Source organism: Pseudomonas sp. EA_35y_Pfl2_R5 (assembly GCF_963970805.1).
Lineage (GTDB): Bacteria > Pseudomonadota > Gammaproteobacteria > Pseudomonadales > Pseudomonadaceae > Aquipseudomonas.
In genome coordinates, this window is the sequence record NZ_CAXAOW010000002.1 from 624,719 (window position 1) to 680,971 (window position 56,253).

The 56,253-nt window shown below is 60.6% G+C and carries 56 protein-coding genes and 3 pseudogenes (2 of these 59 only partly in view); 39 read left to right on the top strand and 20 right to left on the bottom strand.

Going from position 1 to position 56,253, the window contains the following annotated elements:
• Window positions 1-416: the 3' end of an L-methionine/branched-chain amino acid transporter gene (gene yjeH / locus AACX99_RS06820; protein ID WP_339410471.1), read on the top strand. Its footprint begins 853 nt before the window's first position; the window shows 416 of its 1,269 coding nt (coding positions 854-1,269); its start codon lies beyond the left edge, outside the window; its stop codon occupies window positions 414-416.
• 9 nt (window positions 417-425) lie between these two features.
• Here the strand turns inward: yjeH and AACX99_RS06825 are convergent, their stop codons facing one another.
• Window positions 426-1,274, bottom strand: coding sequence for a lipopolysaccharide kinase InaA family protein (locus tag AACX99_RS06825; protein ID WP_339410473.1), 849 nt, complete (start codon window positions 1,272-1,274; stop codon window positions 426-428).
• A 177-nt stretch (window positions 1,275-1,451) separates the two neighbouring features.
• Here AACX99_RS06825 and AACX99_RS06830 point away from each other — a divergent pair, with 177 nt between their 5' ends.
• On the top strand, window positions 1,452-2,777 hold the full coding sequence (locus AACX99_RS06830; protein ID WP_339410474.1) for a TAXI family TRAP transporter solute-binding subunit: 1,326 nt from the start codon (window positions 1,452-1,454) through the stop codon (window positions 2,775-2,777).
• 84 nt (window positions 2,778-2,861) lie between these two features.
• Here AACX99_RS06830 and AACX99_RS06835 read toward each other — a convergent pair whose 3' ends face one another.
• Window positions 2,862-4,472: a M28 family metallopeptidase gene (locus AACX99_RS06835; protein ID WP_339410476.1), complete on the bottom strand. Its 1,611-nt coding sequence runs from the start codon at window positions 4,470-4,472 to the stop codon at window positions 2,862-2,864.
• Between the two features lie 379 nt (window positions 4,473-4,851).
• Here AACX99_RS06835 and yejK point away from each other — a divergent pair, with 379 nt between their 5' ends.
• The 3 genes from yejK to AACX99_RS06850 are packed head-to-tail and all read left to right on the top strand — an operon-like array spanning window position 4,852 to window position 7,046.
• Window positions 4,852-5,859, top strand: coding sequence for a nucleoid-associated protein YejK (gene yejK / locus AACX99_RS06840; RefSeq protein WP_339410478.1), 1,008 nt, complete (start codon window positions 4,852-4,854; stop codon window positions 5,857-5,859).
• Between the two features lie 4 nt (window positions 5,860-5,863).
• Window positions 5,864-6,682 (top strand): polyphosphate kinase 2 family protein, encoded by an 819-nt coding sequence (locus tag AACX99_RS06845; RefSeq protein ID WP_339410479.1) that lies wholly within the window; start codon window positions 5,864-5,866, stop codon window positions 6,680-6,682.
• A gap of 46 nt (window positions 6,683-6,728) precedes the next feature.
• The gene (locus tag AACX99_RS06850; protein WP_339410480.1) at window positions 6,729-7,046 is read left to right on the top strand and encodes a glutaredoxin family protein; all 318 of its coding nucleotides are present in this window, start codon (window positions 6,729-6,731) and stop codon (window positions 7,044-7,046) included.
• A gap of 33 nt (window positions 7,047-7,079) precedes the next feature.
• Here AACX99_RS06850 and AACX99_RS06855 read toward each other — a convergent pair whose 3' ends face one another.
• From AACX99_RS06855 to AACX99_RS06865, 3 genes are all read right to left on the bottom strand, one after another.
• On the bottom strand, window positions 7,080-8,015 hold the full coding sequence (locus AACX99_RS06855; protein ID WP_339410481.1) for a glutathione S-transferase family protein: 936 nt from the start codon (window positions 8,013-8,015) through the stop codon (window positions 7,080-7,082).
• A gap of 66 nt (window positions 8,016-8,081) precedes the next feature.
• Window positions 8,082-8,399 (bottom strand): GIY-YIG nuclease family protein, encoded by a 318-nt coding sequence (locus AACX99_RS06860; protein ID WP_339410482.1) that lies wholly within the window; start codon window positions 8,397-8,399, stop codon window positions 8,082-8,084.
• 36 nt (window positions 8,400-8,435) lie between these two features.
• On the bottom strand, window positions 8,436-8,906 hold the full coding sequence (locus AACX99_RS06865) for a nuclear transport factor 2 family protein (protein WP_339410483.1): 471 nt from the start codon (window positions 8,904-8,906) through the stop codon (window positions 8,436-8,438).
• Window positions 8,907-9,026: 120 nt separating this feature from the next.
• Here AACX99_RS06865 and AACX99_RS06870 point away from each other — a divergent pair, with 120 nt between their 5' ends.
• Entirely contained in the window at window positions 9,027-9,974 is a 948-nt protein-coding gene (locus AACX99_RS06870) for a GlxA family transcriptional regulator (RefSeq protein WP_339410484.1), read from the top strand.
• A gap of 481 nt (window positions 9,975-10,455) precedes the next feature.
• Here AACX99_RS06870 and AACX99_RS06875 read toward each other — a convergent pair whose 3' ends face one another.
• Both AACX99_RS06875 and AACX99_RS06880 read right to left on the bottom strand, forming a co-directional pair.
• Window positions 10,456-11,157 carry an MOSC domain-containing protein gene (locus tag AACX99_RS06875; protein WP_339410485.1) on the bottom strand — a complete coding sequence of 234 codons (702 nt, stop codon included), beginning with the start codon at window positions 11,155-11,157 and terminating at the stop codon, window positions 10,456-10,458.
• A complete protein-coding gene (locus AACX99_RS06880) occupies window positions 11,154-11,723 on the bottom strand; it encodes a MarR family winged helix-turn-helix transcriptional regulator (protein ID WP_339410486.1) in 570 nt (189 codons plus the stop codon). The genes AACX99_RS06875 and AACX99_RS06880 overlap by 4 nt, the downstream gene beginning before the upstream one ends.
• A gap of 115 nt (window positions 11,724-11,838) precedes the next feature.
• Between AACX99_RS06880 and AACX99_RS06885 the strand changes: the two genes are divergently transcribed.
• The 7 genes and pseudogenes from AACX99_RS06885 to AACX99_RS06915 all read left to right on the top strand — a co-directional run bounded on the left by AACX99_RS06885 (window position 11,839) and on the right by AACX99_RS06915 (window position 14,418).
• The gene (locus tag AACX99_RS06885) at window positions 11,839-12,069 is read left to right on the top strand and encodes a thioredoxin family protein (protein WP_339410487.1); all 231 of its coding nucleotides are present in this window, start codon (window positions 11,839-11,841) and stop codon (window positions 12,067-12,069) included.
• 10 nt (window positions 12,070-12,079) lie between these two features.
• Entirely contained in the window at window positions 12,080-12,817 is a 738-nt protein-coding gene (locus AACX99_RS06890) for a hypothetical protein (RefSeq protein WP_339410489.1), read from the top strand.
• Entirely contained in the window at window positions 12,817-13,071 is a 255-nt protein-coding gene (locus AACX99_RS06895; RefSeq protein WP_339410491.1) for a DUF2024 family protein, read from the top strand. Before AACX99_RS06890 ends, AACX99_RS06895 begins: the two co-directional genes overlap by 1 nt.
• A gap of 10 nt (window positions 13,072-13,081) precedes the next feature.
• Entirely contained in the window at window positions 13,082-13,360 is a 279-nt protein-coding gene (locus tag AACX99_RS06900; protein ID WP_339410492.1) for a Rho-binding antiterminator, read from the top strand.
• A gap of 158 nt (window positions 13,361-13,518) precedes the next feature.
• Window positions 13,519-13,671, top strand: a pseudogene (locus AACX99_RS06905) (glutamine amidotransferase-related protein); the annotation flags it as partial.
• 16 nt (window positions 13,672-13,687) lie between these two features.
• Window positions 13,688-14,098, top strand: a complete 411-nt coding sequence (locus AACX99_RS06910) for a hypothetical protein (protein WP_339410595.1) — start codon at window positions 13,688-13,690, stop codon at window positions 14,096-14,098.
• Between the two features lie 86 nt (window positions 14,099-14,184).
• Window positions 14,185-14,418 carry a cytoplasmic protein gene (locus AACX99_RS06915; RefSeq protein ID WP_339410493.1) on the top strand — a complete coding sequence of 78 codons (234 nt, stop codon included), beginning with the start codon at window positions 14,185-14,187 and terminating at the stop codon, window positions 14,416-14,418.
• Window positions 14,419-14,476: 58 nt separating this feature from the next.
• On the opposite strand, the gene AACX99_RS06920 is transcribed toward AACX99_RS06915, so the two are convergent.
• The gene (locus AACX99_RS06920) at window positions 14,477-14,974 is read right to left on the bottom strand and encodes a hypothetical protein (RefSeq protein WP_339410494.1); all 498 of its coding nucleotides are present in this window, start codon (window positions 14,972-14,974) and stop codon (window positions 14,477-14,479) included.
• A gap of 150 nt (window positions 14,975-15,124) precedes the next feature.
• Here AACX99_RS06920 and AACX99_RS06925 point away from each other — a divergent pair.
• A pseudogene (locus AACX99_RS06925) lies at window positions 15,125-15,351 on the top strand (hypothetical protein); the annotation flags it as partial.
• On the opposite strand, the gene moaE reads toward AACX99_RS06925, so the two are convergent.
• The 5 genes from moaE to dmeF all read right to left on the bottom strand — a co-directional run bounded on the left by moaE (window position 15,324) and on the right by dmeF (window position 19,352).
• The gene (gene moaE / locus AACX99_RS06930; protein WP_339410495.1) at window positions 15,324-15,773 is read right to left on the bottom strand and encodes a molybdopterin synthase catalytic subunit MoaE; all 450 of its coding nucleotides are present in this window, start codon (window positions 15,771-15,773) and stop codon (window positions 15,324-15,326) included. The pseudogene AACX99_RS06925 and the gene moaE overlap by 28 nt on opposite strands.
• Window positions 15,774-15,775: 2 nt before the next feature.
• The gene (locus tag AACX99_RS06935) at window positions 15,776-16,018 is read right to left on the bottom strand and encodes a MoaD/ThiS family protein (RefSeq protein ID WP_339410496.1); all 243 of its coding nucleotides are present in this window, start codon (window positions 16,016-16,018) and stop codon (window positions 15,776-15,778) included.
• Complete coding sequence (moaC, locus tag AACX99_RS06940; protein WP_339410498.1) at window positions 16,015-16,503, bottom strand: cyclic pyranopterin monophosphate synthase MoaC; 489 nt, start codon at window positions 16,501-16,503, stop codon at window positions 16,015-16,017. The genes AACX99_RS06935 and moaC overlap by 4 nt, the downstream gene beginning before the upstream one ends.
• A 145-nt stretch (window positions 16,504-16,648) precedes the next feature.
• Window positions 16,649-18,040 carry a PhoH family protein gene (locus tag AACX99_RS06945; RefSeq protein ID WP_339410500.1) on the bottom strand — a complete coding sequence of 464 codons (1,392 nt, stop codon included), beginning with the start codon at window positions 18,038-18,040 and terminating at the stop codon, window positions 16,649-16,651.
• Window positions 18,041-18,341: 301 nt separating this feature from the next.
• On the bottom strand, window positions 18,342-19,352 hold the full coding sequence (gene dmeF / locus AACX99_RS06950) for a CDF family Co(II)/Ni(II) efflux transporter DmeF (protein WP_339410501.1): 1,011 nt from the start codon (window positions 19,350-19,352) through the stop codon (window positions 18,342-18,344).
• A 154-nt stretch (window positions 19,353-19,506) separates the two neighbouring features.
• Between dmeF and yaaA the strand changes: the two genes are divergently transcribed.
• The 17 genes from yaaA (at window position 19,507) to AACX99_RS07035 (ending at window position 39,875) form a co-directional block, all read left to right on the top strand.
• Window positions 19,507-20,286: a peroxide stress protein YaaA gene (gene yaaA / locus AACX99_RS06955; protein ID WP_339410502.1), complete on the top strand. Its 780-nt coding sequence runs from the start codon at window positions 19,507-19,509 to the stop codon at window positions 20,284-20,286.
• Window positions 20,287-20,887: 601 nt separating this feature from the next.
• Entirely contained in the window at window positions 20,888-22,198 is a 1,311-nt protein-coding gene (locus AACX99_RS06960) for a nucleotide sugar dehydrogenase (protein WP_339410503.1), read from the top strand.
• Window positions 22,199-22,280: 82 nt separating this feature from the next.
• On the top strand, window positions 22,281-23,768 hold the full coding sequence (alg8, locus tag AACX99_RS06965) for a mannuronan synthase (protein WP_445261840.1): 1,488 nt from the start codon (window positions 22,281-22,283) through the stop codon (window positions 23,766-23,768).
• 34 nt (window positions 23,769-23,802) lie between these two features.
• A complete protein-coding gene (locus AACX99_RS06970; protein WP_339410504.1) occupies window positions 23,803-24,969 on the top strand; it encodes an alginate biosynthesis protein Alg44 in 1,167 nt (388 codons plus the stop codon).
• 11 nt (window positions 24,970-24,980) lie between these two features.
• Window positions 24,981-26,366 carry an alginate biosynthesis TPR repeat lipoprotein AlgK gene (gene algK / locus AACX99_RS06975; RefSeq protein ID WP_339410506.1) on the top strand — a complete coding sequence of 462 codons (1,386 nt, stop codon included), beginning with the start codon at window positions 24,981-24,983 and terminating at the stop codon, window positions 26,364-26,366.
• Window positions 26,363-27,865: an alginate export family protein gene (locus tag AACX99_RS06980; protein ID WP_339410507.1), complete on the top strand. Its 1,503-nt coding sequence runs from the start codon at window positions 26,363-26,365 to the stop codon at window positions 27,863-27,865. The genes algK and AACX99_RS06980 overlap by 4 nt, the downstream gene beginning before the upstream one ends.
• A 12-nt stretch (window positions 27,866-27,877) precedes the next feature.
• The gene (gene algG / locus AACX99_RS06985) at window positions 27,878-29,470 is read left to right on the top strand and encodes a mannuronan 5-epimerase AlgG (protein WP_339410509.1); all 1,593 of its coding nucleotides are present in this window, start codon (window positions 27,878-27,880) and stop codon (window positions 29,468-29,470) included.
• Between the two features lie 11 nt (window positions 29,471-29,481).
• Entirely contained in the window at window positions 29,482-30,903 is a 1,422-nt protein-coding gene (locus AACX99_RS06990; RefSeq protein WP_445261841.1) for an alginate O-acetyltransferase, read from the top strand.
• A 2-nt stretch (window positions 30,904-30,905) separates the two neighbouring features.
• Entirely contained in the window at window positions 30,906-32,009 is a 1,104-nt protein-coding gene (locus AACX99_RS06995) for a mannuronate-specific alginate lyase (RefSeq protein WP_339410592.1), read from the top strand.
• Window positions 32,010-32,152: 143 nt separating this feature from the next.
• Window positions 32,153-33,682, top strand: a complete 1,530-nt coding sequence (locus tag AACX99_RS07000) for an MBOAT family O-acyltransferase (RefSeq protein ID WP_339410511.1) — start codon at window positions 32,153-32,155, stop codon at window positions 33,680-33,682.
• 11 nt (window positions 33,683-33,693) lie between these two features.
• On the top strand, window positions 33,694-34,836 hold the full coding sequence (locus tag AACX99_RS07005) for an alginate O-acetyltransferase (RefSeq protein WP_339410513.1): 1,143 nt from the start codon (window positions 33,694-33,696) through the stop codon (window positions 34,834-34,836).
• Window positions 34,837-34,897: 61 nt separating this feature from the next.
• Window positions 34,898-35,542, top strand: coding sequence for an alginate O-acetyltransferase AlgF (locus AACX99_RS07010; protein WP_339410515.1), 645 nt, complete (start codon window positions 34,898-34,900; stop codon window positions 35,540-35,542).
• Between the two features lie 169 nt (window positions 35,543-35,711).
• Window positions 35,712-37,151, top strand: coding sequence for a mannose-1-phosphate guanylyltransferase/mannose-6-phosphate isomerase (locus AACX99_RS07015; protein ID WP_339410516.1), 1,440 nt, complete (start codon window positions 35,712-35,714; stop codon window positions 37,149-37,151).
• Between the two features lie 108 nt (window positions 37,152-37,259).
• Window positions 37,260-37,724, top strand: coding sequence for a multidrug transporter (locus AACX99_RS07020; protein ID WP_339410518.1), 465 nt, complete (start codon window positions 37,260-37,262; stop codon window positions 37,722-37,724).
• A gap of 29 nt (window positions 37,725-37,753) precedes the next feature.
• Window positions 37,754-38,584, top strand: a complete 831-nt coding sequence (locus tag AACX99_RS07025) for an SDR family oxidoreductase (RefSeq protein WP_339410519.1) — start codon at window positions 37,754-37,756, stop codon at window positions 38,582-38,584.
• A 13-nt stretch (window positions 38,585-38,597) separates the two neighbouring features.
• The gene (locus AACX99_RS07030; protein ID WP_339410520.1) at window positions 38,598-38,987 is read left to right on the top strand and encodes a hypothetical protein; all 390 of its coding nucleotides are present in this window, start codon (window positions 38,598-38,600) and stop codon (window positions 38,985-38,987) included.
• A gap of 30 nt (window positions 38,988-39,017) precedes the next feature.
• Window positions 39,018-39,875, top strand: a complete 858-nt coding sequence (locus tag AACX99_RS07035; protein WP_339410522.1) for a DMT family transporter — start codon at window positions 39,018-39,020, stop codon at window positions 39,873-39,875.
• 121 nt (window positions 39,876-39,996) lie between these two features.
• On the opposite strand, the gene AACX99_RS07040 is transcribed toward AACX99_RS07035, so the two are convergent.
• A complete protein-coding gene (locus tag AACX99_RS07040) occupies window positions 39,997-41,994 on the bottom strand; it encodes a peptidase U32 family protein (protein ID WP_339410593.1) in 1,998 nt (665 codons plus the stop codon).
• A 153-nt stretch (window positions 41,995-42,147) separates the two neighbouring features.
• Between AACX99_RS07040 and AACX99_RS07045 the strand changes: the two genes are divergently transcribed.
• From AACX99_RS07045 to AACX99_RS07055, 4 genes and pseudogenes are all read left to right on the top strand, one after another.
• Window positions 42,148-44,511: a DNA polymerase II gene (locus tag AACX99_RS07045; RefSeq protein ID WP_339410523.1), complete on the top strand. Its 2,364-nt coding sequence runs from the start codon at window positions 42,148-42,150 to the stop codon at window positions 44,509-44,511.
• A gap of 183 nt (window positions 44,512-44,694) precedes the next feature.
• Window positions 44,695-45,477 (top strand): outer membrane protein, encoded by a 783-nt coding sequence (locus AACX99_RS07050; RefSeq protein WP_339410525.1) that lies wholly within the window; start codon window positions 44,695-44,697, stop codon window positions 45,475-45,477.
• Window positions 45,478-45,597: 120 nt separating this feature from the next.
• Window positions 45,598-45,708 (top strand): annotated as a pseudogene (locus tag AACX99_RS22155) (hypothetical protein); the annotation flags it as partial.
• A gap of 48 nt (window positions 45,709-45,756) precedes the next feature.
• Window positions 45,757-46,917 (top strand): AAA family ATPase, encoded by a 1,161-nt coding sequence (locus tag AACX99_RS07055; RefSeq protein WP_339410527.1) that lies wholly within the window; start codon window positions 45,757-45,759, stop codon window positions 46,915-46,917.
• A 78-nt stretch (window positions 46,918-46,995) separates the two neighbouring features.
• Here AACX99_RS07055 and AACX99_RS07060 read toward each other — a convergent pair whose 3' ends face one another.
• A complete protein-coding gene (locus AACX99_RS07060) occupies window positions 46,996-47,667 on the bottom strand; it encodes a hypothetical protein (protein ID WP_339410528.1) in 672 nt (223 codons plus the stop codon).
• 213 nt (window positions 47,668-47,880) lie between these two features.
• On the opposite strand from AACX99_RS07060, the gene AACX99_RS07065 reads away from it, so the two are divergent.
• Complete coding sequence (locus AACX99_RS07065; protein ID WP_339410529.1) at window positions 47,881-48,414, top strand: cupin domain-containing protein; 534 nt, start codon at window positions 47,881-47,883, stop codon at window positions 48,412-48,414.
• A gap of 33 nt (window positions 48,415-48,447) precedes the next feature.
• The gene (locus tag AACX99_RS07070) at window positions 48,448-48,771 is read left to right on the top strand and encodes a thioredoxin family protein (protein WP_339410594.1); all 324 of its coding nucleotides are present in this window, start codon (window positions 48,448-48,450) and stop codon (window positions 48,769-48,771) included.
• A 26-nt stretch (window positions 48,772-48,797) separates the two neighbouring features.
• Here AACX99_RS07070 and AACX99_RS07075 read toward each other — a convergent pair whose 3' ends face one another.
• The 5 genes from AACX99_RS07075 to AACX99_RS07095 form a co-directional block, all read right to left on the bottom strand.
• On the bottom strand, window positions 48,798-49,703 hold the full coding sequence (locus tag AACX99_RS07075) for a DMT family transporter (RefSeq protein ID WP_339410530.1): 906 nt from the start codon (window positions 49,701-49,703) through the stop codon (window positions 48,798-48,800).
• 147 nt (window positions 49,704-49,850) lie between these two features.
• A complete protein-coding gene (arsJ, locus tag AACX99_RS07080; protein ID WP_339410531.1) occupies window positions 49,851-51,071 on the bottom strand; it encodes an organoarsenical effux MFS transporter ArsJ in 1,221 nt (406 codons plus the stop codon).
• Between the two features lie 149 nt (window positions 51,072-51,220).
• Entirely contained in the window at window positions 51,221-52,225 is a 1,005-nt protein-coding gene (locus AACX99_RS07085; protein WP_339410533.1) for an ArsJ-associated glyceraldehyde-3-phosphate dehydrogenase, read from the bottom strand.
• Between the two features lie 24 nt (window positions 52,226-52,249).
• Window positions 52,250-52,576 (bottom strand): YnfA family protein, encoded by a 327-nt coding sequence (locus tag AACX99_RS07090; RefSeq protein ID WP_339410534.1) that lies wholly within the window; start codon window positions 52,574-52,576, stop codon window positions 52,250-52,252.
• 46 nt (window positions 52,577-52,622) lie between these two features.
• A complete protein-coding gene (locus tag AACX99_RS07095; RefSeq protein ID WP_339410535.1) occupies window positions 52,623-52,967 on the bottom strand; it encodes a metalloregulator ArsR/SmtB family transcription factor in 345 nt (114 codons plus the stop codon).
• 216 nt (window positions 52,968-53,183) lie between these two features.
• On the opposite strand from AACX99_RS07095, the gene AACX99_RS07100 reads away from it, so the two are divergent.
• Window positions 53,184-54,062, top strand: coding sequence for an AraC family transcriptional regulator (locus AACX99_RS07100; RefSeq protein ID WP_339410536.1), 879 nt, complete (start codon window positions 53,184-53,186; stop codon window positions 54,060-54,062).
• Window positions 54,063-54,237: 175 nt separating this feature from the next.
• Window positions 54,238-56,253: the 5' portion of a DEAD/DEAH box helicase gene (locus tag AACX99_RS07105; RefSeq protein ID WP_339410537.1), read on the top strand. The gene runs 618 nt beyond the window's last position; 2,016 of the gene's 2,634 nt are visible here — the first part of the coding sequence; the start codon lies at window positions 54,238-54,240; the stop codon falls past the right edge of the window.

A 56,253-nucleotide genomic window follows, 5' to 3' on the forward strand; every position in this document is an offset into this window, starting at 1 on the left:
TTTATATGCAGGGCTTCGCCCGGTTGATCTGGAGCCTGGCCGACGAAGGCAAACTGCCCGCTGCCCTGGCCCAGCGCAACCAGCACGGCGTACCGGCCCGCGCCCTGCTACTGGTGATTCTGAGCTGCGCCCTGTGCGCCAGCCTGGCCAGCGCGCTCAACCTGACCGTGGATGACTTAATCCGCTATGCCAACGGCAACTTTGTAGTCATCTATCTGCTGAGCATGGCTGCCGGTTGGATGCTGCTGCGTGGTATCTGGCGCTGGTTGGCCGCATTCAGCGCCCTGCTGTGCGGCCTGGTACTGCTGATGCTCGGCATTGATGCCGGCTATGCCCTAGGTTTGCTGCTGGCGCTCGGGCTGCTGGACCGCTGGCGCGAGCAACGCAGCATGCGCCTGCTTGCTGCGCAGAGCTGAAATGGCGGGTTATCCGCGCAGCTGCAAATTACCCGTCAACAGCAAGTCACGACGCTTCTTGCGGCTGATCTGCTGATGCTTGCACAGCGAATAAACCCGCTCAAAACCAACACGATCGATCCCCGGATACTGGTCCAGAGCGGCATGTACCAAGTGGTCATAACGCGCTTCGTCGATATGGTCTTGAACCAGGCGCAAGTACAGGAAGGCAAACTGGAAGCCCAGAGCCCCGGACCAATATGGCGGATGACCGATATAGCAGTTTTCTAGATCAACCACCTTCATCGCCTTCATACACTGCGGGTCAAGCATGATATTGCCAACCCATAGATCCAGATGGCAGACCTGTTTCTCATGCAACTCACCGATCAAGGCAAAAGCGCTCTGTAGAAAAGGCTCAATCTGCATCTGCGGTTGAGCCAACCAGAACTGACCATCGACATAGCCATCTAACACTTCACTGATCAAAAATAACTCGCGCACAGGAAACAATCCCTGACGGAGATAGCCGAAACCACGCAAGCGCGGCACAGGGGCACCTTGGTGCCGAGCATTGACACTGTTCATCAGCTCGGCTATCGGCCAGTCATACCAGCCAAGACGACGCTGGCGCCCCAAGGTCACACGCAATCGAGAAGGCAGGCTTTCCAGTTCGACGGTTTTCACGAACAGGCGCGAACGCACACCGCTCATGCAGCCGGAAATGTTACGGCGCAATGTACCGTTGTTGCGCTGAGCAAGCAGAACGGAGATTGGCTCAAGGATATCTGCAGCCTCCTCTTCATCGAGATGTAAGGTCAGATCGCCACTGACAACGGTATGGGAAAAGCCTTGCTGGTAGGACTTGAGGTAGCGCATCCCTACATCCGGTTTATTTTAAAGGTTGGCGAAACTAGCGACTTAACTGCGGCGCCTCAATCTATTCTTCATATTTTCGTCACATTTCAGATAAACGCCGCGGACTCAATCCAGCAGCAACAACCCGATAAGAGGCACTCCAGCTATTCTCAGCCCAGGTAACGACAAGGACTGACCATGCGCCGCATTCTCCGAGACCTGAAAATCCTTATTCTCGCCAACCTATGGCTCGTGCCGGTAATCGCGGGCCTGGTCGGTGCGCTGTTCTATTTCGTTGCGCCACCGCCACCGATGCATGCCCGCATGGCAACGGGTGCGATGGCGGGTGGTTACCATGCATTTGGCCAACGCTTACAGGCTGAACTTGCGCAGCAGGGCTTCACCCTGGAGCTGGTTAACAGCGCCGGCTCCGAGGACAACCTTGGCAAACTAGGCGCGGGGGATGTGGAGCTGGCCCTGGTGCAGAGCGGCCAGGAACTGACCCTGCCCGATGAGACACGCGAGGAGCTGAAAGGCCTGGGCGTGATATACCGCGAACCGCTTTGGCTGTTTCTCGCTGACGGGGCCAAATTCGAGCGCTTGGCCGATCTGATGACCTTACGTCTGGCGGTTGGCGCTCAGGGCAGTGGCACTCAAGCGGTGACCGCCGCGCTGTTTGCCGCCAACCGCATTGGCCCAGCAGAGTATCCTCAGAACTGGCAACAGATGGGCGGCAGCCGCGCCGCCGAGGCTCTGATTGCCGGCACTCTGGATGCAGCCTTTTTCGTTGGCCCTGCGGAGAACGCACTGATTCAGCGCTTGGCGGCTGAGCCTAAAGTGCGCCTGGTCAGCCTGCACCGCACCGAGGCCTATCTGGCGCGCCTGCCTTACCTTAGTCAATTACATGTAGGCGAAGGGATGCTGGATATGGCCCACAATACTCCGGATCGAGACATCATCACCCTCGGCCCGGTTGCCACCCTGGTAGCTGGCGACACATTCCACTCATCACTGACCCCGTTGATCCTGGAAGCCGCAAAAAACGTACTCAAGAATGGCAGCCTGCTCGACCCTGCCGGGAGTTACCCAGCCAAACCGCAACTGTCGCTCAACACCCTGAGCGAGGCCGATTACTATTACGACAAAGGCCTGCCGATCCTGCAGCGCTATCTGCCATTTCGCATCGCCTCGCTGGCCGACCGCTATATCATCCTGGCTATCCCGCTACTGGTACTGCTGTTTCCGCTGTTCAAGGCCATTGGCCCGATCTACCAGTGGCGTATCCGCGCACGCATCTACCGCTGGTATAAGCACCTGCGGGAAATCGACCAACAACTGTACAAGGGCAACCTACCCCGTGACCTGAACGCCGAGATCGCTCGACTGGAGCGCCTGGAGGACGAGTTGGCGCGGATTGAAGTACCACTTTCCTATTCCAATGAGCTGTACCAGTTGCACATGCACTTGCGCTATATGATTGAACGGCTGCAGGCGCTCAAGCAGCGCGAGTTGACGGTCAGTTAGACCGCCAAGCAGCAGCGAACATTTTTTACAGACAAAGAAAACCCCGCCAAAGCAGAGCCTGGCGGGGTTTTTCTTTTCAGCCGATCACTTGACCCAGTGTTTACCCCAGTGAGTGATGTCGTAGCTCTGCGCACTACGCGCCACACTCTTCTCGGCCGTAGCAGCCTCGATTTGGTCATCAACTACTTTGGTGGAGAACGACAACCAGCTGGTCACAAAGGCCATCGCGTCGCCATTGATCTCCAAGGCACGCTGGGCGATGTTGTTCAGATCGTCGCAGCTATCGTGGTAGCAAGGGTCCAGCGCGATGCCTGCTGTACCGCCATAACGGCTCGCCTGCTCAGGCGTTTTCAGCACTTCAGCTCCGGTAAACAATCCACCAAAAGCGATACCGTCCAGGAAGAACTGTGCGTAATCCGAACGGAACGTGATCTCATCGCCTTCTGACGGCAGGCCGCGCAGTTTGTAGTACTCCTCGAACAGCTTCTCGATGGCGCCAGAACCGGGCGGACCTTGCAGACCGAACGCCGAGCCGTCGCCGTCATAGATGAAGTAGGCGAAGTTTGGCGAGGCAATCATGTCGAAGTTCAAGTACGCCTTGATCTTGGTTTTCTGCTCTGGCGGAAGCTGATTGACGTAATACGTCGAACCAACCAACCCCGACTCCTCAGCCCCCCACCAAGCGAAACGTAGCTTGTTCTTCGGCCGAACCTTCTGCAGCTGCAACGCCAACTCCAGCAACGCGGCACTGCCGGATGCGTTGTCGTTGATGCCTGCACCCTCATACACCGAATCGAGGTGAGCACCGGCCATCACCACGTTGTTGGCATTGCCGTGACGGCTCTCGGCGATCAAGTTGAAGGTTTGCGTGCGCTCGCGCACCACGTCGGCCAGCATGCGCACCTGAGTGTCTGCACTTTGCGCCAGGCCAACGCCGACATCATAGGTGGCAAAAAAGGCCGGGATACCGCCGGCATAGCTGTCACCCAAGGTGGCGTTGAGCAAGCCTTTGCGGTCTTCCGTGTCGCCCTGGTTGAAGATAATCACCCCTGAGGCACCGGCCGCCGCGGCGTTCTCCGCCTTTATCTGAAAGTTACAAGTACCGCGCTGCAGCAAGGCGATGGAGCCGGAGGGGAAGTCGACAAAGTCTTCAGCCTCACAACCACTGCTGGACAAGTTGCCCGCACCAAGCGCGATATCCACAGCCGCCACCGGTGCGCTGATGTCACCGTCCTCGGTTTGCGACAGGTAGGTGAAATCCACATCCCATTCATACACCGCTGGCGTCGGCGCTAAAGCCTGCAAATCGCCCGGCCCTTGCGGGTAATAAGCGGTAAAGGGGAACGGCTGCACCTCCACGCGGTAGCCGGCACCTTCCAGGGTGGACTTCACATAGTCGAGCGAGCGCTGATAGCCGGGCAAACCCGCCGCTCGATTGCCGCCATTGGCTTGAGCGATATCCTTGAACATCTGCAAATGGATGGACGTGTTGCTCGCCTGCATACAGCGCGGCAACCCTAAAGTAGTGCTATTGAGCAGGCCAAACCGGCATTCCAGAGGGCCCAAACGAGATGGGCTCCAAAACGCGTTAAATAGTTGGCTACTGCTTTTATTCGACTCGGCGAGCACCTCGCCAGAGATCGCCGCCAGTAGGCTTCCAACAATCAGACCGCTTCTCACAATCTTGTTATGCATGCTGCCTCCAATCCATATATGGAGTTTTTAGGTGCGACAGCGCTTGTGACACCGCCGCGATAGGTCCCTTTACTGCGTCGTGTGGACAGCTACATAACCTAGACGTGGATATTCAACTTCGCGAACCTTCACCGCTATTTTTCTTGAAAATAAGAACTTATCGACGAATATAGAAGCAAATTGCCAGCATTTTGCCATCAATTATCGGGCTTTGGTGGACGCCTGCGCGGCGGTTAAGTGCCCGGCGCATCGCGCCGGCCGATGGAGAGAGGCCGGTACTCAGGTAAACTCTGCGCACATTTGTAGATGGGTTCCGTGCTGGCGCGTCCAGCAGCCGAGGAACCATCACCCCTTGCGACTGACGTGAAGACCTAGCCCCATGCCGATCCGCCACTGCATCGTTCACCTGATCGACAAAAAGCCCGATGGCACACCCGCTGTGCTGCATGCCCGCGATACCGAACTGGCCGCCTCGCAAGCCATCGAGAACATGCTTGCCGACCTCAACGAAAGCTATAACGCCAAGCAGGGCAAGGCCTGGGGCTTTTTCCATGAGGAGTCCGGGGCATACCCATTCAGCGGCTGGCTGAAGCACTACCTGGACGAGGGTCAGGACTTCGCCGCATTCAGCCGCAAGGCTGTGGAGCAGCTGCAGAAGCTGATGGAAGAATCCAACCTGTCCACCGGCGGCCATGTGCTGTTCGCCCACTACCAGCAGGGCATGACCGATTACCTGTCGATCGCCCTGCTGCACCACAGCGAAGGCGTGGCGGTGAACGAGGCGTTGGACGTGACCGCCGCCAAGCACCTGGACCTGAGCCAGCTGCACCTAGCGGCGCGGATCAACCTCTCCGAGTGGCGCAACAACGCCAACTCCAAGCAGTACATCTCCTTTATCAAGGGAAAGAACGGCAAGAAGGTCTCGGAGTACTTCCGCGACTTTATCGGCTGCCAGGAAGGCGTCGACGGCCCGGGCGAAACCCGTACCCTGCTGAAAGCGTTCAGCGATTTCGTAGAAAGCGAAGACCTGCCCGAAGAGCAGGCCCGCGAGAAGACCAAGACCTTAGTCAGCTACGCCGCAAACCAGGCCAAACAAGGGGAGCCAATCACCCTCGACGAGCTATCCGGACTGATCGACGAAGAACGGCCCAAGGCCTTCTTTGATCATATCCGCAACAAGGATTACGGCATGGCTCCGGAATTTCCGGCGGACAAACGCACCCTCAGCCAGTTTCAGCGCTTTACCGGGCGCGCCGAAGGCCTGTCGATCAGCTTTGAAGCGCACCTGCTCGGCTCGAAAATCGAGTACGACGAGAGCACCGACACCCTGGTGATCCGCAATCTGCCGACGCAGCTCACTGATCAACTCAAGCGCCGCAAGTCCTAAGACCATGACGCGCCTGCCGGATAACCTGCTGGATGCCTGCCGCTGTGATCCGGCGGCGCCATTTGCTCAGGACCCGGCGCGGGATTTCGGCCTGGACAAGCAGACAGCGCAGCTAGCCCTGACTGAACTGCGCCCCTGGCTCAACCAGCAACAGCGCATGCTCTGGGCCAATCGGCGCAACGCCCTGCTGCTGATCCTGCAAGGCACTGACTGCTCCGGTAAGGATGGCGTGATTCGCCGGGTGATCAGCAGCTTCGATCCCCAAGGACTGCGCATTCACAGCTTTCAGAAACCCGATGCCTGCGAACAGCGCCACGACTTTCTCTGGCGCTACCAGCAGCGTTTGCCAGGGCCGGGCCTGTTCGGGGTATTCAACCGCAGCTACTACGAAGGGCTGATCAGCGATCCGCTGGATGGCATGTGTAACGCAACTGAGCTGCCCACGCGCCAGCAGGCGATTCACGCCTTCGAGGCGCAACTGATCAGCCAGTCGATTCAGCCGCTGAAATACTTTTTGCAGCTATCCAAAGATGAACAAAAGCACCGCCTGCAAGAGCGCCTGGAAAAACCGCATAAACGCTGGAAACTGCACGGCAGCGACCTGCAGTCTTATCGCGAATTCGACCTACGCCAGCAGCGCTGGGCCGACCAGCTCACGGCCAGCCATAGCGACGCCACGCCTTGGTATGTGATTCCGGCGGACCATCGCTGGTTACGCGACTGGCTGGTGGCAAGCCTGCTGGCCCGCGAGCTGGAACGCTTGCAGCTGGACTGGCCTGATACCCCGCCGCCGTTTAGTTTGGAAGAATTGCAACGCAGTTAGCCCACGACTCACCAGACCATCAACACAAGAAGGCAAAGGAACGGCCATGAAGAAAGTCATCCTGCTGCTGAGCGCTATAGCGCTTTTCCAACACTGGGACACTGTGCAGCGCTGGTTTCAACCACCGCTGGCCGATCGGCCGGGCGAAGTGGTGCTGTATGCCACGCAGTGGTGCGGCTACTGCGCGAAAACCCGCGAACAACTGGCGCAGGACCAGATAGCCTACCGGGAAATCGATATCGAGAAAGACCCAGCCGGCCAGGCGACCTTCAAGGCCCTGGGTGGGCGCGGCGTGCCCTTGCTGGATATCAAGGGCACGCTTATTCACGGCTACGACCCACAGGCGATGCGCGCCGCGTACTGAAACCTCGGCGCGCAACAGATCGTAAAAACGTGTTTACAGCGCCTTGATGGCAAAGCCCAGACGCGGAAAATGTACGTGCACGGTCCCAGCGCGCTCATCCTCGCGGCGCAGGATCAGTTCTTCAACACCGGCGAACACGAGCTCGCCCTCCACCGGATCGACGCCGTAATCGGTGGCGGCAATCTGTACCCGATGACCGACCGCGAAGCCGTTGGGCTCGACAAACTGCTCATCCGGCAGGGCCGCCGGCGTCGCCGCACGGGCGATCGCGATAGCATCTTCTGCGCTCAACGCACTGGACGCACCGTGACCGAAGCCCAGCACGCGACCTAGCCAGGCGCTGACATTCGGATAGGCGTCGACCAGCGGCGCAGTCACCGGGGTGCCTTTGAGGAACCACAGACAATGGGCCAGGGAGAAGTCAGCAATCGACGGCTCACCGAACAGGAAATCGCCCTTCTCGCGCGCCAGTTGCTGCTCTACCCGTGCCATCAGGGACGGCCAGTTGTGCTTGGCGACCTCAGCAGATAGACGCGTGGCGCTGCCGCCGCTGAACAAGCCGGCACGGTCGGCGATAAAGGCCTTGATCGCCTCCGGCGGCAGCTTGCCGAAACGCACGGCCACCGACTCCGGCTGAAACACCAAGCTCACCGCATGCTGGAATATCAGCGAATCAACCCACTGGGCAAAGCTCGCTGCGACGAATTCCTGACCCTCCGGAAACAGCGACGGGGTGGCCTTCTCCGCGTCCAGGCGACGCGCAATCAGCGCGGTATCACAGTAGATATCGGCACCCACTTGCAGCACCGGGGTCTTGCGGTAGCCGCCAGTCAGCGCCAGCAGATCGGGCTTGGGCATGATTCGCGGAATTTCCACCGAACGCCAGGACAGCTGCTTGAAACCCAGCATCAGGCGTGCCTTCTCGGCAAAGGGTGAGGCATCGTAGTGGTGCAGGATCAACTCGTGCATAACAGGCTCCGCTGCAATCAGATAAAGGAACCAGCTTAACCCTGCACAGCGCTGCGGCCTACCCGGCTAGGCTGATGATGCTTTATCAGCCGCAACGATAACCCCGGTCGCTACCAGGGCTTCCTTGGCCGCTTTGGCCAAGGACTTGATCGCCCGCTCACGGCGCAGCGCATCGCCTTTGCCGGCACAGCTTTCGATATACACCAGGGCCTGCGCCGGGCTGGAATGGAAGAAACGCGCGCCCTTACCGCTCTGGTGTTTGGCAAAACGCTTGTGCGGATCGTCGCTGATGCCGCAGTACAACGCGCCATTAGCCGCCCGCACCAGATAGACAAACCAGAGCTTGGCGGCAGGTGTCTCAGGCACGCTAGAAGAGTCAGGCATCAGTCGGATCGGCAGGCAATGGCAAGGTCGCCGAGCTTAACGGCTCTTCTGAAAAGCCGCTAAGCCTTTGGCTGCCTGCTGACGTATCGCGTTCTGCACAAAAGGCGCCCAGCCCAGCAGGCGACCTTTAAGGCCCAGCGCCTGGCCGGCCCAACGCCACAGATCGAAGTGATCGCGGTGCTCGCTGATCTTGCCGTCGCGAAAACGGAAGTTGGCCTCGATATGGTTGACCACCTGATTGCCAGTCTGGCTAAAGGTATAGGTCGCCACCCAGCGCGCCCGCCCGGAATGATCATCCGCCGCCACGCCATCAAAGGTCAGGGAAAAACCCTGGGCCTTGGCGCAGAGCATGCGCCACATATCGCCGGCAGCCGCGCCGCGCAGGTCGGTAAACACCGGGTCGCTGAACTGCACATCCGCGCTGTAACAGCTGGCCATGGTCTCGGCATCCAGCTGCTGGAAGGCTTGGTAGAAACGGGTGATCAGCGCGGCGTTGGGGTGAGTCATGGGGCGAACTCCGGTAGGGGACGTGCGAGCAGTATTGTCGTTAAATCGTCACCGCGCGATTGGCGTAAAAGACACACTTGTGTCAATAATCGCCAAACCTTCATAAAGTCTGAACACGTCATGCTGAAAATCGCTCTGTACGTCTGCCCGCAAACTGTGTGCTCCAGCCTGAGTATGGCCATGGACGCTTTTGTCCTGGCCAACCGCCTGGCCGAGCAGCGGTTGTTCGACCTGCAGCGCGTCAGCCTGGACGGGCAAGCGGTTGATCTGGGCTTTGCGCAGATCCAGGTCGATGGCGACCTAAGCCTGGCCGAGGATGCCGACCTGATTCTGCTCGCTGCCAGCGGCAGCGCTATCGACAGCACCCTGAGCGATAACGCAGCGCTGCTGCCCTGGCTGGCGCAACGCCCGCCACGCCAGCAGCTGGCAAGCCTGTGCAGCAGCGCCTTTCTCCTGGCCGCCGCCGGCGTGCTCAACGGTCGCCGTGCCACCACACATTGGGCGCTGGCCAGCCAGTTCCGAGAGCGTTTTCCGCTGGTCAAGCTGCAGATCGAGCAACTGGTCTGCGAGGACGGCCACCTGCTCAGCTCCGGCGGCGCGCATGCCGGGCTCGATCTATGCCTGCACCTGATCGCTCAACATGGTGGCGACGGCCTGGCGCATCAGGTGGCCAATGCCCTGGTCTTCGACAGCCAGCGCGGCCTGCAATCACGCTTTGCCCCGCTGCTGCCGGCGCACAGCAGCAATGGCCAACTCACGCCCGTGTTGCAGTGGCTGCAGCGTCATCATGGCGAAGCTATCGACCTTAATCGCCTGGCCGCCCAGGCCAATTGTTCATCGCGCACCCTATTGCGGCGCTTCAAGGCCAGCACCGGGCTGACGCCAAACGATTACCTACAACGCGTGCGCATCAGCGCCGCGCAGCGCGCCCTGCGCAGCCCTGCGTCATTGGAGCAGATCGCCGCACAGGTCGGATATGCCGATCGCGCCACCTTTGCCAAGCTGTTCAAACAGCTCTGCGGAGAAAGTCCCGGGGCGTTTCGCAAGCGCCTGCGCCAGCCTGTTTGAACCGTGCCAACGTCACCACACACCGTCTGCACGCCAGTTAACTGGCCACCTCTGCACTAAAGTGCCTATAAGCCCACACCTCTGCCAAGCCGCCCCGGCGTGGATCTTGAAGGAACAGAAATCGACACGCTACTGGTCGGTGCCGGTCAGGTCGCGCTCGTCGATCCCGAGCAGTTGGTCGGCCTGATTGGTCAACAGCCACAGCAAGCCGTCGTGAAACAACAAGCCGCCGCCCCAGGCAAGCTTTCGTCCAGCACCTTAATTCGCGGGTCGGTATTCCCATACGCAACAGGCGATCGACGCCGGCATTGTTGATATACAGCTGGCGTGTATCGGCACTGAACACCAGACCGCTGGGCGCAGGCATGCCGTTGGAGCCAAAGTGGATTTATCCTGGCTGCCACACGAGCGCAGCCGATGCCGGCGGGTGTAGAAGCCTCGGATCTGCTGCCGCGCGCCCACTTCAATGGAAAGTGAAGGGTTAGTCGACCGTGCTTCTACCCTGCAGACGGGGTGCCCAGTCCTCAACCATGCCCTTCTCCAACCGCCGCTCGAGGGTACGCCGCCACGACGGCGCCAATGGCAGCGCCAGGCATTCGCGCAGCATCGCGGTCTCCACCCGCTTGTCGAACAGCACTGCGGACAAGCGGGTCAACGACCAGTTGGCAAACTGCCGCTCAACCAGCTGCAGGCTGTCGCCCGCACAGACCACACCCTCCTCCAGCACCCGGTAATACCAACCGGTGCGCCCCGACTGCTGCACACGCAGGGCCAATTCGGCCACGCCGAAACGGTCGCTGAGCTTCCAGCATGGCATACGTCCCTGCGACACCTCCAACAGCGCTGTGCCGGCGCGAATGCGGTCGCCCAGGCAGACATCATGTTCAGTCCAGCCGGTGCTGCTGAAGTTCTCACCAAAAGCCCCAGGCTGCATCAACAACGGATGCTCACCGAGCTCGGCAGCCCAGGCGGCGTAATGCTCACGCGGGTAATGGTGGATGGCCTTTTCCACACCCCCATGCACGCGCAGATCACCCTGTTCATCACCGCCCAGACCGAGCGTGCTTACCACCACTTGACCATGTTGCGGCTGTTTGTCGATGGCACTGCGCGAGCCAGGTCGGGTAAATGGCTGTGCCCGTCCGGTGAGCAATGCATCCAGGCGGATGGTGGGCAGGCTCATACGTCAACCTCGCAGGTTTGATGTTCACGACAGATCAGCGCCGCATCGGCGGGCGCCAGAGGCTCCTTAGTCAAGCCGCAGAACGGCTTGTTATCGATCTGCTGGTGGAAGCGGCAGCTGCGGCACAACCCGAAGCTCGGCACATCTGCACTGCGCTGCACCTCGCGAAGCAGCTCGCCTAACAGCATCTCCAGCTGCGTGCCGCGCTCACCCATGCGCGCTTCACCCTCAGCGAGAAAAGCCGGCGGTAACAGAGCGGCCAGCAGCCTACGGGCAGCGTCGGTCAATTGCAGGTGAACACTGCGCTTGTCGCGCGCATCCTGAATTTTGACGATCAGCGCCTTAGCCTCCAGCGCTTTAAGCGACTGCGACACCGTGCCCTTGGTCAGGCCCAGGTAGTCGGTCACCCCTAGCGGCGTATTGGAATAGTGGTTGCACCGCGCCAGATACATCAATGCGCTCAACTGGATGGGTTGCAACTCGGTCAGCAACGGGTGCTGGCGAAACCAGATACGAGTCAGGCTGGAGAGTCTTTCAAGCAGATCGAAAAGGGTGGTGTCGGTCATATATCACTCCTGTCGAAGCATGGTATCGATTAAAAACCATATTGACAAAGATCAGCTCGAGAGTAATCTTCGAAATAGTATCGTATCGATACAAAATTAATTACGGAGACTCGAAATGACCAACGCTCGCTTCTATCACGCCGGCTGCCCTGTTTGTATTTCGGCCGAACAAACCCTGCTCAACCTGCTGGCCCCAGCGCTGAAGGTTGAGGTCGTGCACCTGGGCGAACAACCACAGCGCGTCACCGAAGCCGAACTGGCCGGGGTTAAGTCAGTCCCTGCGTTTGTGTACGAAGGCCAGGTGCTGCACCTGAACTTCGGCGCCTCCATCAACGACCTGAAGTGAGGAGCCGAGCATGAAAACCCCTCTCGCATTCACACTCAGTGCACTGCTCGCCAGCTCGGCCTGGGCCCATGGTCCAGGCGGCATCCACAGCGAGAAAAGCGCTCAGGTCGACGCCGCATTTGATCTGGTGCACACCCGCGTATTCAAGGACGGTAGCGACCTGGTATTCGAGCAACTGGTCGATGGTAAAGCCGGCAGCCGCACGCCCACAGCCCAAGGCAGCTTTGCCGGCGCCGAGGTCTACAGCTATGTCTGGCCGACCAGCCTGAACAGCGGCGCAGTCGGCTTTGCGGACGACTCGGGCATCCTCGCCCTGGCGCTGACTTCGCATCCAGATTTCGACGACACCCCGCACCTCGATGAAAACCGCGACGGCGACAAGGCCAACGATGGCGGCCTGTGGCACTCGCACTGGGTAGTGCTGAGCAAAGACGCCAGCTGCGGCCCTAGCGGCCTCAAGGTTCGCGACATTCCCGAAGGTGCCAAGCCCAAGCTGCCGGCCACCTGGCCTGGCGCACCGATCTACATCGACTCGCCCGGCTATAACCTCAGCGTGAACAACGACGCCGCGCAGATTCGCGTACCGCTGTCGGCAGTCGGTTTTCCGGCCAGCTTCAACTATGACGGGGTCACCGCTGCGCTGCAGGTAAACGCCGATCTGCATAACCCCCTGCTCTGCGTCAGTAGCGTGTGGGATGTGGCCTCCGGCGACCTGTCGCTGCCAGCTACCTGGAAGGAGGAAAAGTAATGAAAGTGAATGTATTCGATACCCATGTGCGCACCCGCGACGGCCGCTACCTACACTTTGATGTGCTTATCGAAGGCACCGACCAGGCTCGCGCCACCCAGTACGCCCGCGACTGGATGAGTGAGCGCGGCGTACAGGATGCCGACATCGAACAGAGCCGTTGCCAGTTCTGCCACAGCGAACCGGCCCACCCCGAAATCGCCGCTGCCGTCACTGCGCGGGGCTACTACATCATCCCGCTGCAAGGCTGCTAGGAGACACATCATGAACGCGTATCAGCCCCTGAACTGCGATTTGCACGACTACCTGGAGATCGCCTGTATGCACAGCTACGGCTTGCAGATCGAACTGCTCGACGGGCGAAGCTTCGCAGCCAGGGCGCTGACCACGCGCACGGCGCCGAGCAAGGAAGAATTTCTCGTACTGGAAAACGATAACGGCCAGTTCGAGGTGCGCCTCGACCAACTGCTGGCCATCACCCCGCTCGACGCCAATGCCAGTTTCGGCCGTGTCGAGCTGGCGGGAAGTTACTGCGCATTCTGAACTTGGGATGCGCACGCCCCGAATGATCGAGAGGTTAACGATGAAAACCGCCCTAGCCATTCGCCATCTGCACTTCGAGGACCTGGGTACGCTGGAGCCGCTGCTGCGCGAGATGAATTATCAGGTGCAGTATACTGGACGACCTCACCACGCTGGATGTGGAAAGCCCGGATCTGCTGGTCGTACAGGGCGGACCAATCGGCGCCTATGACGACGCGCTGTATCCCTTTCTTGCAGCAGAACTGCAACTGCTGCGCCGACGTCTGGCCAGCGCTCGACCACTGCTGGGCATCTGCCTCGGGGCTCAATTGATCGCGCGAGCCCTGGGTGCCAACGTCTACCCCCCTCGACAGAAAGGAAATTGGCTTCGCACCGCTGACACTGACCGACGCCGGACGCGCATCACCTCTAGCGGCGTTGGAGGGCGTGGCCGTGTTGCACTGGCATGGCGATCAGTTCGACATACCACCCGGCGCAACTCACCTGGCCGCCACGGCTATCGGCACCAACCAGGCATTCGCCCTCGGCTCGCAGGTGCTGGGTTTGCAGTTCCATCTAGAGGCCGATCCGGCGCGGATAGAAAGCTGGCTGGTTGGCCACGCCAGTGAACTGCACCAATCTGGCATCGATCCACGCACGTTGCGCGCCCAGGCGCGTGCGGCGCAACCCTACCTGACCCAAGCCGCCGGGCGCGTCATCAGCCACTGGCTGGAGGTAGCCCAGCACGCCGCGTTGTAGCACCCACCCTTTATTACCGAGTACCGCTGCAGCACCGAGCAGCGGCACTCCGCTGTTGAGAAACCAGAATGAAAAGATACCGGCTTATGGTTCACCGAAACACCAAGCTGTTGGGCCATTTCGAGTCAGCAACCCCCTGGGCGCAGGATGCGGTGCAAGACATCGCACGCTGCCTGACTGAGGCTGGCTATGACCTTGAACTACTGATCGCTGAGAGCGAGCGCCGGCTACTGGATAGCGGCCCGGATGGCGTTCGCATAGTGAGCAGTGAGCCGATCTTCAAGGCGGCAACCCTGCACGGTCTGCTCTCTAGCGGTTGAACGAAACCGCTCACCTCGGTGCCCCAGGCAGCATGCACGGTTGCACGGTTTACGCCGCCTATGCACGAGCACCTGGGGTGCCGCGAGCGTTCTTCTTTTGCAGGATCATCGAGGCTTCGTTGTAGGCATGCTGGAATGCATCGCTGCCGATCCATTCCACTGCTGTGTCTTCGTCTTCCTCGTGGAAGATCCCGCGATAGACGATCAGCAGCCCCATCATAAAGTCGGTGGCAGCGTCTTCCGCCTCTTCGGCGACCACCAGCTCCAACACCGGGTATTGCAGAAACACCAGACACATCGCCAGCAGACTGATGCCCTCGCCGACTTTCATCGCCTGGAACAGATCATCGAAGTGTGCCGGGTCGAAGCCGTGCTCTTCGATGTCCTTGAAGTCGAAGGTGCTCAGGTCGATTTCAACATCATCAAACGGCTCGTTGATCAGCGGATTGGCCAGCAGCGGGTGTACGACATGGGCTTTGGCCTTGCCCGAGCGATTCTGCTTAGCCTTGGCTTTAGCCCGCTGGGCACGTTTTTGCTGTTTATCTGGAGAGGCCATGCAGGCAAGTTCCTTGTTCGAGGTAGCCATAGATATGGCCCGAGATATGCTGGCGCATAGTGTATTCACTCTTGGATGGGGACGTCGGTCAAAGGGAATGGATTTATTTTCCCTGAAACGCTTGAGCCGCGACTGCTTTGCATGACCCGCCGCAAACACTTCGCCAATGACGGCGATATCACCTGGCGCTGCCGCATCATCGGCTTCAAGGTGGGGGGATTATCCGCTCCACCCAGGGCCGCATGATCATGGCACCGGCCTTGGTGGCTGGGCGCATCAACCTGGACGAGTTGATGGCAAAAACCAAACCCGCGGTGGATCGCACGGCGCTGGAGTTGGGCCTGCCTAGTTATTTCCAGCGTTGTGCGGCGTCCTGATCGGAGCAGCGCCCTTCGACCCAGCGCGGGCCATCGGCGGTGTCTTCCTTCTTCCAAAACGGTGCGCGGGTTTTCAGGTAGTCCATGACGAAGTTGCAGGCATCGAATGCCGCCTGACGGTGGGCGCTGCTGGTGCCGACAAACACAATCGGCTCGCCCGGCTCCAGACGGCCGATGCGATGGATAACCTCAATGCCCAGCAGCGGCCAGCGCTGGGCAGCTTCCTCGGCAATCTTGGCCAAGGCCTTCTCGGTCATACCGGGGAAGTGCTCGAGAAACATGCCGCCAACTTCGCGCCCCTCGTTGAAGTCACGCACATAGCCGACAAAGCTGACCACCGCGCCGATACCAAGGTTGGCGGCGTGCAGGACGTTAAGCTCAACGCCCGGATCGAAGGGTTGCGACTGGACGCGAATGGCCATACTCAGCCTCCGGTAACGGTGGGAAAGAACGCCACTTCGTCGCCGGCCACTAGCGGCTCATCCAGGCTGCAGAGTTCCTGATTGCGTGCACACATCAGGTTCTGCTCGGCCAGTACCTCCCACACCCCACCGCGTGCAAGCAGGTGTTGGCGCAGTTGATCAAGGCTGGCGAATTCGCCGCTAAGCTGTTCGCCATCCAGACCTAGTGCTTCACGGTAACGGGCGAAATACTGCACGCGGATCATGCGCCTGCTCCCGCTACGCTCTCTGCCTTGAAGGCACCACTCTTGCCGCCGACTTTCTCCAGCAGACGCACGCTTTCGATCACCATGCCGCGGTCCACTGCCTTGCACATGTCGTAGATAGTCAGCGCGGCAACGCTGGCGGCGGTCAGGGCTTCCATCTCCACGCCGGTCTGCCCAGTCAGCTTGCAGCGCGCGGTGATGCGCACGGCATCCGCGCCCTCAGGCGTCAGCTCAACCTTGACGCTGGTGAGCATCAGCGGGTGACACAGCGGAATCAGGTCGCTGGTTTTCTTTGCGGCTTGAATGCCGGCAATCCGCGCCACGGCGAACACATCGCCCTTGGGGTGATCGCCCTGGGCAATCATCTGCAGGGTTTCTGGGCGCATGCGCACTAAGGCTTCAGCCACGGCCTCACGGACGGTCTGAGCCTTGTCGCTGACATCGACCATGTTGGCGCGACCTTGGGAATCGAGATGGGTTAACACGGACAGGCTCCAGACAAGTGTCCAGCGATTGTAAACCCAGGGGTCAGGTTTCGGCACCTGTGAATGCTAGGGGATTCAGACAGGAGGTTACGGCGACACCCGGCCCAGCAGCCATGACGGCCTGCTGGGCGAGCGTGAGTGATGGTTACATATGGGTTTCCGCGTACTCGGCGAGGATCGAGCGCGGCACACCCTGCAAGGTGATGTGTACGCCATGCTCGAAGTCTTTGAAGCGCTCCGTCAGGTAGGTCAGGCCCGAGCTGGGCGCCGACAGGTAGGGCGTGTCGATTTGCGCCAGGTTACCCAGGCACACCACTTTGGAACCGCTGCCGGCACGGGTGATGATGGTTTTCATCTGGTGCGGGGTGAGGTTCTGGCATTCGTCGATCAGGATCAGACTCTGCTGGAAGCTACGGCCACGGATGTAGTTGAGCGATTTGAACTGCAGCGGGACCTTTTGCAGGATGTAGTCGACGCTGCCGTGGGTGTTCTCGTCGTCCATATGCAGGGCTTCGAGGTTGTCGGTAATCGCGCCGAGCCAGGGCTCCATCTTCTCGGCTTCGGTGCCGGGCAGAAAGCCGATCTCCTGATCCAGCCCCTGCACGCTGCGGGTGGCGATAATGCGCCGATAGCGCTTGCTGACCATGGTCTGTTCGATGGCCGCCGCCAGGGCGAGGATGGTCTTCCCTGAACCCGCCGCGCCGGACAGGTTGACCAGATGGATATCCGGATCGAGCAAGGCAAACAGCGCCAGTGACTGGTAGATATCCCGCGGCCGCAGGCCCCAGGCTTCCTGGTGCATCAAGGGTTCCTGGTGCATGTCGAGAATCAGCAGTTCACCGTGCTTGATGCCCTTGATCCAGCCGACAAAGCCCTGCTCGTCGATGATGAACTCATTGACGTGCACCGCCGGCAGGTTGTCGGTGAGCTGTACGCGGTGCCAGGTGCGGCCGTGATCCTGACGGGTTTCCACCTTGTTCACGCGGTCCCAGAAGGAGCCGTCCATGTTGTGGTAACCCTGCGACAGCAAGGACACATCGTCGACCAGCTGGTCGGTGTGGTAATCCTCGGAATCGATGCCACAGGCCCGCGCCTTCAGGCGCATGTTGATGTCCTTGGTCACCAGCACCACGTTGAGACCGGGGCGACGGGACTTCAGCTCGACCAGCTGGTTGATGATCTTGTTGTCGTTGAGGTCTTCCGGCAGCCAGGTGACCGGAGCTGCGCTTTTGCTCATCAGAATCGACAGATAGCCGCAGGGGCCACTCTTGTCGCGCTGGATGGCGACGCCGTGCTCCACCTCCTCCGGGTTGGCGCTGCCGAGGATCTTGTCGATCAGACGAATAGCCTGGCGGCACTCGGCGGCCACGCCCTGTTTGCCGGTTTTAAGCTTGTCCAGTTCCTCCAGTACGGTCATCGGGATAGCGACATGGTGCTCCTGAAAATTCAGCAGCGCGTTGGGGTCGTGGATCAGCACATTGGTATCGAGGGCGTACAGGGTTGGGGCGGTGGGCTTGGAGCGTCCGTGGTCATCCATACTCGGTCACCTTTTTCTAGTAGCCAAGCAACGCAGGGGCGAGACTGCGCCGCGGAGGGGCCGTCGACTCCTCAGGGCGGAGGCTGAGAAGGCTGCAAAAAGGTGAGGGCCAATGGCCGCCACCTGTCTGCAGGGTTCGGCGGTCTTGCCTTTTAGATACTCCAAAAAAGATGACAGAAAAACGTATTTTTTAAGTTTTTCAGGTTTATTTATCGGAGCGACAAATAGCGCTTGGCGCACCACGCAAGCGCCGTTAAAGTCGGAAGTCCCACCGGCTTTCGAGCCAGGCAGATTTTTCCATTCAGCCGCACTCCACCCTGTGCTCAGCGGCACAGCGATTGACCTCCACGGTCACATGCGCCAGCTCCGCAATCCCCGCCAGCCGCGCCTTGTAGCGATCCGCCGAGCCGTCACCATGGGTCACCACGCTGACGATGCAGGCGAACTGCGCCCGGCCCACGCGCCATAGGTGCAGATCGGCCAGTTCAGTGTCCGCCTCCTCGGTCAAGGCGCTGCGCACGCGCTCGACCACTGGGCTGTCCATCTCGCGATCGAGCAGCACCTTGCCAGTGTCGATCAGCAGGCCCTTGGCCCACACCCCGATAATCACCGCGCCAATCACCCCCATCAGCGGGTCGAGCCAATCCCAACCCAACAGCATACCGCCGAGTAAGGCGAGGATGGCCGCCACCGAAGTCAGCGCATCGGCCAGCACATGGATAAACGCTGCATGGCGATTGAGATCCTTGCCCGCGGGCGCCGCGTGATCGTGATCGTGATCGTGATCGTGATCGTGATCGCCATGAGCATGGCCACCCGCGTGGCTATGTCCATGACCTGCGCCGTGGCTGTGATCATGGCTGTCACGCAGCATCCAGGCAGACGCCAGATTTACCAGCAAACCAATCACCGCCACCCACAAGGCCATGTCGAAGGTGATGGTTTGCGGCTGCCACAAGCGCCACAGCGACTCGAACGCCAGCATTGCCACCACCACAACCAGCATCAGAGAACTGGCAAAGCCGGCCAACACTTCAATCTTCCAGGTACCAAAGGCAAAGCGCGGATCATCGGCATAACGCCGCGCCAACAGATAGGCCAGTGCCGTGAGGCCGATGGCCAACATGTGCGAGGCCATGTGCCAGCCATCGGCAAGCAAGGCCATGGAGTTGAAGGCATAGCCGGCGACTATTTCCACCAGCATGGTCGCCCCGGTTAGCGCGGCAACGCGCCAGGCCTGACGTTCAGCCTTAGTTTCCAGCGGGCGGTAGTCGTGGGACGGCTCCCAGCGCGAATGGTTGCAAGCGGTCATAACAGCTCCTTGAAGGATGAGGCAGTAACAGACCTTGAACAAACTACAACCCCGTGGCGGCCCTCGGGTCAAGCCACAAAGCTAATCACCCTTATAGGTAGTCTCAGCGGCTGTCAGCTTCTAGAATCGCCGCAGACTTTCAGGAGCAACCCCCATGTTGATGGTGATTTCCCCAGCCAAAACCCTCGATTACGAGACACCGCCTGCGACTCCACGTTTTACCCAGCCCGAACACCTCGACCACGCTCAGGATCTGATTCACCAGCTGCGTGACTTTACCCCGGCGCAGATCGCCGAGTTGATGCACCTCTCGGACAAACTCGCCGGTCTTAATGCCGCACGCTTCGGCAGTTGGGAACGACCGTTCAACCCGTCCAACGCCAAGCAGGCGCTGCTGGCGTTCAAAGGCGACGTTTACACCGGGCTGCATGCCGAGGACTTCAGCGAAGCCGACTTCGATTTCGCCCAAGAGCACCTGCGCATGCTTTCCGGCCTCTATGGCGTGCTGCGCCCGCTCGACCTGATGCAACCCTACCGCCTGGAAATGGGCACCAAGCTGGTCAACCCGCGCGGTAACAACCTCTATGACTTCTGGGGCGAGCGCATCAGTGGCTGGCTGAACGAAGCGCTGGCGGCCCAGGGCGACGAGGTGCTGCTCAACCTGGCGTCCAACGAATACTTCAGCGCGGTGAAACGCAAGGCACTAAATGCGCGGCTGATTAACACCGAGTTCAAGGATCAGAAGAACGGTCAGTACAAGATCATCAGTTTCTACGCGAAAAAAGCCCGCGGCCTGATGGCACGTTATGTGATCAAGGAGCGCCTGACCGATCCAGCCGGCCTCAAGGATTTCACCTACGAGGGCTACCGCTACTCAGCCGAAACCTCAAAAACCGACACCCTGGTTTTCCTCCGCGATCATCCACAGGATTAACCCCTCCTTCCCCCTGCGGGCCGCGTAAATGGCCCGCCCTGCTCCATCTCCCCGCGCCATTAAATACTTATTCAAACAGTCAGATTATTTAATCTGGAAATTTCTTATTGAACTTTCCCGCGCACGTGCACTTCATGCCAAACGAACGACCAACTCATTGCAAAGTGCCATCAAAGTGCAACTACCAAGCAGTTCTCATTTCATTACGAAAGATGACGAACGGTCGGAACCATCAGAAAAACATCACACTCATAGCGACACGATGCTTTTCTTTATCCGACTTTCACGTGAATAAAACTGCAATAAACGCGGGCCATTATCCGTAGCAGCAAATCAACATAAGAAAGTCACCAACTAACAAAGGCGGAACTAAAACGACTCAACAGATCACTAAGACCCCCATGCCAGAGCCGACCGCGCAAATGGCAGAACAAGTAGAACGGGCACGCAACTTATAAAGCCCGACGCCGGCAACCGCTTTAAGTTGCCAATCAACTCTTATGCCTGAATTAGTTCAAGCACGTCAGCGTGCAGAACTAACGAATAACTGTGGCCAACTGCCACTTATTAATAGTAGCAATAAATGGACGAGGTGAATGCGATGCGAATTAGCATCTTCGGTTTAGGTTACGTCGGGGCAGTTTGTGCAGGTTGCTTATCGGCGCGCGGTCATCAGGTGATCGGCGTAGATATATCTGCCACCAAGATTGACCTGATCAACAATGGCAAATCGCCAATAGTTGAACCAGGCTTGGAAGAACTGCTGCAACAAGGGCTCGCATCAGGGAATCTGCGCGGTACAACTGATGTGGCGGATGCGGTGCTCAATAGCGATGTGTCGTTTATCTGCGTGGGCACGCCGAGCAAAAAAAACGGCGACCTGGAACTCAATTACATCGAAGGCGTATGCCGCGACATTGGCTTGGCCATGCGCGACAAAACCGAGCGCCATACCGTAGTCATCCGCAGCACGGTTCTGCCAGGCACCGCCAAGAACGTGGTCCTGCCGCTCCTGCAGGATTGCTCACAAAAGCAAGCTGGAGTCGACTTCGGCCTGGCAGTAAACCCGGAGTTCCTGCGCGAAAGCACCGCGATCAAAGACTACGACTTCCCGCCCATGACGGTGATCGGGGAGTTGGATCAAGCCTCTGGTGATCTGCTGGAAAGTATCTACAGCGAGCTCGATGCACCGATTATCCGCAAGAGCATCGATGTTGCAGAAATGATCAAGTACACCTGCAATGTCTGGCACGCCACCAAGGTCACCTTCGCCAACGAAATTGGCAACATCGCCAAAGCAGCCGGCGTAGACGGTCGCGACGTGATGGAGGTGATCTGCCAGGATCACAAACTCAACCTCTCCAAGTACTACATGAAACCCGGCTTCGCCTTTGGTGGCTCGTGCCTGCCCAAAGACGTTCGCGCCCTCTCCTACCGCGCAGGCTCTCTGGATGTTGACGCGCCGCTGATTGGCTCACTGATGCGTAGCAACTCCATTCAGGTGCAGAACGCCTTCAACATCATCGCCAGCTATGACAAACGCAAGGTTGCCCTGCTCGGCTTGAGCTTCAAAGCGGGCACCGACGACCTGCGTGAAAGCCCGCTGGTGGAGCTGGCGGAAATGCTGATCGGCAAGGGTTACCACCTGAGCATCTTCGACCGTAACGTCGAGTACGCCCGCGTCTACGGGGCGAACAAGGACTACATCGAGTCGAAGATCCCCCACGTGTCCTCGCTGCTCAGCAGTGATTTCGATGCTGTGGTGGATAACGCCGACATCATCGTGCTGGGCAACAGCGACATGCATTTTGCCCCTCTGGCGGAGCACGCCATGGACGGCAAACACGTGGTCGATCTGGTGGGCTTTATGCCGACCGCATCGCGTGCCGGCAGTGAAGGAATCTGCTGGTAAGCACAGCGGCTCATAAGCCTAAGCAAGCCCTGGGCGGCCAACGCCAGCCCAGGGCCTATCAGCACAAACGATGGATATGTTTATGCACCTGCACACGCTTAGAAGCGGCCTCAACCAGGCCGCCGGCTGGCTGTTCTATTTATCACTACTAATGCTGCTGGCGCTGGCATTACCGAGGAGCGTGTTCGACCCCGACTCGCGCGACTACCTCCTGCTGATTGGCATCGTTGGCGTCTGGCGCTACTCCATGGGTGCCGTGCATTTCGTACGCGGCATGCTGTTTCTCTATGTGGTGTTCCCCTTCTACCGACGCCAGGTCGCCAAGCTCGGCAAGGCTGCCGACCCGTCACAGGTGTTCCTGCTGGTCACCAGCTTTCGCATCGATGCACTGACCACCGCCCAGGTGTATCGCTCGGTCATTCGTGAAGCGATTGACTGCGGCTACCCGGCAACCGTGGTGTGCTCCATCGTCGAGCTGTCTGACGAGCTGCTGGTGAAAAACCTCTGGGCGCAAATGCAGCCGCCGGCACATGTCACCCTGGATTTTGTGCGCATTCCCGGTACGGGCAAGCGTGATGGCCTGGCCTATGGTTTCCGTGCCATCTCGCGGCAGATGCCGGATGCCGATGCTGTGGTGGCCGTGATTGACGGCGACACCGTGCTCGGCGAGGGCGTGGTACGCAAAACCGTGCCCTGGTTCAAGTTGTTCCCCAATGTCGGCGGCCTGACCACCAACGAGTTTTGCGAGGTACGCGGCAGCTACGTAATGAGCGAATGGCACAAGCTGCGCTTTGCCCAGCGCCACCTCAACATGTGCTCGATGGCCCTGAGCAAGCGCGTATTGACCATGACCGGGCGCATGTCGGTCTTCCGCGCCGAAGTGGTGACTGACCCGGCATTTATCGCCGATGTGGAAAGCGATCACCTCGACCACTGGCGCCTGGGTCGTTTCCAGTTTCTCACCGGCGATGACAAGTCCAGCTGGTACAGCCTGATGCGCCTGGGCTACGACACCTTCTACGTGCCGGATGCAGCGATCAACACGGTCGAGCATCCACCGGAAAAGAGCTTTATCAAAGCCAGCCGTAAATTGATGTTCCGTTGGTACGGCAACAACCTGCGGCAAAACGCCCGCGCTCTGCGCCTGGGAGTAAACCGCCTGGGTGGCTTCACCAGCCTGGTGTTGTTCGACCAGCGTGTGTCGATGTGGACCTGCCTGCTCGGCCTCAGCGTGGCGATTATCGCCAGCCTCAAATATGGCTTCGGCTTCATCCTCGTCTACCTGCTGTGGATCGGTCTAACCCGACTGGTTCTGACTCTGCTGCTCAGCGTTACCGGCCACCACATCGGGCCGGCTTATCCACTGATTCTCTATTACAACCAGATCGTCGGTGCGCTGGTGAAGATCTATGTGTTCTTCCGTCTCGACCAGCAATCCTGGACCCGCCAGAACACCAAGCTTGATCGCGGCCTGGTGAGTTTTCAGCGCTGGTTCAACACATGGTCCTCGCGCGCCATGACCTTCTCTGCCGCCAGCCTATTCGTCGCCACCCTGCTGGTGCTGGTGTGACGACCGTGATCCTTTTGAACAGGAATTTGCAAGCATGAATACAGCCGTCAACGTCAATGTGGTCCATGAGTCAGAAGCCCAGCGCCAGCATGCTCGGGTGAGAATTCCAGCCCAGGTGCACTACCTGAACAAGAACCGCGAACGTGTCGAGCTACCGCTCAGCGATATCTCTGCGGGTGGCTTCAGCGTCATCGACAAGCAGCAAACACTGCAGATCGGCGACTTTCATAAAGGCCGCATGCAGTTCAAGCTCGATAGCTTCAACCTGGGCATCGACATCGAATTCCAAGTGCGCTCGGTTGATATGGACGGCAACCGCATCGGCTGCCAGCTGCACAATCTCAAACCACGCGAGCAGGCCACTCTGCGCCACCTGATCAGCGCCTACCTGGGCGGTGAACTGGTGAGCGCCGGTGACCTGCTCAGCACCCTGCAACGTGACAATTTTACCAAGGCGCGCAAGAACACCAGTAACAATGCGGGCATGGGGGTATTGGGCCGCCTAAAAGCCGTAACGTTCAGCCTGGCAATTTTTCTGGTTGGTCTGGCCGCCTTCGGTTTTATCTTCAAGTCGGTGTACGGCCTGTACTTCGTCACGCATGCCCAGTCCGGCCTGGTCAATGTGCCTAGCCTGCAAGTCACCATGCCACGTGAAGGCACGGTACAGAGCCTGATCGGACCTGACGGCGCAATCGCCAAGGGCGCACCGATTGCCTCATTCTCCGCCAGCATGCTGGAAATGCTCAAAGGCCACCTGAACGACGAGCAACTGAACCCGGCAAATATCGAGACCCTGTTTGGCAAGCAGGTCAAGGGCACTCTGACTAGCCCCTGCGACTGCAAAGTGGCGCGCCAACTGGTAGCCGATGGTCAGTTCGCCAGCAAGGGCGATGTGATTTTCGAACTGGTGCCGCAGAACACCCAAGCCACCGTGCTGGCTAGCTTCCCGTACCGCAACTTTGCCCAAGCCCGCATCGGCAGCCGCGCCAGCTTTATGGTCGCCGGTGACGACACCCCGCGCTACGGCAAGATCATCAGCAGCAGCTTGCATGACGGCGGTTTGGCCGCGGACATCCGCGTGGTGATCGAACCCGAGCAAACCTTGAGCAGCAGCTTGGCTGGGCAGCCGGTGGAAGTGGTGCTCGACCGCGGCCCATCCCTCGACTGGATGATCGACAAAGCCCTGGCTTCTGGTCTCTGAGGGGCAGCCGTATGTCGAACTTGAACGCTCGCCCACTGGCCACGCCACTGCTGACGCTGTCCCTGGCGCTCAGCTTGAGCGCGTGCGTCAACCTGCCTGACCAGCGCCTGGCGGTAGAAGCACTGAAGCAGGGCGACCACGCCACTGCCGAACAGCATTTCCGCCAGTTGGCCGAGTTGGGTTATGTCGACGCGCAAATCGGCCTGGCCGATCTGCAGCTGGCCAGCGGCTCCGCAGAAGGTATGGAGCAAGCCGAGCAGACCTACCGCAGTGCCCTCGACGGTTCGCCACGGGCGCAGGCGCGGCTGGGCAAGTTGCTCGCCCGCAAACCCACTGCCAGCACAGCTGAGCGCCGCGAAGCCGCGCAGCTGCTGGAGCAGGCCTTTGCTGCGGGGGAACCGGGCAGCCTGCTGCCGCTGGTGATGCTGTATCTGCAATATCCACAGGATTATCCCGACATGAACGTACAACAACGCCTCACCACCTGGCGCCAACAAGGCCATACCCAAGCCGATCTGGCGCAGATCCTGCTGTACCGCAGCCAGGGCAGCTACGACCAGCATCTGGATGAGATCGAACAGATCTGCCAGGGCCTGATCAACCAGGCCGATGTTTGCTATGTCGAGCTGGCTACCGTGTACCAGAAGCAGGGCAAGACCAAGCAGCAGAAAGCGTTGATCCAACGTCTGATGGCCGGTTACCGCAGCGCCGCGATTCCGGCGCAGCGGGTGGATGCCGTGGCCCAGGTGCTGGCCGACGCCGAACTCGGCAGGCCGGATGAAAGCCAGGCGCAGGAGATGCTCGAAGCCATTGCACCAACTTACCCAGCCGCCTGGGTCAGCCTGGCGCGCCTGCTTTACGACTACCCCGCCCTGGGTGATGTCGAGCAGATGCAGGAATACCTTGAGCAAGGCCGCGCTGCCGCTCTACCACGTGCTGAATTGCTGCTCGGACGCCTGTACTACGAAGGCAAACTGCTGCCACAAGACCCGCAGAAAGCCGAAGAGCACCTGCGCAAGGCTGCGCCCAGCGAGCCCAGCGCCAACTACTTTCTCGGTCAGATCTACCTGCGCGGCTACCTCGGCGACATCTACCCGCAACAGGCCCTCGACCACCTGCTCAGCGCTGCACGCAATGGCCAGATCAACGCCGACTTCGCCCTTGCGCAGATGTATACGCAGGGCAAAGGCATCCAGCCCGACCCGGTTAACGCCTTTGTTTTCAGCCAGCTGGCCTTGCCGAAGAACACACCCCAAGCCACCGAGCTGGCACGCAACAGCGAACAGCAACTAAAGCCCGGCGAGCGCGCCAAGGCTGAGCAGTTACTCGCGGAGGAACGTCAGTTGCGCGGCAGTGCCTGGCAGACCCAACCCACTCTGCAGGCGCACAACCAATGAATTACCGGGCCACGTGCAAACTCAATCCCATCAGCCTTGGCGTGGGCCTGTCCCTACTCTGCGGCAGCCAAGCCTGGGCCGTGCAGATGGACGCCAAGCACTTTGGCGTCGACGTCAAGTTCACCGTGCAGTCGGAAGACGACCGCGACCTTGGCACCCGTGGTGGTGGTGACGCCAATGGCGCGGCCCTCGACCTGCGCCCCTGGGTGCGCGTCCAACGCGGTGACTGGAGTGCCTTCGCCATGGGCCAGGCGGTCGTAGCCAGCGACATCATCCAGACCGATACCCTGGAGTCGTCCACCGGCGAGACCGATGCCAGCCAGACCGATGGCCGCACACGCGAGAAGAACTACCTGGCACTGCGCGAGTTCTGGGTCGACTACGCCGGCCTGACTGACTACCCAGGCGAACACCTGCGCTTGGGCCGACAGCGCCTGCGCAACGAGGACGGGCAATGGCGCGATACCAATATCGAAGCACTGAACTGGCGCTTCGACACCAGCCTGCTAGAGGCCAGCCTCGGGGTCGCGCAGCGCTTTAGTGAGTACCGCACCGACATCGACGAGTTGGCCCCGGAAGACGAGGATCGCCTGCATCTGTTTGCTGATGTTGCCGGTCAATGGCAGCCCGGGCACTGGGTCGGCGTGCGTGTGCATCACTCGCGCGACGATGGCGAACTGGCTGACCCCAATCAGCCCATCGACACGCTGGACAAGCGTGCCAACGGCGACCTCACCTGGCTGGGCCTGCATGCGCATAGCGATGCCTATAACGTGCGCAATCAACAACGCCTCAACTACTGGGCCAGCCTCACCTCGCTGACAGGCGAACGCAACAGCCTCAACAACGACGTCGATGATGGTATTGCTGGCGGCCAGAACAGCACCAATCTCAACGCCTGGGCTACAGACCTGGGCCTGCGCCTGCGCCTTGATCCCAACTGGCAAGTCGGCGCGGCCTACGCCCGCGGCAGTGGCGGCGGCGATGACGACGGCAATGGCAACGACAATTACCGGCAGACCGGCCTGCAGAGTAACCGCTCCACCTTCGCCGGCACCCGCAGCAGCGTGCAGCGCTTCGGCGAGGCCTTCCGTGGTGAGCTGAGCAACCTGCAGGCCGCCACCCTGTTCGGCACCTGGCAGCTGGCTGACGAGTACGAGGCCAGCCTGGTCTACCACCACTTCTGGCGCGTCGACGAGCATCAACAAATCGGGCGCAGCGGCATTAACGCGCGCTTCGATGACCCGCTCGCCGACCTCTCCCCCGCTCCGCAGGTGGCCCTGGTGGATGGTGAGAAGGAGCTCGGCCAGGAGCTGGATCTGGTCGTGACCAAGTACTTCAAGCAAGGCCTGCTGCCTGCAGCCATGAGCGAAGCCATCGATGAGCCGGCAGCCCTGGTGCGTTTTCGCGGCGGCGTATTCAAACCCGGTGATGCTTACGGCAGCGACACCGACTCGCTGATGCATCGCGCCTTTGTCGATGTTATCTGGAAATTCTGAGGACCCTGCGCCATGACGCCACGCCCCAGCAAACTCAAACGCGCCACCGGCATTGCGCTGTTGTGCAGCGGCATTCTGCTCGGCGCGCTGCAACCGGCTGCGCCCTGGATAACCGCAGCCTCTGCCAGCGAGCCACAGTCGCAACAACTCAAGCAAACGCAGAACTACACGGTAACCAGCGCGCCCATTGATGCGTTGCATTTGGACCCACCGCAGCTGCCAGACCTCAGCGGCTATACCCTCGCGGCGGTCGAAGCCAAGATCAAACGCAGCCCAGGCGGCAAAGTCGTGGTGCGGCGCATGCTGCAGCAGGATGCGCTAAAGGACTTTATCGGCGGCAACGAGCGTCTGCGCGAGTGGGTAGCCCGGCAGAAAGGTATGCCCCAGGCAATCTTCGTCGAGGGTGGCTACGTCACCACCCAGGATCTGGCCAACGCCTTGCCGGACAGCCAGTTCAGCGAAGTCGAACCGGGTGTCTACCTGGCCCGCCTGCCCATTGTGGTGGCCCAGGGCGCGACCTTGCATATCGACAAGAGCACCCAGGAACTGCGCCTATCGCAAGAGCGCGGCAGCTTTATGGTCAATGACGGTCAGCTGTTTTTCACCGAAACCAAACTGACGGCCTGGCGCGAAGCCGACAATGGGCCAGCCACCTTCCGCACGCCTAATGAGTTCCGACCTTTTCTGGTGTCCTGGGGTGGCAGCGAGCTGTATATCGCCGCCAGCGTCTTCACCAGCCTGGGCTACAACACCAGCAAGTCCTATGGCGTCAGCATCACCCAGTACACCCCCGGCATGCAGGCCCGTCTAAAACGCCCGGAACCGACTGGCTGGCTGATCGACTCAGAGTTTGTCGACCACTGGTACGGCTTCTACTGCTATGAAGCCGAAAACGTGGTGATCAAGGGCAATACCTACCGCGACAACATCGTTTATGGCATTGACCCGCATGACCGCTCACACGGTTTGATCATTGCCGAGAATACCGTCCACGGCACCCGCAAGAAGCACGGCATCATCATCTCCCGCGAGGTCGACGACAGCTGGATCATCAATAACAAAAGCTATGACAACAAACTCTCCGGCATCGTTATCGACCGTAACAGCGTCAATAACCTGGTGGCCTACAACCATGTGTATGGCAACTACTCAGATGGCATCACCCTTTATGAAAGCTCGGACAACCTACTGTGGGGCAACCGGGTACTGAACAACGCCCGCCACGGCATCCGCTTACGCAACAGCGTGAATATTCGCCTGTATGAAAACCTCGTCGCCGCCAATGGCCTGAGCGGGGTGTATGGGCACATCAAGGATCTCTCCAACACCGACCGCAATATCCAGCTCGACCCCTTCGATACCGAGGTGTCGATGATCGTGGTCGGCGGCACCCTCGCGGCCAATGGTTCCGGCCCTCTGTCTATCGACTCGCCACTATCGGTTGAGCTGTACCGCGTGGAAATGCTCGCCCCGAGTAAAAGCACCGGTATCAGCTTCAGTGGTGTGCTCGGTGACAAACAGGAGGAAATCCTCGATCTGATGGTGCGCCGCCAACTGGCCGTGTTGATCGACCCCGTGGAAAGCCAGGCTGAACTCCAGGATTGAGGAGCAACAACGTGAACACGCACCCTTTTAAACTCCGCCAACTGGCCCTTATTTGCACCTTACTGGGGACTGCCGCTGTACAGGCTGAACCGCAGTATCAAGTCCAGCGTGTCGGCCCACTGTGCCCTATCGCCCAGGACCCGAGCCAATACAACACCAAGTACCTGAGCTTTTTTACTGCGCTGGTACAAGGCCAAGGAGACTGGTTGTTTCGCAGCCGCTATGACCTGCGCACCGACTTTGGCACCACGTCCGCCGGCTACCGTCAGTTCAAACGGCTGCGCGATGCGCTCAAACGAAAAGGCGTGGAACTGCTGATCGTTTATCAACCGACGCGCGGCCTGGTTAACCGCGAAAGACTCACCGCCGAGGAAAAAGCCAAGTTTAATTTCGAGCTGGCCAAGCAGAACTACCTCAAGGCCATCGAGGGCTTCCGCCACGCGGGGATCTGGACCACAGACCTGTCGCCGCTGTTCGATGAACAGGGTGTGGACACCGACTACTACTTCAAGGCCGACCACCACTGGACCCCCGCCGGAGCCGACCGCACCGCCAAACTGGTGGCCACCACGCTCAAGGAAATTCCTGGGTTCGACGCAATTCCCCAGCAACAGTTTGAGAGCACCGTCACCGGCCTGTTGCCCAAGGCCGGCACTCTGCACAAGACCGCTGCGAATTTCTGCGGCACCACCTACGCCACAGAGTATGTGCCGCGCTACGAGACCGCCATACAGGGTGTGGCTAACAGCGACAGCCTGTTCGGCGATGAAGCCGACCCGCAGATTGCCTTGGTCGGCACCAGCAACAGCGGTCCGGCCTACAACTTCGCCGGTTTTCTGCAACAGCACAGCGGCGCTGAAGTACTCAACCGCTCGGTCAGCGGCGGTGGCTTCGACAGCGCCCTGCTGCAATACATGACCAGCCAGGAGTTCCACGACAACCCACCACAGATTCTGATCTGGGAGTTCGCCACCCATTACGACCTGGCGCAGCAAAGTTTTTACCGCCAGGCCGTGCCGCTGGTGGACAACGGCTGTGAAGGCCGCAAGGCCGTAATGAAGAACAAGGTCACCCTCAAACCCGGTGCCAATCAGGTGCTGGTCAACGGTGAGCACAGCCCATTGCAGGACTTGCGCGGTGGCGACTACCAGATCGACCTGACCTTCAGTGACGCCAGTGTGCACGAAGCCCAGGCCACGCTCTGGTACCTCACCGGCCGCCGCGAAAACTTCAAACTCGAACAGAGCGAACGCGCGCCCACCGACGGCCGCTACGTCTTCGAGCTGCGCAACGACGCCGACTGGGTTGACCTCAACCTGCTCGCCCTGGACATCCAAAGCCCGGAAAACATGCCGGCCAACCTCAGTGTCGAGGCGACCCTGTGCAAGCGCCCCAGCGCTGACAGCAAAGCCCTTACGGCGCATGCCCAATGAACATGAAACCACGTCCACATAGGGTATTCGTCCCCTGCCTGCTGGGTGCCGCGCTGTACAGCCAAGCGCTGCTCGCCACCGACCTGGTGCCGCCTGCTGGCTACTACGCGCCGGTAACGGTTACCGAAAAGCAGGCCAAGGCCTGCCCAGCGACGCCGCCGCCCTACACCGACAAGCTGGTATTTCGCAGCAAGTACGAAGGTTCAGGCAAAGCTCGCGCCACCCTTAATCTCGACTCGGAAAAGGCCTTTCGCAGCAAAACCGCGGCCATCACCGAGATGGAGCGCGGGGTCAATCGATTCATCATGCGGTACATGCGTGATGGTCAACCTGCGCAGCTCGAATGTGCCCTGCAGTGGCTGAACGACTGGGCAGAGGCCGACGCGTTGCTCAGCGGCGAGTACAACCACACCGGCAAATCGGTGCGCAAATGGGCGCTGGGCAGCCTGGCCTCGGCCTACCTGCGTCTGAAGTTTTCGACTTCGCAGCCGCTGGCGGCCTATGCGCAGCAAAGCCAAATAATCGAAGCCTGGTTCATCAAGATGGCCGAAAACACCGTGCATGACTGGAGCGATCTGCCACTGAAGAAGATCAACAACCACAGCTACTGGTCCGCCTGGTCGGTCATGGCCACCGCCATCGCCACCAACCGCCGCGACCTGTTTGATTGGTCAGTGGCGCAGTTTCGCGTAGGCGCCAACCAGGTTGACGCCGACGGCTATCTACCCAACGAACTGAAGCGCAGCCAACGCGCGCTGGCCTACCACAACTACAGCCTGCCGCCACTGATGATGATCGCCGCCTTCGCCCAGGCCAACGGTGTCGACCTGCGTGCGGAAAATCAGGGCGCATTGCAGCGCTTGGCTGAGCGTGTACTGCGCGGGGTGGATAACCCAGACGAATTTGCCAGCAAGACCGGCGAGAAACAGGACATGGAAGACCTGAAGAAAACCAACAAATACGCCTGGCTCGCGCCCTATTGCGCGCTCTATGCGTGTTCGACCGACGCCCAGGCGCTGCAGCAGAGCATGGGCCCGTTCAAGACATTTCGCCTCGGCGGCAACGTCAGCCAGGTGTTCGAGCGCAAACACGCCAAAGGCAGTTGATTGGCACGCGCAGGCGAGCATTTCGCCCTAGCGCTAGTACGTCGGTAAACCCGTCCGCGGACGGGGTGAAACAAGCCTCCCGCGCGCGGGGGGAAAGGGGGGCTTGCGAGCCCCGGAGAGTGCTACTCAACGGAGACATACGGATGGTCTTTTCATCCAACATATTCCTGTTCCTGTTTCTGCCGATTTTTCTCGGCTTGTATTACTTGAGCAGTAATCGCTATCGCAATTTGCTGATTCTGATTGGCAGCTACGCCTTCTACGCCTGGTGGCGGGTGGATTTTCTCCTGCTGTTCGTTGCCGTCACCCTGTGGAATTACATCTTTGGCCTGCGCATCTATACCGCAGGTGTACGCAGCAAAGCGGCGCAGCGCTGGGTGCTATGGGGGGTGGCCGGCAACCTGGCGACCCTGGGCTACTTCAAGTACGCCAACTTTGGTATGGAAAATATCAACAAGGTGATGGAGGCGGCCGGCTTGGAGCCGTTCCTGCTGACCCATGTGATCCTGCCGATCGGCATCTCCTTCTATATTTTCCAGTCGATCAGCTACCTGATCGATGTCTACCGCGGCGACACCAAACCGACGGAAAACCTGATCAACTTCGCGGCGTTTATCGCCCTGTTTCCGCAGCTGATTGCAGGCCCGGTGCTGCGCTACAAGGATCTCGCCGACCAGTTCACCGACCGCACCCACAGCCTCGACAAGTTCAGCGAAGGCGCGACGCGCTTTATGCAGGGCTTCGTCAAAAAGGTATTTATCGCCGACAGCCTGGCGCCGCTGGTTGATCACTGTTTTGCGCTCAGCAACCCGAGTACCGGCGATGCCTGGCTAGGCATGATCGCCTACACCGCGCAGCTGTACTTCGATTTCTCCGGTTACAGCGACATGGCCATTGGCCTGGGCTTGATGATGGGTTTTCGCTTTATGGAGAACTTCAACCAGCCCTATATCAGCCAATCGATCACCGAATTCTGGCGGCGCTGGCATATCAGCCTGTCGACCTGGCTGCGCGACTACCTTTACGTGCCGCTGGGTGGTAACCGCAACGGTACCTTCAACACTTACCGCAACCTGTTTCTGACCATGCTGCTGGGCGGCTTTTGGCACGGCGCCAACTGGACGTTCCTGATCTGGGGCGCCTGGCATGGCATGTGGCTGGCCATCGAACGCGCGCTGGGGGTGAACGCCGCGCCTAAGGTGATCAACCCGCTGAAATGGCTGTTCACGTTTTTCCTGGTGATGCTCGGTTGGGTGATCTTCCGCGCCGAGAACCTTGATGTGGCCTGGCGGATGTACAGCGCCATGTTCAGCTTCAACGGCTGGCAGCTCAGCGAGCTCAACCGCGCAAACATCAGTGATCTACAAATCGCCACTCTGCTGCTGGCCTATGCGGTTCTGGCGTTCTGCGGTCTGCGCCAGTTCTATCGGCACAACGCAGCGGGTACACGGGCCAACGGCACAGCGACCGATCAGCTGCGCATCGTCAAGGCGGTGCCGGGCGACGAGCCAGGCCTGGTAGTCGGCAGCGGCGGCGTGCTGGTGCAGCAACCGACCTGGACGATGGCAATCCCCCGCTACCTGGTTCGCGGCGCGCTGTTGCTGCTGTTCTGCATGTCGGTGCTGAAGCTCTCGGCGCAGAGCTATTCGCCCTTCCTCTATTTCCAATTTTGAGTAGGCCGACCATGACGCGTCCATTACGCAAACTCTATGTCGCACTGTTTCTCAGCGTACTGCTCCTGCTGTTCGGGTGGTCTATGCGCGGGGTGCTGAGCTATGACGCACCCAAGCAGTTCACTGTGCTTGACGGCGGCTTGGCGAAAACCTTCGAAAGCCATTACGACGAGCACTTCCCGGTCAAGACCCTCGGTACCAGCCTGTGGGCCGGCCTGGACTACCTGCTGTTCAATGAAGGCCGCCCAGGCGTACAGATTGGCGAGCAGGGCTGGCTGTACTCCGATGAGGAGTTCAAACCAGAAGCCGACGGCCCGCTGCACATCCGCGAGAACCTGGCGTTGATCAAGGGCGTGCGCGATGAGCTGGCACAGCATGATGTGCTGTTACTGCTGGCCATCGTGCCGAGCAAGGCGCGGCTGTACCCGGAATTTGTCGGAGATAATCAGACCAGCGTCCTGCGCCAGGACCTTTATCAGCGCTTCCTCAACGAAGTACGCACAGCCGATATTGCCGCACCAGAACTGCTGAGCAGCTTGCAAGCCGGCAAAGCCAACGGCGCGATGTTCCTGCGCACCGACACCCACTGGACGCCAGAAGGCGCCGACCTGGTCGCCCAGCAACTGAGCAGCACGCTCAAGCGCAGCATCACCCTCGCGGGCGAGCCGCAGGTATTTATCACCCAGGCCAGCCCAGTCAAAGCCTATAAGGGCGACCTCACCCGCTTTCTGCCATTGGAGCCGCTGTTCAGCCACCTGCTGCCGCCGCCCGATCAATTGCGCCGCAACAAAACCCAGGCTGCCGAGCAGGCCGCGGGCACCGACGCCTTGTTCAGCGACAGCGAGATGCCCGTGGCTCTGGTCGGCACCAGCTACAGCGCCAACCCTGCCTGGAATTTTGCCGGCGCGCTGCGTCAGCACCTGCAACGCGACTTGAGCAACCACGCCGAAGATGGCCAGGGGCCGATGGTACCGATGCTCAAGTACCTGCAAAGCGATGAGCTGAAAAATGCGCCGCCGCAGTTGGTGATCTGGGAGTTCCCCGAACGCTACCTGCCCATGGCCAACGATTTGAGTGCCTTCGATGCACAGTGGCTAAGCGCACTTAAACAATCCGACGGTAACCGCCACCTGGTCGCCAGCGACCAGCACTAAAGCATGCCGCCAACTCTGCGGTACGACCTACCGCTTTATTAACCCACAGGGAGTACTACTCATGCACAGAACCACCTCAACCCACTGGATGCTTTATGCCTGCACACTCGTGCTAAGCCTCGCCAGCTTCACCGCAACGGCTGGCGAAGGCGGCTTATATGCGCCCACCGCACCCAAAGGTTCAGCGTTTATCCGCGGCTATAACGCCAGTAACAGCGAGCTCAACTTCAGCGTCGGCAATACCAAGCTAGACGATATTGCGCCCCTGGCCTCGAGTGATTTCAGCTTTCTGCCGGCAGGCAGTTACAGCGCCCAGGTCGGCAGCAACAACCTGCAGGTGGACCTTGAGGCCGAGCGTTTCTACACCCTGGTCAGCCAGGTCGGCGAACCGCCCAAGCTGGTCAGCGAGGAACCTTTCGATAACAAACGCAAGGCACTGCTGAGGGTGCAAAACCTTTCGGACAGCACCCTCAGCCTGAAAACTGCCGACGGTAAACCGGTGGTCGAGGGCGTGGCGCCAGATGCCAACGGCCAGCGTGAAGTGAACCCGGTCAAGGTAAACCTGGCGCTGTTCGATGGCGACCGTAAGGTCAGCGATCTCAAACCCGTCACCCTGGCCCGCGGTGAAGTGGTGTGCCTGTACATCACAGGCAGCGGCAACGCGCTCTCACCGGTATGGGTCAAGCGCCCGGCAAGAACCGAATAAACACCCGGACAAGTACAAGTGCTGGCAATGACCAGCGCAGCAAAGCAGCGTCTTTCGCAGTAGACGTTTTGGAGTACCCCCCAGCGCTGCTTACCAGCCTGGGTAACAGGGCCCGTCCGGCCACAAGCCGGCAACCCAACCAACCAAAAGTGCTTTAGGAGTACATGCAATGATTCCAGTAATTCTTTCCGGCGGAAGCGGTTCACGTCTGTGGCCACTCTCGCGCAAACAGTATCCCAAGCAGTTTCTCGCCCTTACCGGCAGCGACACGCTGTTCCAGCAAACTATCAAGCGCCTGCGTTTCGCCGGCATGCAGGCCCCGGTACTGGTGTGCAACCTGGAGCACCGTTTTATCGTGCACGAGCAGCTCAGTACCCAGCAGCTGGAAACCCAGACCATTCTGCTTGAACCTTTTGGCCGCAACACCGCGCCGGCCGTAGCCATCGCGGCCATGCAGCTGCTCGCCGAAGGCCGTGACGAACTACTGTTGGTCCTCCCTGCCGATCATGTGCTGGACGATCAGGCTGCTTTCCAGGCTGCCTTGCAGCTGGCCAGCAGCGCGGCAGAGAAAGGCGAGATGGTGCTCTTCGGCATCCCCGCCAACCGCCCAGAAACCGGCTATGGCTATATCAAGTCAGAGGCAGACCCGGCGCTGCCAGAAGGCATTATTCGCGTCGCCAAATTCGTCGAAAAACCTGATGAAGCGCGTGCCCGCGAGTTCGTTGCCAGCGGTGACTATTACTGGAACAGCGGCATGTTCCTGTTCCGCGCCAGCCGTTACCTCGAAGAGCTGAAAAAGCACGACGCCGATATCTATGACACGTGCCTGCTGGCGCTGGAACGCAGTCAAATCGACGGTCGCCAGGTGACCATCGATGCCGCCACCTTCGCCTGCTGCCCGGATAACTCCATCGATTACACGGTGATGGAAAAAACCACCCGCGCCTGCGTAGTGCCGCTGGATGCCGGCTGGAATGATGTCGGCAGCTGGTCATCGATCTGGGACGTGCATGACAAGGACAAGGACGGCAACGTGCTGTCCGGCGATGTGATGATGCATGACAGCCATAATTGCCTGGTGCATGGCAACGGCAAGCTGGTCTCGGTGATCGGTGTGGAAGACATCGTGGTGGTGGAAACCAAGGACGCCACCATGATCGTGCACAAAGACCGCGTGCAGGACGTCAAGACCATGGTCAACCAGCTCGACGCAAACGGCCGCAGCGAAACCCAGAACCACTGCCACGTCTATCGCCCCTGGGGCTCCTATGACTCGGTGGACATGGGCGGGCGTTTCCAGGTCAAACACATCACGGTCAACCCTGGTGCCACCCTGTCCCTGCAGATGCATCACCACCGCGCCGAGCACTGGATCGTGGTATCCGGCACCGCCGAGGTGACCTGCGATGACAAAGTCTTCCTGCTCACCGAAAACCAATCCACCTACATCCCCATGACCGCGGTGCATCGCCTGAGCAACCCAGGCAAGATCCCCCTGGAAATCATCGAAGTGCAATCGGGCAGCTACCTGGGTGAAGACGACATCCAGCGCCTGGATGATGTCTACGGGCGCAGCCAAACCTCCACCCTCAGCCTCGCTGCGAGCTGACGCACAACCGCCAGCCCTGCACAGGGGCTGGCGGGCCAAAGCATGTACCCAGCCGCCCGGCCTTGTGTAGGATGAACGTCTGTTTATCGACCAAGGCCATCTACTCCCATGCTATTCGGCGCAATCCTGGTACTAAGCTGGTTGATCCTGCTAATCCGCTACCCGAGCAAGGCACTGCCGATTTCTCTCGGCGCGCTGATCGGCCTGGGCCTGGTCGCCAGCTGGGTGCTGTGGCAGGAAAGCCGCGAAAACCGCCATCTGGCCCACCTCGAATTACGCCTTGATTACGCCCCCGAGCGCTGCCCGGCGGATCGCCCGCTAGCCCTGAATTTGAAGAACGACAGCGAAGCCGCACTGCTTAAGCTGCAATGGCAGATCGCCGCATACCGTCCCGGCGACCGCATTAATCTGGCCGAGCGTTTATATGAAACACCACGCTACAGCGGCCCCGGCGATTTGCAACCCGGCGCCGACTGGCAAACCTGCCTGCCGCTGCCAACGCTACGCAGCGGCTACCGTTCCAGCACCCTGGAGTTTCGCGCCGAGCGCCTGCAAGGCAGCTTTGCCCATTAAGCCCGCATAACAACCATAAGGAGCGGTGCATGCGCCAACCCAACGTATTGATCACCGGATGTTCCAGCGGCATTGGCCGCGCCCTGGCCGAGGTGTTCCAGCACGCCGGTTATCAGGTGTGGGCCACCGCGCGTAAGGCCGAAGACCTGGCAGCCCTGAGCGAAGCCGGGTTCCACGCTATCCAGCTGGATGTCAATGACGGCCTCGGGCTGGGTCAACTGGCAGAGCGCCTTAAAGCCGAGATCGGCGGTCTCGACGTGCTGATCAACAACGCCGGCTACGGGGCCATGGGCCCGCTGCTCGATGGCGGCGTCGAGGCCATGCGCAAGCAGTTCGAGACCAACGTGTTCGCGCTGATCGGCGTGACCCGCGCGCTGTTCCCCCTGCTACGCCAAAACAAGGGCCTGGTGGTGAATATCGGCAGCGTCTCCGGCGTGCTGGTGACTCCCTTCGCCGGGGCCTACTGCGCCTCCAAGGCCGCGGTACACGCCCTCTCCGATGCCCTGCGCCTGGAGCTGGCCCCCTTCTCGATCGAGGTGATGGAAGTGCAGCCCGGCGCGATCGCCTCCAGCTTCGGGACCAACGCCAGCCAGCAGGCCGAACGGCTGATCGACGAAGCCTCGCCCTGGTGGCCGATCCGCGACGGCATCCGCGCCCGCGCCAACGCCTCACAAGACAACCCCACCCCCACCAGCCACTTTGCCCGCAACCTGCTCGCCGCCGTGCAAAGCAAATCCCGCCCTAACCTGATCCGTCTGGGCAATGGCAGCCGTAGCATGCCGTTGCTCGCCGCCCTGGTGCCCAAGCGTCTGCTCGAAGCCGTGCTGAAGAAACGCTTCGGCCTAAACCGCAGCCTTTAGGAGCACACGCCTTATGCGCGAGCCAAGCCCCAACAGCGTCGCGGTTACCCGCCTGGCCCTTGGCGGCGTGGTGGCGGTTATCGTGCTTAACCTGCTGCTGCGCACCTTCGTCAAACTCGGCGGGCTGTTTAGCACGGTGTTGATCGCCGCATTGGTGGCCGCCGGCATGACCCTGTGGTTCTCCTGGCGCAACCGCCGCGCGCCCCTGCAAGGCGAACGCCGCCGTCTGCTCGCCCTCTACGGCGGCATACTGGCCCTGCTGTATCTGGGTTTATTGGCGATGATGGCGCTGCAGGACAACCCGAGCCCCATGGGACTGCTGATCTTTGGCCTGCACTACTTTTGTTATCCGCTAATGGCCTGGCTATTTCTCACTAAGGGTTTTGCCAAACGCAGTGAATAACTGCGCAAACGCCCCAAAACAGGAACACCCATGTCGGTCACCCGCCTTGTCAGCATGACGGCACTCGCGTTGATCGCCTTCGCCGCCAACTCCCTGCTGTGTCGAGCAGCGCTCGCCGACGGCAGCATTGATGCCGCGAGCTTTACCAGCATTCGTCTGATTGCCGGAGCCGCAGTGCTCTGGCTGATCGTACGCATCCGCGCCGGCAGCGCGATTGGCAAAGGCAACTGGCTATCGGCGCTGGCCCTGTTTGCCTATGCCGCCGGCTTTTCCTTCGCCTACCTCGAACTGTCGACGGCCACTGGCGCCCTGCTGCTGTTCGGTGCGGTGCAAAGCACCATGATCGGTTACGGCCTGTACCGCGGCGAACGCCTGCGGCTACCTCAGCTCGGCGGCTTGTTGCTGGCGATTGGTGGGCTTGTCGGCCTGCTCCTGCCAGGCATCTCGGCCCCGCCGCCACTGGCCTCGGCACTGATGCTGGGCGCGGGGATAGCCTGGGGCATCTACTCGCTGCGTGGCAAAGGTGCAGGCGATCCGCTGCAAGTCACCGCCGGCAATTTCCTTCGAGCGGTGCCTATTGCCTTGTTTCTGAGCGTCGTGATGCTCGGTGATATCTCGCTGCAGCACTGGGCCGGAATTGGCTACGCCATCGCCTCGGGCGCACTGGCCTCCGGGCTGGGCTATGCCGTCTGGTACAGCGCATTGCCGGCCTTAAAAGCCAGCACCGCCGCCAGCGTGCAACTCAGCGTACCGGTAATCGCCGCCCTGGGCGGTGTGGTGCTGCTCGCCGAACCACTCAGCCTGCGTATGCTGCTGGCCTCCCTGGCCATACTCGGCGGCATCGCACTGGTGATTCTGACAGGGCACGGAGCCCGTAGGATGGGTTGAGCAACGCGATACCCATCGACAATCACGCGATCAAACCGTCAGCCGCCCGGGTAAGGACCTTGGCGGCTATCACCGCGCTCCACCTGCGCGGCCCGCCCCATCCTACGAGTGCCACTCCAGCCTAGCGTTTGATGGTCTTCAGCAAATCTTCCGGGGTGATATAGCCCACCGCGCCGCTCTGAGTCTGGGCGCTGCCCGGCTGTGGCTGATGGAGGATATGGCCTTTCATCTTGCCGATGATGTGCATCTCGCACGGTTTGCAGTCGAATTTCAGGGTCAGCACTTCGTCCTGATGGATCAGCTGCATGTCCGACACTTTGGTGCGCACGCCAGTGACGCCCTTCGCCTGTTTCGGGCACAGGTTGAAGGAGAAGCGCAGGCAGTGCTTGGTGATCATCACCGGCACTTCGCCCGCCTCTTCGTGGGCCTCGTAGGCCGCGTCGATCAGTTGCACGCCGTAACGCTTGTAGAAAGTGCGAGCCTTGTCGTTGTAAACGTTGGCCAGGAACGTCAGGTGCGACTCCGGGTACACCGGCGCCGGCACGCTGACCGGCTTGCGCCCGCCACGTGGATGTACCGCAACGCGCGCCTGGGTCAGCGCCTCAATGGCCTCGCGGCGCAGGGCCTTGAGCTGCGAGCCGGGGATAAACGGCACGGCCTCGCAGTCGATCTGCACGCCGGTGCTGTAGTACATCGTGGTACCCAGCTTGCTCAGGGTGTCAGCCAGTTGCTCACGGGACTGCTCGGCATCCTTGGCGGAGGCGAACGGCCCAGGCAGGCTGACATTAGCCACCACGCCCTCTTCGCTGGTGACACTCAGCTGCAACTGATCACCCTGCAATGCCACTTGCCAGCTAACCGCGACACGGCGCTCGGCCGAGGTTTTCTGCAGGGCCTGTTGCCAGTTGTGATCAAGGTTGCGATTGAGCGGGTGCTGCGGACGCACGCGCTGCATGGCCTCGGGCATTTCGTTGGGCTCGACGCGGTAGCGGTAGCGCTTCTCGCCGTCTTCTTCAAACTCGCCTTTCAGCTCGCAGATGTTGCTGCGAAAGCCCACCACTTCGCGCTTGATCAGCACGTTCAGACCATCGCCGTTGGACAGCGGCGTGTCGGTGACGGCAATCAGGTCACGCTTGCCGACTTTCTCAACGTAGCCCACCGACAACCCGGTGAAGGTCGGCGAATCGAACGCGCCGATATCCACTTTGCGATCCGTCACAAAGTAGTCGGTGCTACCACGGTGGAAGGTTTTGTCGGTATCCGGGGTAAAGAAGTGCTCGGTGCGACCGCTGGCCGCGCGGGCCAGGTGCGGGCGCTGTTCGAGAATGGCGTCGAGCTCGCGGCGGTAGTGCGCGGTGATGTTCTTCACGTAGCTCATGTCCTTGTAGCGCCCTTCGATCTTGAACGAGCGCACGCCGGCATCGACCAGATGAATCAAGTTGTCGGTCTGGTTGTTGTCCTTCATCGACAACAGGTGCTTATCAAAGGCCACCACGCGGCCCTGATCATCTTTCAAAGTGTACGGCAGGCGGCAGGCCTGCGAGCAATCGCCCCGGTTGGCGCTGCGCCCGTTCTGCGCGTGGGAGATATTGCACTGCCCGGAGAACGCCACGCACAACGCGCCGTGGATAAAGAACTCGACCGCCGAATCGACGTTCTTGCAGATGTTGCTGATCTCTTGCAGGTTCAGCTCACGGGCCAACACCAGCTGGGAGAAGCCAGCTTTGTCGAGGAAACGGGCTTTCTCCAGGGTGCGGATATCGCACTGGGTGCTGGCGTGAATCTCGATAGGCGGCAGGTCCATCTCCATCACGCCCATGTCCTGCACGATCAGCGCATCGATGCCGGCCTCGTAGAGCTGCCAGATCATCTGCCGCGCCGGTTCCAGCTCATCCTCATGCAGGATGGTGTTGAGGGTGACAAACACCCGCGCATGGAACAGGTGGGCAAACTGCACCAGATCGGCAATGTCCGCCACGCTGTTGCTGGCATTGTGCCGCGCGCCAAAGCCGGGGCCACCGATGTACACCGCGTCGGCCCCATGCAGGATGGCTTCCTTGGCAATGGCGGTATCGCGCGCAGGGCTGAGCAGTTCGAGGTGGTGCTTGGGCAGGGACATGGCGTGGGCATCGAGGCAGTCAATCAAGCCGAGCATTTTACCCCTAAAGCAGATTTTATATGTGGCCGCTGAGCAGTCGCCCCAACACTGTATAGGCATACAGACAAAAGCCCGCGTAGAATTGCCCGCTCAACACGACCTGAGAACAACACGGTGGATCTACAACAGGGCTTTATCCTCACCCGCCACTGGCGTGACACGCCGGCCGGGACGCAGGTGGAGTTCTGGCTGGCCACCGACCACGGCCCGCGACATATCCGCTTGCCGCTGCAACCCTCGGTGGCGTTTATCCCGGCCGAGCAGCGCACACAGGCCGAGGCGCTACTGGCCAACGAAAGCGGCGCTGAGCTGCGCCCGCTGGCGCTCAAGGACTTTCAGCAGCGCCCGGTGCTGGGGCTGTATTGCCAGCAGCATCGCCAGTTGATTGACCTCGACAAACGCCTACGCCGCGCTGGCGTGACGGTGTACGAGGCCGATGTGCGCCCGCCCGAGCGCTACCTGATGGAGCGCTTTATCACCGCACCGGTGCTGTTCGCCGGCACGCCCGATGCGAACGGCCTGCTGCTGGACGCGCAGATCAAACCCTGTAGCGACTACCGCCCCACCCTCAAGCTGGCCTCGCTGGATATCGAAACCAATGCCTTCGGCGAGCTGTACTCCATCGCCATCGAAGGTTGCGGCCAGCGCAACGTGTATATGCTCGGACGCGCGCCCGAACAGCCGCCAGCGGTGGATTTTCAGCTGGAGTACTGCGTCAGCCGTGAGCAGTTGCTCGACCGCCTCAACCACTGGATGGCGCAGCACGACCCGGACGCGATCATCGGCTGGAACCTGGTGCAGTTCGACCTGCGCGTGCTGCACGAACACGCCCGTCGCCTGGCCATCCCGCTGCGTCTGGGCCGCGATGGCAGTGAGATGCAGTGGCGCGAGCATGGCAGCGGCAACGGCCACTTCTTCGCCGATGCAGCGGGCCGGCTGATTATTGATGCCATCGAAACACTGCGCTCGGCGACCTGGAGCTTCCCCTCGTTCAGCCTGGAAAACGTCGCGCAAACCCTGCTCGGCGAGGGCAAAGACATCTCCACGCCCTACCAACGCATGGACGAAATCGACCGCATGTTCCGCGAGGACAAACCCGCCCTGGCACGCTACAACCTGCGCGACTGCGAGCTGGTCACGCGGATCTTCGGCAAGACGGCGATCCTCGACTTCCTCCTCGAACGCGCCACGGTCACCGGCCTGCCCGCCGACCGTAACGGCGGCTCGGTGGCGGCCTTCGAGCATCTGTATATGCCGCTGATGCACCGTCGTGGTTTTGTTGCGCCGAACCTCGGTGACAACCCGCCGCAGGCCAGCCCCGGCGGTTTTGTCATGGACTCGCAGCCAGGACTATACGAGTCGGTACTGGTGCTCGACTACAAGAGCCTGTATCCGTCGATTATTCGCAGCTTTCTGATCGACCCGGTGGGGCTGATCGAAGGCCTGCGCCAGCCGGATGACGTCCACTCGGTGCCGGGCTTTCGCGGCGCACGCTTCTCGCGCAGCGAGCATTGCCTGCCAGCGATTGTCGAGCGCGTGTGGCAGGGCCGCGAAGCCGCCAAACGCGAGCACAACGCGCCGCTGTCACAAGCGTTGAAGATCATCATGAACGCCTTCTACGGCGTGCTCGGTTCCAGCGGCTGCCGCTTCTTCGACACGCGCCTGGCCTCCTCCATCACCCTGCGCGGCCACGAGATCATGGCCCGCACCCGCGCGCTGATCGAGGCCGAAGGCTACGCGGTGATCTATGGCGACACCGACTCCACCTTCGTCTGGCTGCAACGCCTGCATGACGAAGCCGATGCAGCGCAGATTGGCCGCGCTCTGGTGGCCAAGGTCAATGCCTGGTGGGCTGAACATCTACAGAGCGAATACGGTCTGAGCAGCGCCCTGGAACTGCAATACGAAACCCACTACAGCCGCTTTCTGATGCCGACTATTCGCGGCGCCGAAGAAGGCAGCAAAAAGCGCTATGCAGGGATGATCAGCCGCGCCGACGGCAGCCACGAGATGGTCTACAAAGGCCTGGAAACCGTACGCAGCGACTGGTCGCCGCTGGCTCAGCAGTTTCAGCGCGAGCTATATGAGCGCATCTTCCTCAACCAGCCCTACCAGGGTTATATCCGCGACTATGTCGAACGCACCCTGAATGGCGAGCTGGATGAGCTGCTGGTCTACCGCAAGCGCCTGCGTCGCACACTCACAGACTACGAGCGCAACGTACCGCCGCATGTGCGCGCCGCACGCCTGGCCGACGAATACAACGCGGCGCACGGCCGGCCGCTGCAATACCAACGCGGCGGCTGGATCAGTTACGTGATCACCACCGCCGGCCCACAACCGCTGGAAGCGCGCAACGCCGCCATCGACTACGACCACTACCTGACCCGCCAATTACAGCCGGTGGCCGACGCCATCCTGCCGTTTGTCGATGATGACTTTGTCACCTTGATTGGTGGTCAGTTGGGGTTGTTCTGAGTATGTCAATAGCCCGGGTATCGCCGCAGTGATCGCAACACGACAATCCTGAGGCGAAAAACTGGCTTAGCGCTTCTAACGAAATATCGGGCCCGCTGTTCTGGCGGCCTGTCCGCATAAATGTATATTCTCAATGCCGACCTACTGACTGGGTCCTCTAAGAACAATGAGGGAAAAATCACCATGCGCAACTCACACATTGCCCTCGCTGGCTTGTTCGGCGTGGTTAACCTGATGAGTACGGCCTACGCACAGACGCCGCTTACTCGCGATTGGTCGGGGGTCTACTTCGGGGGCAGCCTGGGGAGCGCTGAAGGTTCGACCGACACCCGGGCCTCTACCAGCTCGGGCTTCCCTACCTCCTATTTCCAACCTCCTTCCGAGCCACAAGTTGAAGATGCAGCGGATGGGCAGTTGTCGCAGTGGAATCTTTCTGGTGGGTTGTTTGCCGGCTATGGGAAGCAGTTTGGCAAGCTGTATGTTGGCGTCGAGGGCAGCGCTAATAGCCTTAGCTTCGATGAGTCTCGTACCTCTGGGGAACCCTACATTGTGGTTCCATCAGCACGGTTCAGTTACACGCAATCCGTTGAGGCCGATTGGCAAGCAACCCTGCGCGCCCGACTGGGCTGGGCAGAGGATCGCTGGTTGGCCTATGTGACTGGCGGCGCTGCCGTGAGCCAAATCCGCCTGGACACTGCGTTTTCGGATACCACCTTCGGAGGCGGAGCAAGTGGACGGGACTCAACCACTGACACCAAGTGGGGCTGGGTGCTCGGCCTAGGTGGTGAATACGCCTTAAGTAACAGCTGGACCATTCGCGGTGAATACCTGTACGCCGACTTCGGCAAAGTGAGCACTGATACTGTGATCGCTCACCCGGCTTCCTCTATCGTTAGTAACAGCATAAAAGGCTCGGCTGAGTTCAAGACCCAGACTGTTAGCTTGGGCATGGCCTATCGCTTCTAAGATTACGCTCAGCAGCAATAAGCCCCGCACGTGCGGGGCTTTAAAATCTAAACTCTGCCCCTTTTTATGCAGCCGTTTTGCCGCCGAGCTGCAACACAAAGTCCTGCTATAACTGGTGCCAACTACGACCACTACCTGACCCGGCAGTTACAGCCGGTGGCCGATGCCATCCTGCCGTTTGTCGATGACGACTTCGCGACCTTGATTGGTGGGCAGTTGGGTTTGTTCTAGGCCTGCTGCGTACCTAAAATCCCCCTTCAACTGTCAGGACGACATCGCATGCTGCACACCCTCGCCGTCGCCAACTACCGCTCAATCAACACCCTGGTGCTGCCATTGGGCAGGCTCAATCTGGTGACCGGGGCCAACGGCAGCGGCAAGTCGAACCTCTATCGCGCCCTGCGTCTGCTGGCGGAAACCGCCCAGGGCGGCGTGGTCAATGCCCTGGCCCGTGAGGGCGGGCTGGACTCCACTTTCTGGGCCGGACCGGAAACCATCAGCAGACGCATGCTCAGCGGCGAGGTGCCGGTGCAAGGCGGCCCGCGCAAGGAGGCCAAGCGTCTGCGCCTGGGTTTCGCTGGCGATGATTTCAGCTATGCCATTTCCCTCGGATTGCCGGAACCGAGCCTGTCCGCCTTTGCCCTTGACCCGCAGATCAAGCGCGAATGCATTTGGGCCGGGGCCAGCTATCGCCCCGCCTCGCTGCTGGTGGATCGCGCTGGGCCGATGGTACGCAGGCGCGAAGAACGCAGCTGGCAGGTCATGGCCCAGCACCTGCCGCTCTTCGATAGTCTGTTCGATCAGATCGGCAATGACCCGGCCTGCCCGGAAGTGTTTCAGCTGCGCGAACATATCCGCCGCTGGCGCTTCTACGATCACTTTCGCAGCGACGCCGAAGCCCCGGCACGCCTCCCGCAACTGGGCACCCGCACACCGGTACTGCACCACGACGGTCGCGACCTGGCGGCAGCGTTGCAGACCATTCGCGAAATCGGTGACCCGGCTGCGCTGGATGCGGCAATCAGTGACGCCTTCCCCGGCGCACGGTTACGCATCGATATACAGGCTGGAGGACGCTTTGCCGTGGAGTTGCAACAAGACGGATTGCTGCGGCCCTTATCAGCCAGCGAACTGTCGGATGGCACCCTACGTTATCTGCTGCTGGTCGCCGCCCTGCTCACCCCAAGGCCACCCTCGCTGATGGTGCTGAACGAGCCGGAAACCAGCCTGCACCCCGACCTGCTGCCAGCCCTCGGCCGACTGATCATCGCCGCCTCGCAGCACACCCAGGTCTGGGTGGTGTCCCACGCCAGCCGGCTGATCGCCACCCTGGAACAGCACCCCGAATGCAACGCCATCGTCCTGGAAAAACTGCTAGGGCAAACCGTGATCCAGGGTCAGGGCATGCTCGATGAACCAGCCTGGAAGTGGCCGAGTTAACCCTGGCTGGCCCGCGCGTGCAGAAGATTGCGGACGCTAACCACGCCATGACGCACTGACTTGCCCTGTTGAAAACGCTTAGTTACCACCACCCACCGCACCGCCTGTTGAGCCGCCAGCAGCGCCCCGATTGCCACCTGTATTGGACGTACCGCTGCTACCGGCAGCGTCACCAGATGCCCCTCCCTGAGAGCTGTTTTCACCCGTATTAGTGCCGGTTGAATTACCGGGTGCGGTAGTCGACTGGCCTTGTCCGGTGGTTGGCGTACCTGGCGCAGTAGTCGATTGGCCCTGTCCAGTGGTCGGCGTACCCGGCGCAGTAGTCGATTGACCCTGTCCAGTGGTCGGCGTACCCGGCGCAGTAGTCGATTGGCCCTGTCCAGTGGTCGGCGTACCCGGCGCAGTGGTCGATTGACCCTGCCCTGCGGCCGGTGTGCCTGGTGCAGTGGTCGGCTGACCTGTGCCGGGTACAGGAGCACCCGGGGTATTGCTCGGGTTGTTTACTGCCCCCGGTTGCTGGGCGTTGTTATTCACACCCGGGGCATTGTTCTGCTGCTGGTTACTGTTCTGCTGTTGGGTTGCCTGGCCGTTCACAGTGTTGTCGACTGCGGGTAGACCATTGCGCTCGCGCACCATGTTGTCGCCGATTTGGTCACGCTGCTGCTCGAGGGTCATGCCGCCGTCGTCTGCCAATGCGGCCTGGGAAACCAGTATCGCCAAAACCAGCATCGGGAATTTGAGTTTTCTCATCTCGGTTTCTCCAAGAGGTTTGTGGGCTTGCCTAGTGGTGGACCACCGGCATCGCATGCGCGTTCAGCAAATCGGCTGGTCACAAGTCTGGCGTCCCGATGCATGGGTTCGCCATCTCGGAGGAACTTTGTCCAGTCGCTTCTTTTCCGAACGTTAAGGACCGAACTGCGGCCAGCGAACCAGCAGCCGACAAGTCACTCCAGAGAAAGCCCCATGAGCAGACCCGCTACATTGCAAACAAAACAGCCACAACAATTGTTATTCGACAGCGATGGCGTGATTCCCAATAGCCCGCTGCCGGTGCTGATCTATCGTCAGGTCGACCTCAATGGCGATCTGACAGCCGCGTTCGAGCGAGCCTTCGAGGCCAATCAATGGCCGCCACAATGGCGCGACGGCATCTTCGATTATCACCACTACCATTCCAACGCCCATGAAGCACTGGGCGTCGCAGCGGGTAGCGCCGAGGTTATGCTAGGTGGCGAACAAGGCCAGGCGGTACACCTGCAGGCCGGTGATCTGGTGATTCTGCCGGCCGGCACCGGGCATTGTCGTATCGAACAAAGTGCCGACTTTCTGGTAGTGGGTGCGTACCCCGCGGGCCAGGAGCAGTACGATATTCAGCGCGCCGACGCCAGCAACCTCGACGCCTCGCTGGAGCGCATCGCCCGAGTGGCAATGCCGCAAACCGATCCGCTGTATGGCGACCAGGGCGCCCTCGCCCATGCGTGGGGCGTAAAACCTTGAGCGAATACCGTTAACCAGGAGGTCGCCATGAGCATGAACACTGAGTACCTTGCCAACGAACCCACCCGGGATGCACTCGACGCGCTGCCCGGACCCACCCTGATTGAGTTCGGCACACCTTGGTGCGGCCATTGCCAAGCGGCGCAACCCTTGCTCGCCGAGGTATTCGCCGGCCATCCACAGGTACGCCACCTTAAAATCGAGGATGGCAGCGGCCGTCGTCTCGGTCGCTCGTTCAAGGTCAAATTGTGGCCAACGCTGATCTTCTTTCACGACGGCCAGGAAGTCGCGCGCCTGGTCCGGCCCACCAGTGTCGGCCAGATCGAGCAGGCCTTTCTGACGCTCACCACGCCTTAATCCAGACCTGCATGGCAGCGGTCGCGTTAACCCTTTGCGGCCAGTGCAACCGTTGTCGGCAACGCCTTAGGTTTACGGAACACCAGCACGTTACCGAGCATCACCAGCACCAGGCCGAACAACGCCGGAGCCGTCCATTGATAGCCCTCGGCAAACACCGAGATATTCAGCGCCACCACCGGGAACAGCACGGTGCAGTAGGCCGCGCGCTCCGGGCCCATGCGTCCGACCAGGGTCAGGTAAGCGGTAAAGCCGATCACCGAGCCGGGAATCGCCAGGTACAGCAGAGTGCCGACGTAACGGGTATTCCACTCAAAGCCGAACGGCGTGCCGCTGACCAGACAGATCGCCACCAGCATCAGCGCGCCATACAGCATGCCCCAGGCATTGGTGGTCAGCGGCTTGAGCCCGGCCTTTTGCTGCAGGCTGGAGAGTATATTCCCAGCGGAGAAACACAGGGTGCCGACCAGCGCCAGGCCGATACCCAGGAGGGTTTCATGGCTGGCTTCCTGCCCGGCCAGCTCCGGCCAGAACAACAACGCCAGGCCGCCTAGGCCCAGCGCGCCCCCAGCCAGCACATTGACGGCGATCTTCTGCTTGAAGAACAGCCGCGCGTTGATCGCATTCCACAGTGTCGCGGTAGAAAAAATCACCGCCACCAGGCCGCTGGGGATCCACTGGCTGGCGGTGTAGAAGCACATAAAATTCAGACAGAACAGACACAAGCCCTGCACCAGGCAGATCAGCTGACCGCGTGTGTCGAGCTTCTGCAGGCGACCGCTAAGCAGCAGGATAGCGAACAGCACAGCGGCAGCCAGGGCGAAGCGATAGGCAATCGACGCGGCAATCGCCACCTCGCCCAGCTGCAGTTTGAGGGCAATCCAGGTGGTGCCCCAGATCAGTACGGTCAACAGATAAAGCGACAGGTTCATCAACAGACTCCCTTTAGATGGTTGGGAGTTTGCGCCCGATCAGCCTTGGCGCTCTTGCACAAACTTGCGCTTTTTATGGCCTGCCATCCCTGGCGGCCACCCTACGGGCCGTCGCTACGCGACGTTAAAAATTGCTCCCGGCAATTTTTAATCCGCCGCCCGATGCCTGGGCAGTCCAATAGAAATCAACGCCGCCAGCAGGACAAACACCGAGGACACCCACAGGCACGCCTCAAGGCCATAAGCCTGATACACCCAGCCAGACAGCAGCGTGCCGATCAGCCGGCCGAGGGCGTTAGACATGTAATAGAAGCCGACATCCAGCGACACGCCGTCTTCCTTGGCGTAGCTGACGATCAGGTAGCTGTGCAGCGAGGAGTTCACCGCAAACAGCGCGCCGAACAGCATCAGCCCACCGAGCAAGACCCATTGCGCCGGCAAATCACTGTTCAGCCCCAGGGCAATTGCGGCGGGCAAACCGGCCAGCACGGCGGCCCAGGCGAATGCCGCACGGCCATCCGGCAACTGGCCGCTGGCTTTGCCAGTGATGGCTGGGGCGAAGGACTGCACCATGCCGTAGCCAATTACCCAGGCAGCGAGAAAGCCGCCGACCATCCAGAAATCCCAGCCAAACACGCTGGCCAGATACACCGGCAGCGCCACCACAAACCACACATCGCGAGCGCCAAATAAGAACAAGCGTGCGGCGGAGAGAATATTGATCGCCCGGCTCTTGGACAGAATGTCGCGAAACTTCGGCTTGGCTTTCGCCTTGCCCAGATCCTTTTTCAGCAGCAACAGGCTGGCCAGCCAGATCAGCGCCAGCACGGCGGCCATGGCCAGCACCGCGCCGGCGAAGCCGAGCAGCGCCAGCAATGCGCCGCCCATAAAGAAACCCACACCTTTGAGCGCGTTTTTCGAGCCGGTAAGGATCGCCACCCACTGGTATAGCGTGCCCTGCTGGCTGTCCGGCACCAGCAGCTTGATCGAGCTTTTCGCGCTCATTTTGTTCAGGTCTTTGGCGATACCCGACAGCGCCTGCGCGCCCATCACCCAGGGAATGGTCAGCCAGGCCGACGGCACGGTGAGCATCAGCAAGGCCGCCACTTGCAGGCCCAGACCGATATTCATGGTGCGATTCAGCCCCAGCCGCGCGCCCAGGTAGCCGCCGACCAGATTGGTCACCACACCGAAAATCTCATAGAACAGAAACAGCGCGGCGATCTGCAGCGGCGTGTAACCGAGGCTATGGAAATGCAGCACCACCAGCATGCGCAACGCGCCGTCGGTGAGGGTAAAGGCCCAGTAGTTGCCGGTCACCAGCAGATACTGGCGCACTTCGGGAGCCAATCGGGATAAGGCGTGCATCGACGGAATCCTGTTGTGCGAGGCGCTTGATGGGTATCGCTGCGCTCGACCCATCCTACGGTTCTGCGGCGTGGACGTAGGGTGGATGACGCCTTTTTCATCCACCTTGGTTATCTGGTGGATGGATAAAGCGTCATCCACCCTACGGGTCAATCGGCGGTGCCAACCATCCGCGCCAGTTCAACCGCGCGGTTGGCGTAGCCCCATTCGTTGTCGTACCAGGCGTAGAGCTTCACCTGGGTGCCGCCCACCACCATGGTCGACAGCGCATCGATGATCGAAGAGCGCGGGTCGGTGCGGTAGTCGATGGATACCAGCGGACGTTCCTCATAACCGAGAATGCCGGCCAGCGGCCCGTCGGCCGCAGCCTTGAGCAGTGCGTTGACCTCCTCCGCCGTGGTCGCGCGCTCCACCTCAAACACGCAGTCGGTCAGCGAGGCGTTGGCCAGTGGTACACGCACCGCGTGGCCATTCAGCTTGCCGCGCAGCTCGGGGAAGATCTCGGCAATAGCCGTGGCCGAGCCGGTGCTGGTGGGGATCAGGCTCATGCCGCTGGCGCGGGCCCGGCGCAGGTCCTTGTGCGGCGTATCGAGGATGCTCTGGGTATTGGTCAGGTCGTGGATGGTGGTGATCGAGCCGTGGCGGATGCCGAGGTTCTCGTGGATCACCTTGACCACCGGGGCCAGGCAGTTGGTGGTACAGGACGCCGCCGCGACGATGCGGTGCAGCGCCGGATCGAACAGCTGCTGGTTGACGCCCATGACGATATTCAGCGCGCCCTGCTCTTTCACTGGCGCGCAGACCACCACGCGCTTTACGCCCTGATCCAGATAGCCTTGCAGCAGGGCGACGGTTTTCATCTTGCCGCTGGCCTCAATTACCAGATCGCAGCCGCTCCAGTCGGTATCGGCAATGGCCTTGTTGGCCGTGACCTGAATCCGCTTGCCATCGATCAATACACAGTCGCCATCGCTACCGGCCTCATGCAGCCAGCGGCCGTGCACCGAGTCGAAGTTCAGCAGATGGGCGTGGGTCGCGGCGTCGCCGGCCGGGTCGTTGATCTGCACAAACTCCAGCTCCGGCCAGCCCCAGGCGGCGCGCAGCGCCAGACGACCGATACGACCAAAACCGTTGATACCTACCTTGATAGCCATGGACAGAGTCTCTCGTTGAACGGATTAAATATTGCGCGGCGCAAACATGATGATCGCCATGCCAAGCATGGCAACAGCGGCGCCCAGCAGGTCCCAATGGGTCGGACGAATGCCGTCTACCAGCCATAGCCAGATAATCGCCGTCGCCACATACACCCCACCGTAGGCGGCATACACCCGCCCGGCGGCGGTCGGGTGCAGGGTCAGCAGCCAGGCGAACAGCGCCAGCGCGGCGGCGGCCGGCACTAGCAGCCAGATGCTCTTGCCCTGCTTGAGCCATAGGTACGGCAGGTAACAGCCGATGATTTCGGCGAGGGCCGTCAGGGCAAATAAACCGATGGTATTGAGCATCTACACCTCAAACACGAAATCTCTGGAAATGGACAACAACGCCGGTTCAACCACAGAGCGATTGGCGTCCTGGACGGTTACGCATACCGAGCAAGCGCTCATTGTCCGCTGCCATTTGCGGATCATCGGTTTGCATCAGCTGCGCCAGAGTCTGCTCTGCCCAAGCCGGCAACTGCGGATGCACACGGTAGTAAATCCACTGCCCGGCGCGACGGTCTTGCAACAGACCGCTACTGCGCAGCAACGCCAAATGGCGGGAGATTTTCGGTTGGCTCTGCTCGAGGGCTGCCGTCAGCTCACACACGCACAATTCACCCTCGCGCACGATCTGCTGGGTGATGCGCACACGGGTTTCATCGGCCAGCGCCTTGAACAACTCAGTAGGAGTCATGGTTAACACCTGAATATCTGTAATTTCAAATATACGAATTATCGCATATAACTCAATTCAGCCCGACTCAGTCAAGCGTCTATGCGCTCAGCGGCGCGTGCCTCAGCGAACGTGAGACGTTCGGTGGCCCTGCCCGATTGCATAATCTTGCGTTTTTCCGCCTGCGGGGGCTGGCACGCGGGCAAGCCCGGCGTAGCATGGAGCGACGGAGGATTTATGTCGCAACTTGAGCACCTACAGGTTTTCCAGAGCATGCACAGCTCGCCCAACACCCGCCTGCACCGCAGCGCCGAACTGGGTGACGGGCTGGCGGCTGCCGTGTGGAGCAACCGCCATGATGCCCGCGACTACGAAGCCCCCAGCCATCACACCCTGTCCTGCTACCTGGCCGGCGGCACCGGCACCTTCCGCCGCGAAAGCCCGCACAGCAAAGGCGCACCGGACAAGTTATGCATCCTCCCGGCCGGCCATCAGTCGGAATGGGTGATCAACGGTGAAATCCAGCTGGCCCACCTGTATATCAGCCAGGAGCAGTTCGCCCTGGCGGCCGTCAATCTGCTGGACCGTGAGCCACGGGAACTGGAGCTGCGCGAGGGCACCTTTCTCGACGATCCGCAGCAGGCCCAGCGCTTTCGTCAGCTCAGCCAGCTGGATTGGCTTGAGCCGGCCGAACGCCTGCTCAGCAGCAGCCTGGCCCATGGCCTAATCAACCACGCCCTGCTGTCCCAGGTCGGCCGCCGTGAAGGCCTACGCCTGACCGGCGGCCTGGCCCCTAGCCAGCGCCGCCGGGTGCGCGAGTTTATCCAGGCCAACCTCAGTGAAGCGCTCAGCCTGGGTCAGCTGGCCAGTTTGTGTGCGCTCTCCGAATACCACTTTGCCAGGATGTTCCAACTCAGCTTCGGCCTGCCACCGCACCGTTATGTGCTAGCGCAGCGCCTGCGCCATGGTCAGCAGCTGCTGCAGCACAGCACCCTAGCACTGGCTGAAGTGGCCCTGGCCTGCGGCTTTGCCAGCGCCAGCCACTTCAACAACCGTTTCCGCCAGGCTTTCAGCGCTACACCTGGGCAGTATCGCGCCGCCCTGCAACGCCCCTGAGCCCACGCCAAGCAGCATCAGCCCGCCGCATACCCGCCTATCAGACAACGCAGCTTGCGCCCCTTGTGCCTGAAAACAGCCTGCTAATCCCAAGCAGGCTGTGCAAGAATCATCGGCTGCCTTCGAGAAAGCTGCCCATGCCACGATCCATTCATTCGCCTGCCCGGTGCCACTGATGGCCCTCGATATCCTGCATCTACGCCAGGAAGACTGGCGCGCGGAATTCGGCGTGGGCGATCTGCAGCGCGGCCAAGGCTATGCCGTACAGGGTCGCAGCCGTTTGCTCAGCCTCAAGGACAACACCTTGCTGGCCAGCTGCCGTGGCTCCGGTGCGCAAACCTATCAGCAACGTATCACCCTGCATCATTACGGCCAGGGCTGGGGCGTGACCGGCCATTGCAGCTGCCCGGTGGGTTTCAACTGCAAACACGTGGCCAGCGCCCTGCTCACCCTGCAAACCCAACAGGAACAAGGCGTCGACCTCTCGCCGCTGATCGTCAGCAGCCCGCAGGCCCGCGAAGAGTGCCTGGAAAACCTGCAACCAAGCCCGGTACTGAGCCTCGGCAGCCTGGTGCGCGTGCACTTCGATGCGCGCAAGGGCCGCATGCAGGAGCAGACCCAGCACCGCGCCGCATTGGCCTTCGATTACCAGGGCCACGTGGCATCTGGCAAACAGGGCAAGGACCTGTTGATCAAGCAGAGCGCCCAGCACAGCCTGCGCATCGTGCGTGATATCAGCGCTGAAACCCAACTGCGCAAACGCCTGGAACAGACCGGCCTGCAAGTGGCGCTGCGACAGAGCGAAGCGCTGCCGGAAAGCGCCGGCGAAGCTTACGAGCAACCCAACGAGACCGCCTGGCTACAGTTTGTCCGCGAGCAATTGCCGCTGCTGCGTGAGGAAGGCTGGCAGATCCGCATGCAGCCGGACTTCCAGTTCAACCTGACGCCAGTCGATGACTGGTACGCCGAAGTCGAGGAAGACCCCGAGCAGAACTGGTTCGATCTGGAACTGGGTATCGAGGTCGAAGGCCAGCGCATCAGCCTGCTGCCGATTCTGCTGCAAGCCATCCGCCGCGCGCCCTGGCTGCTCAATGGCGAGGCGCTGAATAAACGCGATGATGAGGTGCTGCTGGTCAACCTGCCGCACAACCACAAACGCGTGGCGCTGCCGCTGGCGCGGCTGAAACCGCTGCTGGCGACCTTGGGCGAGCTGTTTGTGCGCGAGCCCGGCGAATCCAGCCAGCGCCTGCGCCTGTCGCGCCTGGATGCCGCACGGCTGAATCACCTGCAGGAAGGTCCGGCACTCAGCTGGCAAGGCGGCGGCCAGCTGCGCGACTTCGCCGAACGCCTGCAGCGGCTGGACAGCGCCACCCTGCAAGCGCCCGCCGGCTTAGAAGCAGAGCTACGGCCCTATCAGCTGCAAGGTCTGGCCTGGATGCAGGGCCTGGCCGAGCTGGAAGTCGGCGGCTTGCTGGCCGATGACATGGGCCTGGGCAAAACCCTGCAGACCCTGGGGCATATCCTCTGTGAGTTCAACGCCGGGGGTTTGCAGCAGCCGGCGCTGATCGTCATGCCCACCAGCCTGATTCCCAACTGGCAGGATGAAGCCGCGCGCTTCACCCCGCAGCTCAAGGTGCTGGCGCTGCACGGGCCGAAACGCCGCGCGCTGTTCAAGCAGATCGACGAGCACCAGATCATCCTCACCACCTACGCCCTGCTGCCGCGCGATCTAAAGGCACTGGCCGCGTACCGCTATCGTCTGCTGATTCTCGATGAAGCGCAGAACATCAAAAACCCGCGCAGCAAGGCCGCCATCGCTGCCGGGCAGCTGCAGGCCGGACAACGCCTGTGCCTGACCGGCACGCCGCTGGAGAATCACCTCGGCGAACTGTGGTCGTTGTTCAACTTCCTCATGCCCGGCTGGCTGGGCGACAGCAAGAGCTTTACCCGCGACTACCGCACGCCGATTGAAAAGAACGCCAACCAGCAGCGCCTGACCCACCTGACTGGGCGGATCAAGCCGTTTATCCTGCGCCGCACCAAGGAGCAGGTAGCCAGCGAGCTGCCGCCGAAAACCGAAATCACCCACTGGGTCGAACTCAGCGCGGCGCAGCGCGACCGTTACGAAACCCTGCGCCTGGCCATGGACCAGAAGGTTCGCGCGGAAATCGCCCGCCAGGGTTTGGCCCGC

Bases quoted from the DNA above. Each gene is read 5' to 3' on its own strand.
- yejK (WP_339410478.1), top strand. From the start codon at position 4,852: ATGCCGATCCGCCACTGCATCGTTCACCTGATCGACAAAAAGCCCGAT.
- AACX99_RS07025 (WP_339410519.1), top strand. From the start codon at position 37,754: ATGCGCCAACCCAACGTATTGATCACCGGATGTTCCAGCGGCATTGGC.
- AACX99_RS07070 (WP_339410594.1), top strand. From the start codon at position 48,448: ATGAACACTGAGTACCTTGCCAACGAACCCACCCGGGATGCACTCGAC.
- AACX99_RS07065 (WP_339410529.1), top strand. From the start codon at position 47,881: ATGAGCAGACCCGCTACATTGCAAACAAAACAGCCACAACAATTGTTA.
- AACX99_RS06875 (WP_339410485.1), bottom strand. From the start codon at position 11,157: ATGAGCCTGCCCACCATCCGCCTGGATGCATTGCTCACCGGACGGGCA.
- AACX99_RS06855 (WP_339410481.1), bottom strand. From the start codon at position 8,015: ATGCACGAGTTGATCCTGCACCACTACGATGCCTCACCCTTTGCCGAG.
- AACX99_RS06850 (WP_339410480.1), top strand. From the start codon at position 6,729: ATGAAGAAAGTCATCCTGCTGCTGAGCGCTATAGCGCTTTTCCAACAC.
- AACX99_RS06880 (WP_339410486.1), bottom strand. From the start codon at position 11,723: ATGACCGACACCACCCTTTTCGATCTGCTTGAAAGACTCTCCAGCCTG.
- AACX99_RS06845 (WP_339410479.1), top strand. From the start codon at position 5,864: ATGACGCGCCTGCCGGATAACCTGCTGGATGCCTGCCGCTGTGATCCG.
- AACX99_RS06870 (WP_339410484.1), top strand. From the start codon at position 9,027: ATGCTGAAAATCGCTCTGTACGTCTGCCCGCAAACTGTGTGCTCCAGC.
- AACX99_RS07015 (WP_339410516.1), top strand. From the start codon at position 35,712: ATGATTCCAGTAATTCTTTCCGGCGGAAGCGGTTCACGTCTGTGGCCA.
- yaaA (WP_339410502.1), top strand. From the start codon at position 19,507: ATGTTGATGGTGATTTCCCCAGCCAAAACCCTCGATTACGAGACACCG.
- moaE (WP_339410495.1), bottom strand. From the start codon at position 15,773: ATGGCCATTCGCGTCCAGTCGCAACCCTTCGATCCGGGCGTTGAGCTT.
- AACX99_RS06860 (WP_339410482.1), bottom strand. From the start codon at position 8,399: ATGCCTGACTCTTCTAGCGTGCCTGAGACACCTGCCGCCAAGCTCTGG.
- AACX99_RS07075 (WP_339410530.1), bottom strand. From the start codon at position 49,703: ATGAACCTGTCGCTTTATCTGTTGACCGTACTGATCTGGGGCACCACC.
- AACX99_RS07010 (WP_339410515.1), top strand. From the start codon at position 34,898: ATGCACAGAACCACCTCAACCCACTGGATGCTTTATGCCTGCACACTC.
- AACX99_RS06900 (WP_339410492.1), top strand. From the start codon at position 13,082: ATGAACGCGTATCAGCCCCTGAACTGCGATTTGCACGACTACCTGGAG.
- AACX99_RS06885 (WP_339410487.1), top strand. From the start codon at position 11,839: ATGACCAACGCTCGCTTCTATCACGCCGGCTGCCCTGTTTGTATTTCG.
- AACX99_RS06895 (WP_339410491.1), top strand. From the start codon at position 12,817: ATGAAAGTGAATGTATTCGATACCCATGTGCGCACCCGCGACGGCCGC.
- AACX99_RS06995 (WP_339410592.1), top strand. From the start codon at position 30,906: ATGAAACCACGTCCACATAGGGTATTCGTCCCCTGCCTGCTGGGTGCC.
- AACX99_RS06830 (WP_339410474.1), top strand. From the start codon at position 1,452: ATGCGCCGCATTCTCCGAGACCTGAAAATCCTTATTCTCGCCAACCTA.
- AACX99_RS07055 (WP_339410527.1), top strand. From the start codon at position 45,757: ATGCTGCACACCCTCGCCGTCGCCAACTACCGCTCAATCAACACCCTG.
- AACX99_RS07050 (WP_339410525.1), top strand. From the start codon at position 44,695: ATGCGCAACTCACACATTGCCCTCGCTGGCTTGTTCGGCGTGGTTAAC.
- arsJ (WP_339410531.1), bottom strand. From the start codon at position 51,071: ATGCACGCCTTATCCCGATTGGCTCCCGAAGTGCGCCAGTATCTGCTG.
- AACX99_RS06890 (WP_339410489.1), top strand. From the start codon at position 12,080: ATGAAAACCCCTCTCGCATTCACACTCAGTGCACTGCTCGCCAGCTCG.
- AACX99_RS07000 (WP_339410511.1), top strand. From the start codon at position 32,153: ATGGTCTTTTCATCCAACATATTCCTGTTCCTGTTTCTGCCGATTTTT.
- AACX99_RS06920 (WP_339410494.1), bottom strand. From the start codon at position 14,974: ATGGCCTCTCCAGATAAACAGCAAAAACGTGCCCAGCGGGCTAAAGCC.
- AACX99_RS06980 (WP_339410507.1), top strand. From the start codon at position 26,363: ATGAATTACCGGGCCACGTGCAAACTCAATCCCATCAGCCTTGGCGTG.
- AACX99_RS06945 (WP_339410500.1), bottom strand. From the start codon at position 18,040: ATGGATGACCACGGACGCTCCAAGCCCACCGCCCCAACCCTGTACGCC.
- AACX99_RS06835 (WP_339410476.1), bottom strand. From the start codon at position 4,472: ATGCATAACAAGATTGTGAGAAGCGGTCTGATTGTTGGAAGCCTACTG.
- algG (WP_339410509.1), top strand. From the start codon at position 27,878: ATGACGCCACGCCCCAGCAAACTCAAACGCGCCACCGGCATTGCGCTG.
- AACX99_RS06825 (WP_339410473.1), bottom strand. From the start codon at position 1,274: ATGCGCTACCTCAAGTCCTACCAGCAAGGCTTTTCCCATACCGTTGTC.
- AACX99_RS06935 (WP_339410496.1), bottom strand. From the start codon at position 16,018: ATGATCCGCGTGCAGTATTTCGCCCGTTACCGTGAAGCACTAGGTCTG.
- AACX99_RS06960 (WP_339410503.1), top strand. From the start codon at position 20,888: ATGCGAATTAGCATCTTCGGTTTAGGTTACGTCGGGGCAGTTTGTGCA.
- AACX99_RS07100 (WP_339410536.1), top strand. From the start codon at position 53,184: ATGTCGCAACTTGAGCACCTACAGGTTTTCCAGAGCATGCACAGCTCG.
- AACX99_RS07040 (WP_339410593.1), bottom strand. From the start codon at position 41,994: ATGTCCCTGCCCAAGCACCACCTCGAACTGCTCAGCCCTGCGCGCGAT.
- AACX99_RS07005 (WP_339410513.1), top strand. From the start codon at position 33,694: ATGACGCGTCCATTACGCAAACTCTATGTCGCACTGTTTCTCAGCGTA.
- alg8 (WP_445261840.1), top strand. From the start codon at position 22,281: ATGCACCTGCACACGCTTAGAAGCGGCCTCAACCAGGCCGCCGGCTGG.
- AACX99_RS07020 (WP_339410518.1), top strand. From the start codon at position 37,260: ATGCTATTCGGCGCAATCCTGGTACTAAGCTGGTTGATCCTGCTAATC.
- AACX99_RS07085 (WP_339410533.1), bottom strand. From the start codon at position 52,225: ATGGCTATCAAGGTAGGTATCAACGGTTTTGGTCGTATCGGTCGTCTG.
- dmeF (WP_339410501.1), bottom strand. From the start codon at position 19,352: ATGACCGCTTGCAACCATTCGCGCTGGGAGCCGTCCCACGACTACCGC.
- AACX99_RS07095 (WP_339410535.1), bottom strand. From the start codon at position 52,967: ATGACTCCTACTGAGTTGTTCAAGGCGCTGGCCGATGAAACCCGTGTG.
- AACX99_RS07090 (WP_339410534.1), bottom strand. From the start codon at position 52,576: ATGCTCAATACCATCGGTTTATTTGCCCTGACGGCCCTCGCCGAAATC.
- AACX99_RS06865 (WP_339410483.1), bottom strand. From the start codon at position 8,906: ATGACTCACCCCAACGCCGCGCTGATCACCCGTTTCTACCAAGCCTTC.
- AACX99_RS07035 (WP_339410522.1), top strand. From the start codon at position 39,018: ATGTCGGTCACCCGCCTTGTCAGCATGACGGCACTCGCGTTGATCGCC.
- AACX99_RS06915 (WP_339410493.1), top strand. From the start codon at position 14,185: ATGGTTCACCGAAACACCAAGCTGTTGGGCCATTTCGAGTCAGCAACC.
- AACX99_RS07030 (WP_339410520.1), top strand. From the start codon at position 38,598: ATGCGCGAGCCAAGCCCCAACAGCGTCGCGGTTACCCGCCTGGCCCTT.
- AACX99_RS07060 (WP_339410528.1), bottom strand. From the start codon at position 47,667: ATGAGAAAACTCAAATTCCCGATGCTGGTTTTGGCGATACTGGTTTCC.
- algK (WP_339410506.1), top strand. From the start codon at position 24,981: ATGTCGAACTTGAACGCTCGCCCACTGGCCACGCCACTGCTGACGCTG.
- AACX99_RS06970 (WP_339410504.1), top strand. From the start codon at position 23,803: ATGAATACAGCCGTCAACGTCAATGTGGTCCATGAGTCAGAAGCCCAG.